General features: G+C 53.3%; 52 protein-coding genes (1 of these 52 running past the window's edge). 27 read left to right on the top strand and 25 right to left on the bottom strand.

What is annotated here, in order from left to right; genetic code table 11:
* Positions 1–612 precede the first annotated feature (612 nt).
* The 6 genes from JRG72_02505 (at position 613) to JRG72_02530 (ending at position 7,998) form a co-directional block, all read left to right on the top strand.
* On the top strand, positions 613–1,959 hold the full coding sequence (locus JRG72_02505; protein MBW2134095.1) for a tetratricopeptide repeat protein: 1,347 nt from the start codon (positions 613–615) through the stop codon (positions 1,957–1,959).
* A gap of 672 nt (positions 1,960–2,631) precedes the next feature.
* Positions 2,632–4,341, top strand: coding sequence for an AAA family ATPase (locus tag JRG72_02510; protein ID MBW2134096.1), 1,710 nt, complete (start codon positions 2,632–2,634; stop codon positions 4,339–4,341).
* A gap of 523 nt (positions 4,342–4,864) precedes the next feature.
* Positions 4,865–5,581 (top strand): formylglycine-generating enzyme family protein, encoded by a 717-nt coding sequence (locus tag JRG72_02515; GenBank protein MBW2134097.1) that lies wholly within the window; start codon positions 4,865–4,867, stop codon positions 5,579–5,581.
* A gap of 607 nt (positions 5,582–6,188) precedes the next feature.
* Entirely contained in the window at positions 6,189–6,326 is a 138-nt protein-coding gene (locus tag JRG72_02520) for a hypothetical protein (protein ID MBW2134098.1), read from the top strand.
* Positions 6,327–6,458: 132 nt separating this feature from the next.
* Entirely contained in the window at positions 6,459–7,532 is a 1,074-nt protein-coding gene (gene ahbD, locus JRG72_02525; GenBank protein ID MBW2134099.1) for a heme b synthase, read from the top strand.
* Positions 7,516–7,998: an AsnC family transcriptional regulator gene (locus JRG72_02530; GenBank protein ID MBW2134100.1), complete on the top strand. Its 483-nt coding sequence runs from the start codon at positions 7,516–7,518 to the stop codon at positions 7,996–7,998. The genes ahbD and JRG72_02530 overlap by 17 nt, the downstream gene beginning before the upstream one ends.
* Here the strand turns inward: JRG72_02530 and JRG72_02535 are convergent.
* The 3 genes from JRG72_02535 to JRG72_02545 all read right to left on the bottom strand — a co-directional run bounded on the left by JRG72_02535 (position 7,993) and on the right by JRG72_02545 (position 12,284).
* Positions 7,993–8,460: a universal stress protein gene (locus JRG72_02535; protein ID MBW2134101.1), complete on the bottom strand. Its 468-nt coding sequence runs from the start codon at positions 8,458–8,460 to the stop codon at positions 7,993–7,995. The genes JRG72_02530 and JRG72_02535 overlap by 6 nt on opposite strands.
* Before the next feature lie 90 nt (positions 8,461–8,550).
* Positions 8,551–9,105, bottom strand: a complete 555-nt coding sequence (locus JRG72_02540; GenBank protein ID MBW2134102.1) for a TlpA family protein disulfide reductase — start codon at positions 9,103–9,105, stop codon at positions 8,551–8,553.
* Between the two features lie 77 nt (positions 9,106–9,182).
* Positions 9,183–12,284 (bottom strand): DEAD/DEAH box helicase, encoded by a 3,102-nt coding sequence (locus tag JRG72_02545; protein MBW2134103.1) that lies wholly within the window; start codon positions 12,282–12,284, stop codon positions 9,183–9,185.
* A 1,079-nt stretch (positions 12,285–13,363) separates the two neighbouring features.
* On the opposite strand from JRG72_02545, the gene JRG72_02550 reads away from it, so the two are divergent.
* Positions 13,364–13,993 carry a DUF3786 domain-containing protein gene (locus JRG72_02550; GenBank protein MBW2134104.1) on the top strand — a complete coding sequence of 210 codons (630 nt, stop codon included), beginning with the start codon at positions 13,364–13,366 and terminating at the stop codon, positions 13,991–13,993.
* A gap of 4 nt (positions 13,994–13,997) precedes the next feature.
* On the opposite strand, the gene JRG72_02555 is transcribed toward JRG72_02550, so the two are convergent.
* Complete coding sequence (locus JRG72_02555; protein MBW2134105.1) at positions 13,998–14,390, bottom strand: hypothetical protein; 393 nt, start codon at positions 14,388–14,390, stop codon at positions 13,998–14,000.
* Positions 14,391–14,520: 130 nt separating this feature from the next.
* Here JRG72_02555 and JRG72_02560 point away from each other — a divergent pair, with 130 nt between their 5' ends.
* Entirely contained in the window at positions 14,521–15,111 is a 591-nt protein-coding gene (locus tag JRG72_02560; protein ID MBW2134106.1) for a DUF2939 domain-containing protein, read from the top strand.
* A gap of 463 nt (positions 15,112–15,574) precedes the next feature.
* Positions 15,575–16,864, top strand: a complete 1,290-nt coding sequence (locus JRG72_02565) for a 3-deoxy-D-manno-octulosonic acid transferase (protein ID MBW2134107.1) — start codon at positions 15,575–15,577, stop codon at positions 16,862–16,864.
* A gap of 54 nt (positions 16,865–16,918) precedes the next feature.
* Here JRG72_02565 and JRG72_02570 read toward each other — a convergent pair whose 3' ends face one another.
* From JRG72_02570 to queA, 11 genes are all read right to left on the bottom strand, one after another.
* Positions 16,919–17,812 carry a transporter gene (locus tag JRG72_02570; GenBank protein MBW2134108.1) on the bottom strand — a complete coding sequence of 298 codons (894 nt, stop codon included), beginning with the start codon at positions 17,810–17,812 and terminating at the stop codon, positions 16,919–16,921.
* 33 nt (positions 17,813–17,845) lie between these two features.
* Positions 17,846–18,799, bottom strand: a complete 954-nt coding sequence (locus tag JRG72_02575) for a ribose-phosphate pyrophosphokinase (protein ID MBW2134109.1) — start codon at positions 18,797–18,799, stop codon at positions 17,846–17,848.
* Positions 18,800–19,185: 386 nt separating this feature from the next.
* Complete coding sequence (locus JRG72_02580) at positions 19,186–19,755, bottom strand: transporter (protein MBW2134110.1); 570 nt, start codon at positions 19,753–19,755, stop codon at positions 19,186–19,188.
* 308 nt (positions 19,756–20,063) lie between these two features.
* Complete coding sequence (locus JRG72_02585) at positions 20,064–21,185, bottom strand: DegT/DnrJ/EryC1/StrS family aminotransferase (protein ID MBW2134111.1); 1,122 nt, start codon at positions 21,183–21,185, stop codon at positions 20,064–20,066.
* Positions 21,186–21,196: 11 nt separating this feature from the next.
* Positions 21,197–22,585, bottom strand: coding sequence for a methylenetetrahydrofolate--tRNA-(uracil(54)-C(5))-methyltransferase (FADH(2)-oxidizing) TrmFO (gene trmFO / locus JRG72_02590; GenBank protein ID MBW2134112.1), 1,389 nt, complete (start codon positions 22,583–22,585; stop codon positions 21,197–21,199).
* A complete protein-coding gene (gene topA / locus JRG72_02595; protein ID MBW2134113.1) occupies positions 22,569–24,857 on the bottom strand; it encodes a type I DNA topoisomerase in 2,289 nt (762 codons plus the stop codon). Before topA ends, trmFO begins: the two co-directional genes overlap by 17 nt.
* A 60-nt stretch (positions 24,858–24,917) precedes the next feature.
* Positions 24,918–26,000 (bottom strand): DNA-protecting protein DprA, encoded by a 1,083-nt coding sequence (gene dprA, locus JRG72_02600; protein ID MBW2134114.1) that lies wholly within the window; start codon positions 25,998–26,000, stop codon positions 24,918–24,920.
* A gap of 25 nt (positions 26,001–26,025) precedes the next feature.
* A complete protein-coding gene (locus JRG72_02605; protein ID MBW2134115.1) occupies positions 26,026–28,284 on the bottom strand; it encodes a dynamin family protein in 2,259 nt (752 codons plus the stop codon).
* 199 nt (positions 28,285–28,483) lie between these two features.
* On the bottom strand, positions 28,484–28,804 hold the full coding sequence (gene yajC / locus JRG72_02610; protein MBW2134116.1) for a preprotein translocase subunit YajC: 321 nt from the start codon (positions 28,802–28,804) through the stop codon (positions 28,484–28,486).
* Between the two features lie 13 nt (positions 28,805–28,817).
* Positions 28,818–29,951 (bottom strand): tRNA guanosine(34) transglycosylase Tgt, encoded by a 1,134-nt coding sequence (gene tgt, locus JRG72_02615; GenBank protein MBW2134117.1) that lies wholly within the window; start codon positions 29,949–29,951, stop codon positions 28,818–28,820.
* Positions 29,951–31,009: a tRNA preQ1(34) S-adenosylmethionine ribosyltransferase-isomerase QueA gene (gene queA, locus JRG72_02620; GenBank protein ID MBW2134118.1), complete on the bottom strand. Its 1,059-nt coding sequence runs from the start codon at positions 31,007–31,009 to the stop codon at positions 29,951–29,953. The genes tgt and queA overlap by 1 nt, the downstream gene beginning before the upstream one ends.
* A 160-nt stretch (positions 31,010–31,169) precedes the next feature.
* Between queA and JRG72_02625 the strand changes: the two genes are divergently transcribed.
* Positions 31,170–31,940: an alpha/beta hydrolase gene (locus tag JRG72_02625; protein MBW2134119.1), complete on the top strand. Its 771-nt coding sequence runs from the start codon at positions 31,170–31,172 to the stop codon at positions 31,938–31,940.
* A gap of 93 nt (positions 31,941–32,033) precedes the next feature.
* Here the strand turns inward: JRG72_02625 and JRG72_02630 are convergent, their stop codons facing one another.
* The 5 genes from JRG72_02630 to JRG72_02650 all read right to left on the bottom strand — a co-directional run bounded on the left by JRG72_02630 (position 32,034) and on the right by JRG72_02650 (position 37,636).
* On the bottom strand, positions 32,034–33,113 hold the full coding sequence (locus JRG72_02630; protein MBW2134120.1) for a deoxyhypusine synthase family protein: 1,080 nt from the start codon (positions 33,111–33,113) through the stop codon (positions 32,034–32,036).
* A gap of 96 nt (positions 33,114–33,209) precedes the next feature.
* The gene (gene speB / locus JRG72_02635; GenBank protein ID MBW2134121.1) at positions 33,210–34,091 is read right to left on the bottom strand and encodes an agmatinase; all 882 of its coding nucleotides are present in this window, start codon (positions 34,089–34,091) and stop codon (positions 33,210–33,212) included.
* A 15-nt stretch (positions 34,092–34,106) separates the two neighbouring features.
* On the bottom strand, positions 34,107–35,465 hold the full coding sequence (locus JRG72_02640) for a sigma-54-dependent Fis family transcriptional regulator (protein ID MBW2134122.1): 1,359 nt from the start codon (positions 35,463–35,465) through the stop codon (positions 34,107–34,109).
* 124 nt (positions 35,466–35,589) lie between these two features.
* Positions 35,590–36,270 carry a hypothetical protein gene (locus JRG72_02645; protein MBW2134123.1) on the bottom strand — a complete coding sequence of 227 codons (681 nt, stop codon included), beginning with the start codon at positions 36,268–36,270 and terminating at the stop codon, positions 35,590–35,592.
* A gap of 712 nt (positions 36,271–36,982) precedes the next feature.
* Positions 36,983–37,636, bottom strand: a complete 654-nt coding sequence (locus JRG72_02650; protein MBW2134124.1) for an endonuclease III domain-containing protein — start codon at positions 37,634–37,636, stop codon at positions 36,983–36,985.
* A 390-nt stretch (positions 37,637–38,026) separates the two neighbouring features.
* On the opposite strand from JRG72_02650, the gene murA reads away from it, so the two are divergent.
* Complete coding sequence (gene murA, locus JRG72_02655; GenBank protein MBW2134125.1) at positions 38,027–39,280, top strand: UDP-N-acetylglucosamine 1-carboxyvinyltransferase; 1,254 nt, start codon at positions 38,027–38,029, stop codon at positions 39,278–39,280.
* Positions 39,281–39,328: 48 nt separating this feature from the next.
* On the opposite strand, the gene yrfG is transcribed toward murA, so the two are convergent.
* The 3 genes from yrfG to JRG72_02670 form a co-directional block, all read right to left on the bottom strand.
* Entirely contained in the window at positions 39,329–39,982 is a 654-nt protein-coding gene (gene yrfG / locus JRG72_02660) for a GMP/IMP nucleotidase (GenBank protein MBW2134126.1), read from the bottom strand.
* A 61-nt stretch (positions 39,983–40,043) separates the two neighbouring features.
* Entirely contained in the window at positions 40,044–40,709 is a 666-nt protein-coding gene (locus JRG72_02665) for a TrkA family potassium uptake protein (protein MBW2134127.1), read from the bottom strand.
* Positions 40,706–42,034 carry an ATPase gene (locus JRG72_02670; GenBank protein ID MBW2134128.1) on the bottom strand — a complete coding sequence of 443 codons (1,329 nt, stop codon included), beginning with the start codon at positions 42,032–42,034 and terminating at the stop codon, positions 40,706–40,708. The genes JRG72_02665 and JRG72_02670 overlap by 4 nt, the downstream gene beginning before the upstream one ends.
* A 382-nt stretch (positions 42,035–42,416) precedes the next feature.
* Between JRG72_02670 and JRG72_02675 the strand changes: the two genes are divergently transcribed.
* The 3 genes from JRG72_02675 (at position 42,417) to JRG72_02685 (ending at position 44,733) form a co-directional block, all read left to right on the top strand.
* Positions 42,417–43,472, top strand: coding sequence for a hypothetical protein (locus JRG72_02675; GenBank protein ID MBW2134129.1), 1,056 nt, complete (start codon positions 42,417–42,419; stop codon positions 43,470–43,472).
* 63 nt (positions 43,473–43,535) lie between these two features.
* Entirely contained in the window at positions 43,536–44,243 is a 708-nt protein-coding gene (locus tag JRG72_02680; GenBank protein ID MBW2134130.1) for a hypothetical protein, read from the top strand.
* Positions 44,244–44,331: 88 nt separating this feature from the next.
* Positions 44,332–44,733, top strand: a complete 402-nt coding sequence (locus tag JRG72_02685; GenBank protein MBW2134131.1) for a CBS domain-containing protein — start codon at positions 44,332–44,334, stop codon at positions 44,731–44,733.
* Between the two features lie 128 nt (positions 44,734–44,861).
* On the opposite strand, the gene JRG72_02690 is transcribed toward JRG72_02685, so the two are convergent.
* Positions 44,862–45,779 (bottom strand): branched-chain amino acid transaminase, encoded by a 918-nt coding sequence (locus JRG72_02690; GenBank protein MBW2134132.1) that lies wholly within the window; start codon positions 45,777–45,779, stop codon positions 44,862–44,864.
* Between the two features lie 276 nt (positions 45,780–46,055).
* Between JRG72_02690 and JRG72_02695 the strand changes: the two genes are divergently transcribed.
* The 13 genes from JRG72_02695 to dnaB all read left to right on the top strand — a co-directional run bounded on the left by JRG72_02695 (position 46,056) and on the right by dnaB (position 57,542).
* Positions 46,056–46,997, top strand: a complete 942-nt coding sequence (locus tag JRG72_02695) for a Gfo/Idh/MocA family oxidoreductase (GenBank protein ID MBW2134133.1) — start codon at positions 46,056–46,058, stop codon at positions 46,995–46,997.
* 232 nt (positions 46,998–47,229) lie between these two features.
* A complete protein-coding gene (lpxB, locus tag JRG72_02700; GenBank protein ID MBW2134134.1) occupies positions 47,230–48,378 on the top strand; it encodes a lipid-A-disaccharide synthase in 1,149 nt (382 codons plus the stop codon).
* A 32-nt stretch (positions 48,379–48,410) separates the two neighbouring features.
* Positions 48,411–49,463 (top strand): class I fructose-bisphosphate aldolase, encoded by a 1,053-nt coding sequence (locus JRG72_02705; protein ID MBW2134135.1) that lies wholly within the window; start codon positions 48,411–48,413, stop codon positions 49,461–49,463.
* A 113-nt stretch (positions 49,464–49,576) separates the two neighbouring features.
* Positions 49,577–50,224 carry a riboflavin synthase gene (locus JRG72_02710; protein ID MBW2134136.1) on the top strand — a complete coding sequence of 216 codons (648 nt, stop codon included), beginning with the start codon at positions 49,577–49,579 and terminating at the stop codon, positions 50,222–50,224.
* A 56-nt stretch (positions 50,225–50,280) separates the two neighbouring features.
* Complete coding sequence (locus tag JRG72_02715; protein ID MBW2134137.1) at positions 50,281–51,483, top strand: bifunctional 3,4-dihydroxy-2-butanone-4-phosphate synthase/GTP cyclohydrolase II; 1,203 nt, start codon at positions 50,281–50,283, stop codon at positions 51,481–51,483.
* Positions 51,484–51,494: 11 nt separating this feature from the next.
* A complete protein-coding gene (locus JRG72_02720; GenBank protein ID MBW2134138.1) occupies positions 51,495–51,959 on the top strand; it encodes a 6,7-dimethyl-8-ribityllumazine synthase in 465 nt (154 codons plus the stop codon).
* Between the two features lie 12 nt (positions 51,960–51,971).
* Entirely contained in the window at positions 51,972–52,391 is a 420-nt protein-coding gene (gene nusB, locus JRG72_02725; protein MBW2134139.1) for a transcription antitermination factor NusB, read from the top strand.
* A 19-nt stretch (positions 52,392–52,410) separates the two neighbouring features.
* Positions 52,411–53,049: a hypothetical protein gene (locus JRG72_02730; GenBank protein ID MBW2134140.1), complete on the top strand. Its 639-nt coding sequence runs from the start codon at positions 52,411–52,413 to the stop codon at positions 53,047–53,049.
* A 289-nt stretch (positions 53,050–53,338) separates the two neighbouring features.
* Positions 53,339–53,767 carry a 30S ribosomal protein S6 gene (gene rpsF / locus JRG72_02735; protein ID MBW2134141.1) on the top strand — a complete coding sequence of 143 codons (429 nt, stop codon included), beginning with the start codon at positions 53,339–53,341 and terminating at the stop codon, positions 53,765–53,767.
* Between the two features lie 3 nt (positions 53,768–53,770).
* The gene (locus JRG72_02740) at positions 53,771–54,028 is read left to right on the top strand and encodes a 30S ribosomal protein S18 (protein ID MBW2134142.1); all 258 of its coding nucleotides are present in this window, start codon (positions 53,771–53,773) and stop codon (positions 54,026–54,028) included.
* A gap of 16 nt (positions 54,029–54,044) precedes the next feature.
* Complete coding sequence (locus JRG72_02745) at positions 54,045–55,013, top strand: DUF2232 domain-containing protein (protein ID MBW2134143.1); 969 nt, start codon at positions 54,045–54,047, stop codon at positions 55,011–55,013.
* A gap of 65 nt (positions 55,014–55,078) precedes the next feature.
* A complete protein-coding gene (locus JRG72_02750; protein MBW2134144.1) occupies positions 55,079–55,528 on the top strand; it encodes a 50S ribosomal protein L9 in 450 nt (149 codons plus the stop codon).
* Positions 55,529–56,165: 637 nt separating this feature from the next.
* Positions 56,166–57,542, top strand: coding sequence for a replicative DNA helicase (dnaB, locus tag JRG72_02755; GenBank protein ID MBW2134145.1), 1,377 nt, complete (start codon positions 56,166–56,168; stop codon positions 57,540–57,542).
* Positions 57,543–57,597: 55 nt separating this feature from the next.
* On the opposite strand, the gene JRG72_02760 is transcribed toward dnaB, so the two are convergent.
* Positions 57,598–57,671: the 3' end of an Hsp20/alpha crystallin family protein gene (locus tag JRG72_02760; protein MBW2134146.1), read on the bottom strand. Its footprint extends 328 nt past the window's final position; only the last 74 of its 402 coding nucleotides appear in the window; its start codon lies off the right edge, out of view — the gene reads right to left on this strand; the stop codon is at positions 57,598–57,600.

Here is a 57,671-nt window from a genome sequence, read left to right on the forward strand (position 1 = left end):
TATTTTGCGGGTAGGACGCACCAATAATAGACAGGATTAAAGTCGTTCCCAAGTTGCACTTGGGAACGAGTTGAAAGAAGGGATCGCCCGGGTCCCTTGACAGCACTCGGGGATTTTTATTTGAGGAGGGTGCCGATGATTCCCGAAAATATCACACAAGACCACATACGGCAGGCGGCGCGCCGGATCGATGACGAAGGGGTTCCTAATAGAAGGAAACCTAGGAAATATGAAGTCATTGTCGACGATATATCTTATCCAATCATGTTAATCGTATCCTGGGCCAACGAGTTTGCGAATGGATATGAACTTCTGGGATGTGAACGGGGGGGAAGGAGGAGGGATTTCCGGCCTCAGGATGCAAAAGATTTTCTCAGAAGAAAGGGCTTTCAGGTTAGACAAATAAATAGGGTGGACTGAAGGTTTGGCAGGTAAGGTTGTCGGATTGATGTGGAAAACCCCTTAGTGAGGATAAACAATGGGTGTAACTGACAGGCAAAAGATGAAGGGGGAGACCGAATGGCAACCCCCCTTCACTCCCAGTAACAGGGACACTCGTTGTATTTTCAACTCGTTTCCAAATTGCACTTGGGAACGCAAAAAGGAAAATCAATGCGGTCATCTGTGGCAGTCTGGGGTAAATGGGTGGTCCCGAGCTTGATGATACTGGCGTTGCTGCCGCCCGCGGCATGGGCGCTGACCGCCAGCCAGGTCTATGAGCAGGTGAAAGACTCGGTGGTGGTGGTCAGGGCCTACGACCAGAAAGGGCAACAGGTGAGTCTGGCCAGTGGGGTGATGCTGCCGTCCGGCGACATTATCACCAACTATCATGTGGTCCGGGCCGGATTTAGGTTCACGGTGGGCCAGGGCCTGAAAGCCACCCCGGCCTTCTTGACCGCCGCCGCCGCTGATCGAGATCTCTGTCTGCTCTCGGTCCCCGGCTTGGCGGCTCCACCGGCCCGTCTGGGCCAAGCAGCCAGGCTCAAGGTGGGCGAACCGGTCTATGCCGTGGGCGTGCTCCGGAGGGTGAAACTTTCCCTGTCGGAAGGGATTGTTTTTAAACGGTTGGGCGGCCCGCCCCCACTGATCCAGACCACTGCCGCTATTTCGCCTGCCTCCAGCGGCGGCGGTCTGTTCAATGCTGCCGGGGAGCTGGTAGGGATTAACAACTTTGACCTAAGGGACAGCCAAGGCATGAACCACGCGGTGCCGGTGGAATGGATCGATGAGGTCACTAAACTCAAAACCCTCGACCAAACTGTCAAGGTCGGGGAGAGAGTGGCCGGCCTTCCGAGACCAATGGCCAGACTGCAAGAAAACTGGGAAAACCAGGTATCGACCTTGACCAAAGCCCAGCACTGGCAGGCCCTGCTGACCTGTAGCCGGCGCTGGACCCAGGCCGAGCCGGGTAACGAGTTGGCCTGGTATAGCCTCGGCACGGCCTATGGAAAACTGGGCCGTTACCGCGAGGAGATCGAGGCTTACCAGGAGGCCTTGCGCCTTAAGCCGGATTACCCCGAGGCCATGTATAATATTGGCGTTGCTTATGGGAACCTGCGCCGTTACCGCGAGGCGGTGGAAGTTTTCCAGGAAGCCCTACGCTTTAAAATTAATGCTGCCAAGGCCTCGTACAAGCGAGGTGTAGCTTACGGAAATCTGGGCCGTTACCGTGAGGAGATCAAGGCTTATCGGGAGGCCCTGCGCCTTAAGCCGGATTATGTTGCCGCCTGGAACAATTTGGGTGTGGCCTATGTAAAACTGGGCCGTTACCCAGAGGCAATTAAAGCTTGCCGGGAGGCCCTGCGGCTCAGGCCTGATGATGCCGAGGCCTGGAATAATTTAGCTTTTTCCTATTACCTCTCCGGTAATCGCCGCGCCGCTCTGGAAGCAGTAAGTGAGTTGCGGCGATATGACCAACAAAGGGCGGAAAAGCTTTTCGATGCTATCATCAAGCCCTGAGGCCAGAAAATTGGAATTCAGAAGGTCCTGGGCAGGTTGTATAGAGATAGGATTATTCTTAGGTCTCTGGGGAGGGTTGACAATAAAAGAACCAGCGAATACTTCAAGCTGCTAGCCAATGCCTGGCTTCCCTGTTCCCGGCCGGTGAGGTAGCGCCAGCCAGGTCGGCTGGACGATTTCGAGGGGAGCGAAGGTGCTAGCGGTTCCAACCGAAATCGCTTGCATAATCCCGCCGGAAATATTTATCCTAAGCTACGCGGCGGCCAACTCAGGTTCTACTCCAGGGGGCAAAAACGGGGGTAGCCAGCTTCAAGGCCTCTGGCCTGCCGCCATTTTTAGAAGGTGGATTCCTCTTTATTCTAACTTGAAATGAGAATATAACTGCCCAGTCCCTAACCGCAGGGGCTTAAATGAAGTTACCCGGCCCGGGATGCAGGGGCAGCCGGTATGGCCCGGGCCAGGCGCATGACAAACATAAGGTTCCAGCTAATGATAATACAGAGAGGCTCTGGTATAAATTATGCATATATTTTAAAAAGAATGCGGTTATGTCATTCTATCCCCATAATCTATCCCGGAAAATGGTTCATTAAAATCAGGTTCAGAGTGGATCAAGCTAGATTGTTAATTTTTATAAACGTACTATGTTAATAAATTTTGGAATGATTGGTCATGTACAACGATTATTTTGGCTTTTCCGATTCTCCTTTTGAAAATAATTTAGATCAGCGTTTCCTTTTTCTCTCCGAGGACCATAAGGAAGTATTGGCGGCCTTGTTATATTTTGTGAAGGAGAGAAAGGGGCTGGCCATTGTCTGTGGCGATGTGGGTACTGGGAAGACCATGCTGATCAATAGCTTCCTGAACCGGCTGCCAGATTCGGTCCGGCCCATTCTGATTTCCAACCCTCTGGCCAGCTATCTTGATCTTCTCCATTTTATTGCCAGAGAAATAGGAATTAGCGACAGGCAGGAAAATATCCTGGAACTCATGGAACAGATAAAAGAGGCCTTAATTGCGGCCCGGAATCAAGGTCAAGATTATATCTTGATTGTGGATGAAGCCCATCTGTTTCCTGATGATAGTCTAGAGCAGGTCCGCCTGCTCTCGAACATTGAAGTTCCAGACAGCAAACTGTTGCAAATTTTGTTGGTCGGGCAGTATGAACTGAGCCATAATTTAAACCGTCCGGAGATGCGCCAGCTTCGGCAACGCATTAATATCAGCCGCTTTTTATCCCCTTTAAGCCCAGCTGAGACCAAAGCTTACATAGATCATCGCTTGCAGAGGGTGGGATCAAGTTTCACTGCCGTTTTTGAACCTCAAGGTGAACAATTACTCTATCAGTTGACCAGTGGAGTTCCACGCCGCATCAACCAGCTTTGTGACAACGCCCTGTTGAGTTGTATGACCGAGGATTTAAAAAAGGTCAATCGCCGGGTTTTGCAAAAATCCCATGAAGCACTGCTCACTGATATCATCTTTACCCCCAAGGCTTCGTCTAAGTATTTTGGGATGAAGAAGGCTAGTAGATGGTTGATTCCTCTGGCCGCCGGTGCGGTTTTTTTGATCATCGGGTTAGGTCTGGGCCAAACCGGTTGGTATCAGCAACATATCCGGAAAGAGTCTGACAGGGTTGATGTTGCAAGTAAATTACCCTTACCTTCAGTTTCGGAGCCGGCGCCTTTGACCTCGAACCCGGCGACTAGAGCCGCCCCCGCGACCGTCCATGATAAAGAGACGGAGATGGCTCCGCATAAGCCGGCTGGCAAGCTTCAGGGAGACTTAAACCCGAAACCACTGGAACCAGGGTTACCCAAATCAGGGACAAGGCCGTCCCATGCCATCCTCTCTGAGAAAAGATCTGCGTCGGGGCTGGCGGGATCGACTTCTTCCACCACGGAGACCGTAGTCGCAAAGGCTGAGAATCCGACATCAGTATCAGGCCCAGTAGCCGCCGATTCCATTCAAAGGCCCGAGCAGGTTGAAGTCAAACCAAATGATAACCTGACTAGGATCGCCTCTAATTTCTACCCGAAAAACGAGGAATTGGGTCTGGAGGCCATCCTGCTGGCCAATCCTGAGACCATCAATGAGGACCTGATTATTACGGGGCAAAAATTGAATATTCCTAAAATAAATCCCGATGACCAGACGATCATTTTACGGGAGAACTTGTTTTATGCAGCTTATGGCCGTTATTCTTCGATGTCCTCTTTGCAAACCGCACTCTCTTATCTAAGTCAACGTGGTGCACGATATCTAGTGTTAAACACTAAAAATAACCAGGGGTATCTGACCCATCGAGTGCTGGTCGGCGGCTACGAGAATCGTAACGATCTGAATAAAGCCCTCCAACGCATCAAGGCAGATTCTGAGTGAGACCATGATTAAAAAAGGAAAAGAGAAACAAAAGCCGTTTTTTTCTAAGGTACTAAGCATTCTTGAGGATTACCCGTCTTCGCCTCTGACCGAGGTGATGCCGAAGGCGGACCCTACATCGGCTTCGGTGATCTCAGAGGCCCGGGCGGATTTCCCAACCACCCCACCAGTGGCAGCTCCTGGGGAGGCGTCAATTTCTCTACCTGATCCTCAGATTATTTCAACCAAAGTAGTCCAGGAGGAAGCTATTTCTCCTCCAGTAACCCCAATCCCTGAAGAACTTGAGGTCGAGAAGGGGTCAATCTCTCCTGAGCCTCAGGTGAGGAGCGCCGAAATTGCCCGGAAGAGGGGGGCGCCAACTGCCGCGACATCAGAGGCCAGAGGAGATTTAGCCCCTACCCCAACAGTAACGCTGTCTGAGGAGGTTTCTATCTCTCCACCCGAAGATCGGTTTATTAGCGCTGAAGTACCCCAAGCGGAAGAGGTTCCCCCCTCCGCAATTGCAGTCCCAGGAGGAATTGAGGTGGTAGTTAATTCCCTGGGCATGGCCTTTGTCCTGATCCCGGCCGATAGCTTTATCATGGGCAGTCCGGAAATTGAGGCAGGACGAAGTAATGATGAAAGCCAGCATGAGGTAACCATCTCCCGGAGCTTTTATCTACAGACCACCCCAGTGACTCAGGGTCAGTGGGTGGCCCTAATGGGCCATAATCCCCCCATTTTTGCCAAGGACCGAGCGGACTTACCAGTGGAAGGAGTAAGCTGGCAGGATTGCCAGGAGTTCATTAAAAAATTGCAGGCCTTAAAGGAAGGAACTTACCGTTTGCCTACCGAAGCCGAATGGGAGTACGCCTGCCGGGCCGGGAGCCCCATGGCCCTGGCTAACGGGGATTTAACCAGCCTTTACTGCGAGCTTGACCCGGCCCTGGATGAAATCGGCTGGTACTGCGGCAATTCCAATCGGTGCCTTCAGCCCGTGGCCCAAAAACGCTCCAATGCCTGGGGCCTCTACGATATGCATGGCAACCTGGGCGAGTGGTGTCAAGATTGGTACGGCCCCTACCCGCCGGAGCCTCAGACTGACCCCAGCGGCCCTCCCTCTGGCCCTGGTCGGGTGGTGCGGGGTGGCTCTTGGTTCAGCAGCGCCAAAAATTGCCGGGCCGCGGCCCGCTCTTATGCGCCGCCCAACCTTCGGAATCTTCCTCAGGTAGTAGGATTCCGCTTGGTGAAAATAGTCTGACCTGATCCAGAGACTAGTAAGTCGATCGGCTTCAGCTACCCCCCACCTTCCTTATCTCTGTCCGTTCCGGTGAGGCTATTTAGATCTAGGACCTTATCTTTTATACGGTAGGATCAAAAAATTCTAAGAAATGAAAACCCCTTACTTAAATACCCGTCACCGGGCATGGGCTTGGTCCTGTTCTGGGACCGCTTGGCCTTCGATCTGACTCACCAGGGAAATCTCAATACAACTCCGCACTCGACCGAGACTCATAATTACCGCAGTTTTATAAATTCAACACCCCCTCATCCTCAAGATCATAAAATTTCAATTTGAAACGCTAACAACATATTGATCTAAACCAGTTAATATAATTTATATCTCTATTTAGTTTTGTGAACGTGATGTTTGAAAATATGAACTTCTAAGCAGTGCATTAAAATGAACATAAGTTATTTAGTAAAGATGAGTTGAGACAGCTAAATTAATCTTAGTGACAGAGGCCTCATTCTATCTAGCAGGCTGTTGAAAAATTCTTTACTTGAGACCCCCAAAAAGTGCTGTCTTTAAAGCACAAAAGGTGCTATACTCAAGGATAACAAGATCTTATACGGAGGCAACGACTATGCGGGGTGACGATGTGCAACAGCAAGCGATGTTCAGCTACCTTTCTCCGGAAGCTCGAGTGCCCCAGGACCATCCGCTGCGGCCGATTCGCAAAATGGTGAATCAAGCCCTGGAGAAAAGGTTCTTATTAAGTTAGAAAATTTATTTTTGGCTGGCGAAAACTACAAATTGTTTAGAAAAAAGAAAACTATTGAATTATTAATAGCAGAAAATTTAGAGGAATAAATTTTAATTATCGCTATAATTTAATATTTATTTAAAAATTTAAATGGTTAAGGCATTGAATCACAACGAATTAAGAATAACTGCCCTACGCCTTCTGGCCTGGGAGGTGACCCGGCGCTGTAATCTGGCCTGTGCCCATTGTCGGGCTGCAGCGGGGCGGGGGCCGTATCCAGGGGAGTTGACCACGGAAGAGGGTAGGGCACTCTTGGATGATCTGGCCACTATGGACCAAGTGGTGGTCATTCTTACCGGCGGGGAGCCGCTCATGCGGGATGACCTGTTGGAACTGGCAGCCTACGGCACCGGCCTGGGACTCAGGATGGTGGCTGCAGTCAACGGCACCCTGCTGACTCCTCAAATAGCCGCTGATCTTAAGGAGGCGGGCATCCAGCGGGTCAGCATCTCCATCGATGGAGCTGAAGCCGCCAGCCATGACCGGCTGCGCCAGGTGCCGGGGGCTTTCGAGGGGGCCTTAGGTGGCATCGCCGCCTGCCGGGAGGCCGGGCTGCCTTTCCAGATCAATACTACTATTACCCGAGCGAATCGTCTGGAGCTTCCGGCCGTCTACGACTTGGCTTTGAGACTGGAAGCCGCGGCTCACCATGTCTTTGTGCTAGTGCCCACCGGCCGCGGGCAGGAGATCAAAGACCAGTTGCTGTCTCCGGAGGAATACGAGGCCACCCTGCACTGGCTGCTGGACCGGCAGCGGGAAGGGCGGCTGCACCTCAAGCCCACCTGCGCGCCCCAGTATTATCGACTGTGGCGGCAAGAGGCCGCGGCGCGCGGTGAGACCATTTCCGTCACCAGCCACGGCATGGAGGCCATGACCCGGGGTTGCTTAGGGGGGCAGGGGTTTGCCTTTGTCTCTTATCGGGGCGAAGTGCAGCCCTGCGGTTATCTGGATCTGTTGGCCGGGGATATCCGGGAGGCGCCGTTCCCCGAAATCTACTCTAATTCGCCATTGTTCCGGGCCCTGCGGGCGGTTAATGACTACCACGGCAAATGTGGCCGCTGCGAGTTTCGCCGGGTCTGTGGCGGTTGTCGGGCCCGAGCCTATGTCTTGACCGGCGACGTGGTGGGCGAGGACCCGTTATGTGCCTATGAGCCGGAAAGCTAATCAGCAAGGAAATGAGGCCCTGGACGATCTGGACCGGGCGATTCTGAACGAAATCCAGGTGCATTTTCCCATCGTCTCCCGGCCTTATGCCGAAGTCGGGCAGAAATTGGGGCTGACCGAGGCCGAGGTCCTGGCACGAGTTCAGCGGCTGCATGATCAGGGGATCATCCGGCGTATTGGGGCCAATTTCAATTCCCGGAAATTGGGTTACACCAGCACCCTGTGCACCGCGGAAGTGCCGGAAGAGCAGATGGAGCATTTCGTCCAGGTGGTGAACCGCTATGCCGGGGTCACCCATAATTATCTGCGGCGGCACCGCTACAATATCTGGTTTACGGTAATTGCCCCCTCCACTGAGAAGATCGAGGAGATTTTAACCGAGATCTCCATGCAAACCGGGATCAAGGAAATTTATAGCCTGCCAGCCCGGCAAATCTTCAAAATCCAGGCGGATTTTCCCTTATAAAGTCGGCTCCAGACCCATGGGGATACACAATACCGGGCAGGGCAGCAACCGCACCACCTTTTCGGCGGTGGAGCCAAAAAAAACCTCGTCAATCTGTTGCCGTCCCCTCCTGCCAAAGCCACCCATCACCACCAGATCTACTGCCAGGTCTCGGGCCTTAACGGCAATCTCCTGAAAGGGGAGTCCCACTGCGATCATAGTATCCACCTGCAGGCCTTTGGCGTTCCACTTCTGCAGAAAATCCAGAAATTCCTGTTCCGCCTGCTTCCGCAAATTTTTTATTAACGTCTCCGGTTTTCTGCACAGGTGGTGACGGATCAGTTTGTTGATAAAATTCTGGTCGATGACGTGCAGGAGGATCAGCTTGGATTCAAAACGCGTGGCCAAGGTCTGGGCGGTCTGGAAGGCGGCTCCGGAACAGTCGGAAAAATCCGTAGCAATCATGATCGAATTGAATTCCATTGAATTATACACCCATACCTAAGAATTTTGCCTACCTTGGGTGACTGAAGCCAGGGTGGGATACCCAGCGTAGCCTACCCCGAGCTTTCTCTACCTAACGGCAGACTTGATCTCTTTAAAGGCGGTTTCGGCACTTTCAAAGGCGCCAATATGGACCCAAATAACCTTGCCAGATTTATCCAGCAGCAAGGTAGTGGGCGTGCCTGGGATATTCAATTTTTTGGTGAGACTGCCATCCTGGTCAGGCAGCACCGGGAAAGGAATCTTGAGCTGTTTACGCCACATAGTGACCGCAAACTGATTGTCACTGCCACCAATGGCAATAAATTTAATTTTGTTGGCCAACTTGGGATTCTGCCTTACCAGGTTATAGAGATTATTCATTTTCGGAGCCTGCGCAAAGCAATGCGAACAATTAGTGCTGAAGGCCTCCAGAAGCACGCAAGGGGCATTGACGTCTTTCAGGGTAAAGGGGGCATCCTGGGCCAGGCCTAAATACTTCTGATCCTCAGGAGTCAGGGGTTTACTGAATGGCAGGTTTCCTAGGTTGTCACCGACTTTGACCTCAGCCATTGCCATGGTGGCGGTCAGGCCATAAAGGCTCACCAGCGCGATCAGGGAAAAAAGAACTAATTTTCTGGTCATAGGGTTCAATCCTTTCTTTGAAGTTTTTATAGCACCTTGATCTTATAGAACAAAAGGTCAGAAATATCAAAGAAAATCTAGCTGCTTGAAGGGAAAAACCGAGCCTTGGTCCAATCCACTGGAAACCTAACCAAGGCTCCCTGGCGGTGTTGATAAATCAGATGTCCATGGCGCACGCCGAATTCGAATAGGGCGCGGGTGAGCCTGACATCTTGTTGGCAATAAGCAATCAGTTCGGATAGCCGACCTTCCTTAAAGAGTTTAAGGGCCAAAAAGCCATCGCCGCTTTTGGCCTGCCCCAAGGTTTTTTCGGCCAGGTGGCCTAAAGATAGGCGAATACCCAGGATTTGATGAACATCCTCCAGAATGTCAAAAGTAGGAATAGTGGCTAAATCCACCGTGGTATAGGGTTGCAGAACCTGATAGTCAAACCTTTTCAGGTTAAACCCGACCACCAGATCCAGCTCCTGGAGACGAAGACAGAGTTTATCGATATCTGGTTCCAGATAGATTTCGCAGTCCTCCTGCTGACTCACCCCCAGGACCGCTACGGAAACCTTCATGTTATGACATCGGCTCCAACCGCCCACTTCTTCAGCCGAAAATTGCGTTTCCAAATCCAGAAAGCCGATGCCGTGAGGTGTTTCCCAGGGCCAGGAATCCGTCGAGGTTACCCTGAGGGCCGGGGCGCGGGCTTCGGCGACTTGAGTCAGGGATGGTTTGAGAGCTGGCAGGGCTCTCAGCCCCAGCATGAATTCGGCAATCTGCAGGGCAGCGACTTTGTCCAGTGGTTTATTACCCGAGCCGCATTTCGGGGAATGGATACAGGAGGGACAGCCTTCTTCGCAGGGACATTCAGCAATCAGTTCTTTGGTTTTGCTGAGCAGCGGTTCGGCCATCTCATAAGCCCGGGAGGCCAAGCCGACGCCGCCCGGATAGCCATCATAGATAAAAACCGCGGCCTTGCCAACCTGGGGATGGAAGGGATGAGAAATGCCGCCGATATCGTTGCGGTCGGCCAGGGCAAACAGTGGAAACATGCTGATCAAGGCATGCTCCAGGGCATGGATGCCGCCCATAAAATGCAATCCTTGCTGGTAAATTGCGGCCTTGATAAAATCCTCGATCTCAAACCACATGCCTACGGTCTCGAAGATCTGCGGGGGCAACTCTAGGGAGATAATACTTAGCAGTTCCTGGCCGTGAAGACGGCGTTTTTCATAGGCCAGGATGCGTTCGGTAACCTTGAGGTGGCCAGTGCGGACCATAAAGTGGGCCAAGCGGCGGCTGGCGGTGACCTCCAGAATCTCTGTCTCCTTGTCGGTCTGGATCCGGGTGAAGTAGCTCGGCTCCACCCGGTTGACCCAGATATTACGGCGCTCCAGATCTAAATTTTCTACCAGGTAGGAGTTAGCCTTATGCAGATAGACCGCGCCAGGATGGCATTCCTTCAACGCCCGATGGCCATCGATGGTGCCGATGGCCTTGCGGCTGCCGACCTTGAAGATCGCAAAGCTTTCGCCTACGCCCCGGATATTGATCTGTTTCTGGGGAAAGCGGTGACGGGCGTACCAGGTCTCCCCGGCTGCACTGCGCAACAACTGGTTTTCCCGCTCCAGTTCGGCAATCAGGCCGCGCACCCGATCCGGAGCAAAAGCCTGCTCCTGATTTAACTCCAGGGGCACTTCTTGCGCCGCGGCCAGGAGATGCGCCTTGACTACCACGGGATTATTAGGATCCAGGACCGCGGCCTCAAGCGGCCGGGAGAAAAACTCTTCCGGATGTTTGATAAAATACTGGTCCAAGGCATCGGGCTGGGCAACCATGACCACCAGCGAGTCCTGACCCAGACGGCCCACCCGGCCACTCCTCTGCCAAGTGGTCACCATAGTGCCAGGATAACCTACCAGCAGGCAAACATCCAGGCCGCCGATATCAATGCCCATTTCCAGGGCGCTGGTCGAAATTACCCCCAACATGCGACCGCTGACCAGTTGCTGCTCAATCTCCCGACGCTCTTCGGGCAGAAATCCGGCCCGGTAGGAGCTGATGCGACGTTTTAGCTCCGGGGCCAGGCGCAAGGCCCAGAGATGCAGCAGCTCGGTAAGTTTCCGGGCCTGGGTAAAACAGATGGTGGCCAGACCATGGCGCAAGGCCTGAATAAAGAGGCGGGCGGTGGTTTGGGCAGCGCTGAGCGTCGGATTGAGAAACAGGAAATGGCGTCCGGCCTGGGGAGCGCCGTTGGCGGCGATAATCGTCACTTCCTGGCCGATTAACAGCCGGGCCAGGTCCTCCGGGTTGGCAATCGTCGCCGAGGACAGGATAAATTGCGGGGAAGCCCCATGATACTGGCAAACCCGGCGCAGCCGGCGCAAAACCTGGGCCACGTGACTGCCCATGATGCCTTTGTAAGTATGGACCTCATCGATCACCACAAACTTCAGCCGGGCAAAAAAATCCGGCCAGGCTTGGTGATTAGGCAACAGGCCCATGTGCAGCATATCTGGGTTGCTGATCAATATCTGCGGCGGCCGGGCCCGGAGACGCTTGCGCATTTCAATCGGGGTGTCACCGTCATAAATAGCCGCCGAGAAAGCAGGGTAGGGCAGGGCGGCGGCCAGTTCTTCCAGGGCTTTCAACTGATCCTGCTCCAGGGCCTTGAGAGGAAACAGGTAAAGGGCATGCGCGGTCGGGTCCTGTAAAAGGGTGGCGGTCACCGGCAGATTGTAAATTAAGGTCTTGCCGCTGGCGGTAGGGGTGGCCACCAGAATCTGTTTGCCGGCCTGCAGGGCCGCCAGGGCCTCCAACTGGTGACGGTAGAGGCGGGCAATGCCCAGCCGTTCAAGGGCCGCCCAGAGGTCCGGGGGTAGTTCTACCTCGGGTCCGTGGTAATCCGCCGGTTGCGGGGCAAGGTAATGGTAATAACTGGTAATCTCCTGGAGATCCGGGTCGCCGCGCAACCCTTCCAGGAAATCAGCCAGGACAGTCTTATTTGGTACCACAATCAAAATGGGGCCAATCCGTGTGATAGCCGAAGTAGTACCACTCCTGGGGCACTCGGTAGCCGATCTGCTTGGCCGCGTCGTAGACCCAGGATGGAAGATTACGGGCGTCCAACCGGTGCATGGCGTTCCGGTTAAACTGCCGCAAAGCCCGGCTGATAGGGTTGGGGGTGCCATCCACCACCCCGGGAAAATTGAAATCATTCAGATCTAAAGCACAGCCCAGCCGGTGATTGGATGCCCTGGCATGCCGTCCATGATGCACCACGGCCATACTGTCGTAATATTTGCGCACCACCTCACAATCCAGGATGGCGCCCTCTTCGTCGGGAAAACTCAAGCATTCGACGAATACCGGCCCGGAAGAGGCGGCGGCCGCATAGGTGTCCTCCCCGCCCCGGATCACCAGGAGCGGCAACCGCTTTTCCAGCTGAAACAGTCCTTCTCTGAAAATATACTCTATTAGGAGGGCAGCAAATGGAGCGTGTAAGCTGTTGATTTCGAACCATAAGGTATCGGCCCGATATCGGGCTTTGTTATTGATCTCCTTCAGGTCTGAGGCAAACCAGACCTGACCGCATAAGCGCGGCAGGCGCTCCGCTACGTCCTGCCATTTTTTCGTAAAATCCCCATAGGTTAGCACCCGCTTGGCCTTGGCCGGAACCCATACCGGGACCTTAAGCATCACCCCGACGGCATCACCGTTGGGCCAGCGTAAGCGCCTGATGAATTCCCAGGAAAGCTCACCGCCATTAGAACGGATAAGTCCCAGAGAGCGCTCTCGCATGGCATAAAGTCGTGGCATATCCATCAACTCCCGGGCCTGGTCTATCTTGCTGATAAAATCTTGCTGCCGGTCTTCCGCGCTCATCTGGGGATCATAGTTTAATCCGAGCTGTTTTAAGACCGCAGCCAGCTTCGGCGCTTGATTGGGATGGATGAGGCAGGGCTGCAAGCCTCGCACCCAGAGGAATCCCGAGTCAACTGGTTGGGCCAAGGTCAGCCGGGAGAAGCCCAGAACTGCTATGACTATCAGTAAAAAGCCATATTTCCTGGGAGCTTTAGACTGAACGGCTAGTCTATCATGGATTAGCATGGGGCTATTTTAGGATATTGCCTGCTGCCTGTCAACGCCGGTAAATTTACTTTCAAGTTGTTGAGGATATGATGGGCATTTAGTAAAATGTCCAAAGATTTTCCCATTGCCAAGACCTCGAAGTTCTGCTAAATTTGGCCAGCATCAAGGGAGAAAAATTTTGTTTCGACCTGATTCACCCAGTCATTATGAAGAAGTTTATGCAGGCCTGGTAGACAGGCTCGGCACTCTGGATCTGGGCTGGCTGGCAGACGGCTTGGGAGCCCGGTATGAGCAGCAGGCACTGTTGATTCCCAGCTTCGGGAAGCTCTACCGGGTAACGGCCGAAGGCGTCAGCGACCTCCAGGGATCGGTGCCCCCGGTCAACATCCGCATTGTCCTGGCCTATTATGTCCTTCAGGGGGGGACCGCGGAATTAAGCGGACAATGGGTCTCCTACCGGGATTTTAAAGACGCTGCTTTTTTTATGCCTACTTATCAGGATGCGGTGGAAAGGACTATTGCCGAGTCATTTAGTGGCCGATTGGACGCGCTGAAAGCCGGTTCGCAACTCTTAGGAGGGCAAGAGTTGCCCGAATTAGGAACCGGTGATCTATGTTACCGTTATCCGGCTCTGCCGAATCTCCCGCTGGCCCTGGTATTTTACGATGCCGATGAGGAACTGCCGGCCAGCGCCACGGTCCTTTACGATCAGCACAGCACCTTTTTTCTGGACCTGGAATGCCTGGCGGTTTTGGGTCTCATCCTCAAGGAGCGTTTAGTGGAAGCCCAGGCTCAGCTTGCCACCTAAGCCATTAAGACTTACGCCAAACTTGTTTTTCTTGATACTCCGCAAACTTTTTCAAAATGAATTTGCCGGGAAAATCCTGATGCCCGAGATAGGTTTGAGTACTCTCCAGAAAACGCGCTTGCAAACCCTCGAAGATTTCTTGGACCTGGTCGACGGCAATAAAATTTCTCACTTTTTGGTGGCAGAACAGCACTTCTGGACCCAAGGCGGCTCTGATTTGATCAATAAGGTGACGTTCAGCCGGGCCAAGGAGATTCTCCCGAACCGGTATGGTAATCCGAGCCTTCATGATAACTTGCCAGCGGTCCCCAGCTACAGGCCGCGATCGGTCCCAAATTTCCAGGGTGAGGCCATTGTCCAGAGGAATACGGGACTTCAATTGATCTGTTTCGCTCATACTCTTAAGGTCCTAAATGGCGATGAATTTTGCCCTTTGCCTTAGCCTCTTACCATAAATCTGGTCCGGAAGCCAAGGCTTTTAATTCCAACGACAATTTTTTAACCCATAATAATTGGAGAGGAAGTCAATGCGTCGCAAAACTTTAACCCTGATATTGGTGGTGCTGGCCTTTTCTGGCGCGATAATTTTGGGATACCTTTGGTTCTGGCAAGGCACCCCGCGCCATACACTTTATCAAATGGTACGGGCGATTCAGAACCGGGATATAAACAATTTTTATAAATTTGTGGACTTACAGGCAATATTTAATAATTTTATTAATGATGCCAGCCAAGACCTTGGTTTTCTTAATGAAAACAATCAGAAAGAGGAGCCTCCACCGGACGAATTTGCCCGCTGGAGCCGGAAATTGGGTAAAAAATTCGCTCGCTATTTACTGCCCAAACTGTTCGGCACCTTTGAGGCTCAGATCAAAGGTCAGATAGAACGGTACTTGCTAAGTCTCAGCACCAGCGAGACCTTAAGCCTGACTGCCTTGGTGACCCAGGCCCAGATCCAGCAGCAGGGACACCAGGCCGAAGTAACCCTTATAGACCCAGAGACGAAAAAACCCCTACGGTTTCGGATGCAGCAGAATCCCGACACCAGGGAATGGCGGGTGGTAGAAGTCAATTATCAGGACCTCAAGGAATTCCTGAAAAAGGAGTTTATGCAATGAAAAGGCTTGGAGCAGCTGTCCGGGCCACTTGGGGTTTAACCGATTATAATACTGGGTCTGATAATATATATTATGTAAACTTAATACTTCTGTTTTAACAGGCCTTATAAAATTTCTGTTCTAAAGTTCAAACTAGGCTCTAACTTATTCAGGCTGGCCGTTGATAATCACGATGCATCGACTACATCTCCCCATCATCAGAGGAGGACGGTGATGAAAGTGTTCATGACAGGAGGCAATGGTTTTGTAGGCTCTTTTCTATCGCGGTGGGCTATTATGCCCTCCGGGGTGAAGAGAGCCTGATCGAAGGCTCGGCCCCCGGAAATGATTTTCTGGCCGGAGTGGCGCAGGAATGAAAAGCCGAGGCCTTGGGTGTTGGACGCCAGAAAGTCATGCCGCTTTCTTTATCCAAAATATCGAGGAGATCGTGGCTCAAATACTGGGTTAGTGGAGCTTGGGGAATTTGCTTAGACCGATTTATTATGGATTTTCAATACTGGTCGGCCTGCTGGGCTGGCCAATCTTTTACTGGCGCCTGAAATCCCGAGGCCGGGGCGAAAGTTTTGGGCCGCGCTTAGGCCTGCGACTACCACCCCTACCCCTCCCGACCAACGGCCCCCGTCTGTGGTTGCATGGGGTTTCGGTGGGCGAAATCAGTGCTGCCGAACCCCTGGTGCATGAACTGCAGGAAAAATTTCCTGACGCCGAGTTATGCCTCTCCACCGGCACCGAAACCGGCCAGGCAGTGGCGCGCAAGCTTTATCAGCCGCCGTTGACAGTATTTTACTATCCTTTGGATCTTCCCTGGGCCGTGCAGCGCTATCTGAAACATATCCGGCCTGACCTGTTTATTGTTCTGGAGACCGAAATCTGGCCCAATTTTTTACACGATGCCCACCGCGCCGGCGTCAGACTGGCCCTGGCCAACGCCCGGCTTTCCGATCATTCCTTCAGACGATATCTTAAGATTAAATCATTTATCGCTGATATTATAAACTATTTTGAATTAATTGCCGCCAGCAGCGCGGAGGATGCACGGCGCTTTCTGGAATTGGGTGCAGAGCCGAAAAAAATTGTGGTAACCGGCAGTACCAAGTGGGACCGGCTCGTGGCTCCTCAGGATTCAATCAAGCTTTCTGAATTAAGGCAGCGCCTTGGTTTCCAGGACAATTTGATTTTTTTGGCTGCCTCCACACACCCCGGTGAAGAAAAGATAATTATCCAGGCTTTTCAGTCCTTAAGGGGTCCCTACCCTGCTCTTTTGCTGATCCTGACCCCCCGCCACCCGGAACGGGCCCCTGCCGTCGGTCAACTCCTGGCCCAAGCCGGGTTACCATACCACTTCTGGAGTAAGATAAAACAGGGAGTGGAGGGTCGCCGTCACCCGGTCATTGTAGTTGATACGATCGGAGAGCTATTTCCGCTTTATGGCCTGGCTGATCTGGTGTTTGTGGGCGGCAGTCTGGTTCCCCACGGAGGGCAAAACATCCTGGAAGCCGCGGCCTGGGGAAAGTTTCCCCTCTATGGCCCACATATGGAGAATTTCCGTCTGGGTCGAGCCTTATTAGAGGAAGCCGGGGCCGGCCAGACGGTCTATGGGTTGGATGACCTGATCAAGGCCGGGCAATATTTCCTGGCCCATCCCAATGAACGCCAGATCCGGGGGCAGCAAGGACAGACAGCGCTGCAAACCCACCAAGGCGCTGCTCGACGCCAGGCCCAGCTGTTTAAAAAGCTTTTACTCTCACCTTAGCCGCAGAAGGGGACCAGCAGTAAACCGGCCCCACCTCCCCGAGATGATTTATAGCTAAAAAGCGTACCAGACCCTGAACCAGTTGCGGACGCCCTCAGGCCGATTAAGGGCGGCAATCTCAAATTGGTTGATCAGGCAGAAGGTAAACCGCTTATAATCATATTTGATGGCCGGCCCAATAGCGAATTCCCGGCCGTGATAGCCAATTTCCCGCCCATCTACGGTATCCGCCGTAGTTTGGACATAGTAGTAACCCGCCGCGCCGATGCGCAGATTGGGAAGCACCGCATAGTCCACGCAATAATCAAAGTGAAAGGCCTGGCCGGAATGATAATGATCCCGAGCTCCGGTGAATTTTATAGGATCTTCATTGTTAGTAGGAAAATCATACATAAATTTGGCGGTGATGCCAAAGCCGCTTTTAGGGAACCAGCCCAGGGCCAATACCGGCTGAAAGGTAAAGTAATTCTGCGACGGGCTGGCAGCATCAGAGCTGTTGTAAGAACCCGGGAAAATGATCTCAAATCCGGCGGTGACATGGTAATCACCGAAATGCCAACCTAAGATACAGGGATTAATGCAGGTATTACCTAGTCCGAACTGATAATCGCTGAAGTTTATGGGTTTTGAGCGCATACCAGTATATATCAGCGGTAATACTACATGCATGCCCCAGTTGCCCCCCAGGATTTCCACCTTGCTGGAATATATCAGACGGAACACCTGGGCAAAGCTCTCGATCCGGACTTCTGGCGGTCCTCCTTTGAAATGGTCAGCGTAGTAGTACATGAGAAAGTTCTGGTAATAGACCCCGGGCGGTGGGAAAGCTCCGGTAAAAAAATTTTCCACCCCGTCGGGATAGGCCGCCAAACCACGCTCAGTGGCTTGGGCGGAAAGGGGTATCACCCCTATAAATAGAATCATTCCCCAAATCAGCCATCTTTTCATTTCCCCTCTCCCCCTTATTCTGAAAAACAGCAGTTAGAATTGAATTTCAAACAGCGAACTGATGGAATCCTCGCGGTGAATATTAAGGATGGCCTGGGAAAACAGCGAGGCCACGGAAAGCTGTAGAATTTTACGACAGTTACAAGCTTCATCCCCCAGCGGAATTGTATCCGAGACGATCAGGCGCTTTAGAGGGGAATCCATTACTCGCTGTATAGCTTGCCCGGATAGGACCGGATGGGTACAGCAGGCATAGACCCCTTTAGCCCCATGTTCCATGATGGTTTTGGCAGCCTCCGTCAAGGTGCCACCGGTATCGATAATATCATCCAAAATAACTGCCTGTTTGCCAGAGACATTCCCAATAATGTGCATGGCTTTGACCTTTCCGGGGGCGTCCCGGCGTTTATCGATCATCGCCAGACCAGCGTTAAGCCGCTTGCTATAGGCCCGGGCTCGTGGCACTCCTCCGGCATCGGGCGAGATCATGACCAGGTCATTCTGAAAATTATCCTTGATATAACGCATCATCACCGGGGAGGCGTAGAGGTTATCAACCGGAATATCGAAAAAACCCTGAATCTGCCCGACATGCAGATCCATGGTTAAAACCCGGTTGGCGCCGGCGGCAGTCAGCAGATCAGCGACGAGTTTGGCACTAATCGGCACCCGGGGAGCGACTTTACGATCCTGCCGGGCGTACCCATAATAAGGGATGACCGCGGTAATCCGCTGGGCTGAAGCCCGTTTGAGGGCGTCGATCATAATCAACAGTTCTATCAGATTGCCATTGACCGGCTTACAGGTGGATTGAATGACAAAGACATCCTTCCCCCTAACGTTTTCCCCGATCTCCACCCGTACCTCGCCATCGCTAAAGGTCCCTAAGGTGGCTGTGCTAAGAGGCAGAGACAAGCCTCGGCATACTTCTTGAGCCAAATCAGGGTTGCTGCTGCCAGAAAAAATCTTTAATTCATTCTTTGCCATAAAAATCACAAACCCCAAGTTCAAAAAAATGATTTATGTTAAATCATTGTGTTAGAAAATGGCAAGATTAATTTCCGACCGGTTGATTTTTTATTTGGTTTGGCCGACAACCGACCAGCTTTGCCGCAGGCTAGCCCCCTTCCACAACTTGGAAAGGCTTATAAAGCTAGCCTTCTGGTTGAGAAGAATTTCAACGGGACGAACCGCAGATCATTAATTAAATTCTTCCAGGAATGTTTAGCTGCACCTTGCCAGCCAGGAGAATTATATAATGGGGGGGAAAGTTGGGAAGGCGATTAAATTATACCAAAACCGGTTTCAAATATTTAATACCGTTAACTTGTTAATATTATATAATTTTTTTTATATAAAAACCGTAACCGGTGTTAAAAGGCATACCACACCCGGAACCAGTTATTGATGCCTTCATCCCGGTCCCGAGAACCGGTTTCCACTTGGGATTGGAAGAGGAAGCTCCAACGTCCCAGGTCGTATTTAACCCCTGGACCCAGACCCAGGGTCGGCTTAGCAATTTGCGGTCCTCTGAAGGTGAGAAAATCAGGGGAGCGCTGTTGATAGAGGTATCCACTCAAGCCAACCTGGAGGTCGGGCATGAGCCGATAATCCATAGAATATTTAAACAGCAGGTAACTGCGTACACTGCGCCCGGTCCGACTGGCTGGCGGCTTCAAGTCATACAGAAATGAAACACGCAATTCAACATCGTGAGGCAATTTCAAGGTAGCCGAGGCCTGGGGGTGGTAGCCGTAATCCGAACTGCCTAACAGTTCAGTAGTGGCCATCAGTTGCACTTTTTCTCCCTGCCAGAGAAAGGCCGAATTTTCAGCGATTGTGGGGGAACTCGGCTTTACCGGCTGGGAGGCACCGATCAGCATCTGGAATTCTAGCGGGGTCTGGGGCTCCATGGGCAGATATTGATCGGATCCGGTAAACACCCTGCCTCCTGGTTCAACGGCCTGAACTTTTGGTGTCCATGCCGCCAACCCAAGCACAAATATCATCAATATAATGATCTTGAGCTTTCCCCCCCAGCTCACCAGCATCCCCCTCAATGTTTGTACTTAATTTTTAAGTCTAGCTATAAAAAAAGTCAATAAGAATATAGATTGATCTATGAAAACAATATCTTATCGATGTTCCTTCAGAGAACTTATTAGGGTCCAGCCGATCATGGTGGAAAATTACCTTAATTCTTTACTCAGATTGGAGCCCACCGTAAATTCGGGCGGAGATGTGGAAGCGTCTAGTCAAAAAACTGATAAATCTGATCGATAACCATTTCCACCTCTTCATCCGAGAGGGCGCAGTGGAGCGGCAGGGTAATGATTTCCTTGAAGGCCTGCTCGGTTACCGGCAGGGACCACTGCCTTTGTCCGTATAAATGTTGAAAATGTTCGTGCAGGTGATTGGGGATATAGTTGAGGCTGGCTTCAATATCCTGTTGGCGGAGAAATTCCATCAGGGCGTCACGCTTGCCCTTATGGACTCGGATAACATAAATGTGAGGAGCCACGTGGCGATAGTCGATTTTCAGAGGGGTGACCCCGTTCAGCGGGGCCAGCGCCTGGTCATACCGCCGGGCGATCTTTTGCCGCCGCTGGATAAAACCCGGTAATTTCTCCAATTGAGCCAAGCCGATAGCTGCATTAATATTGCTCATGTGATAGCGGAAACCCTGCCGGGGAATACGGTAAAACCAGCGGTGCGATGTCCCAGACTCGATATTGGCTCTGCGCTCAATGCCCAGCAACCGCTTCTGACGTATGATCTCCGCCAAATCTTTCTCCTGGCAGATTACCGCTCCCCCTTCCCCGCAGGTGATATTCTTGATGGAATCAAAACTGAAACAGACCAGATCGCCAAAGCTTCCAATCAGCCGACCAGCATAGCTTGAGCCCAGGGCGTGCGCCGCGTCTTCGATGACCCTGACCCTGGCCTGAGCGGCCAGCCGATAAAGGCTGTCCAGGTCACAGGGATTACCGGCGTAGTGGACCGGCATTAGTGCCCGGGTGCGAGAGGTGAGCTTACGCTCCACGTCTTGAACATCCATCAGCAAAGTCTCGGGATAGACCTCACAGGGCACCGGCAAGGCTCCGGTGGCGGTAATCATCTGAAAACACGCGCTAAAAGTCAGGGAGGGAACGATCACTTCATCCCCCGGGCCGATCCTCAGGGCCTCCAGGGCCAGGTGCAAGGCAGCGCTCCCGGAATTAACGGCGATCACTTGGGCCGCGTTCAGATACTCCTTAAGCCGGGCCTCAAACTCCACCACCTTGACGCCATGGCCAAAGTAACCCAACTCAAAGGCCTGTTCGACAGCCGCCAATTCTTCTTTACCAACCACAGGGGCAGAGACTCTGATCATTTTCCTGTTAGCTAACCGGATAGAATTTCACCTGGGTCCGGGTTTAAGTTTGAGATTGCATATCTGGGCCCCGAATCTGGTATCACCAGTTCGGGATAGTCCTGTAACCAGGCTTCCAGGGCTTGTTGAGCCCGGCGGGCATATGCAGTCCCCCGAGCTTTTTTGGGCACCCGGCCAGCCAGCGGCGGGAACAGACCGAAATTAACATTCATGGGCTGGAAGTCTTTGGCTGCGGTATCCGTCAGATGATGTATTAGAGCCCCCAGTGCCGTAGGGCGAGGCGGAGTCAACAATGGCTGGCCAGTAGCTTGGCGGGCAGCATTGATCCCGGCCAACAGGCCCATGGCGGTGGATTCGACATATCCTTCAACCCCTGAAATCTGACCGGCCAGAAAAAGCTGAGGGTGTGCATGGGCATTAAGATAGGGCGTCAAAAAACCTGGGCTTTTGATAAATGTATTACGGTGCACGCTGCCCAACCGGGCAAATTCCGCCCGCTCCAGACCGGGGATGAGCCGAAAAACCCGTTTTTGCTCAGGATACTTGAGCTTAGTCTGAAAACCTACCATATTATATAAGGTTCCCTCCTGATTATCCTGGCGTAGTTGAACCACGGCAAAAGGTTGGCGGCCAGTTTCCGGATCGATCAGTCCCACCGGTTTCATCGGCCCGAAAAGTAGGGTCTGATAACCGCGAGCCGCCAGCACCTCAAGGGGCAGGCAACCCTCAAAAAACCTGGGATCTTCAAAATCCCGCAGTGGAACCTGTTCGGCCGTCATCAGGGCCTGATAAAAGCGGTCATATTCAGTCTGGGTCAAGGGGCAGTTGAGATAATCCTCCCCCACATTGTAACGGGAAGCTCGAAAGACTTGGGTGTAATCGATGGAATCAGCAAAAACGATCGGCGAGATGGCATCATAAAAATGCAGATGTTCCTGGCCGGTTAGCCGGGCCAGTTCCTGGGCCAGAGGGTCAGCGGTCAGAGGGCCGGTGGCCACAATGGTAGGGCCTAAAAGCTCTAATCGGGTGACCTCCTCACGAATAATCATTACTTCAGTCTGTCTTTCCAGGCTTTCGGTGACATGGGCGGCAAAAGCCTCGCGATCCACGGCCAGGGATTTGCCCGCCGGCACCCGGGTCGCGTCAGCCGCCTGTATGATCAGGGAATTCAGACCGCGCATTTCCTTCTTCAGCAATCCCACCGCGCTGTTGAGAGCCTCGGATCGCAAGGAGTTGCTGCAGACCAGTTCCCCCAGCAGGGCAGATTGGTGGGCCGGAGAGAATTTCACCGGCTTCATCTCCACAAGGCGAACTCTGACCCCGCGGCGTGCCGCCTGCCAGGCCGCCTCACTGCCCGCCAAGCCACCACCAATAATGATAATTTCAGGCTTCCTGGTCATCATCGCAAGGCGCGGTGAAACCGCAACCCTTCTTAGGACAGGCCAATATCTTGCCGGCTTTTTTGGTCTCTTTAGCCACCAGGAGCGGAAAACCGCATTGCGGGCAGGATTGATGCACCGGTGGATAATTCAGGGCAAAGCGGCACTTAGGATAGCGGCTGCAGCCGTAGAATACCCCTTTTTTAGAACGGCGTTTTAGCAACACCCCCTCACAGCCTTCCTGGGGACAGGGGACGGCCGTCTCGGTCTCCTGAGAGTTCTCCACCGGACGGGTGTAACGGCACTTAGGATAACCGGGACAGGCTAAGAACGGCCCATAACGGCCGTGTTTAAGAACCAGGTTTTTGCCACAATGCGGACACTTGTCCTCGACCTCGGAAGTTTCCGGAGGCGAAGTCTCTTCTTTGGGTATGGGGACAATATTTCCCTGGTCATCACGTTCAAAGTTCTGAGTATACTTGCACTGAGGGAAGGCGGCACAGCCAAGAAATTCCCCACTTTTGCCCCACTTGATCAGCAGTTCTGACTGGCAAAGGGGGCACTTCAGACCGGTCGGTTTGCCTTTAACCTCCCGCATCTGGGTTTTGGCCGACTTCAGCTCTTCCGCAAACGGCTCATAGAAGTTGCGCAGCACCTCCTGCCAGAAGAGCCTCCCTTCGGCGATCTGATCCAGGTTTTCTTCCAGCCGGGCGGTGAACTTGACATCCAGGATATCCGGGAAGTTTTCCACCAACAGATCATTGATGACCAGACCCAGCTCTGTGGGACTAAGCCCCACCTTGGTTTTGATTATGTACAGTCGGTCCTGGATGTTACTTAAGATGGTGGCGTAGGTACTGGGGCGGCCGATTCCCTGCTTTTCCAGTTCCTTGATCAGGGTAGCCTCGGTATAGCGCGGCGGCGGCTGGGTGAAATGCTGTTTGGGATCGAGACTTACAAGCTTTAAGTTTTCACCCTCCGCTAAAGGCGGAAGCTTGGCCTCTTCCTCTTCCCCGCGGCCATTTTTGCTTTCCTCATAGAGCAGGGTGAACCCAGGAAATTTAACTATCGAACCAGTAGCCCGAAACAGGGCCTCGGCCGCGGTGATATCAACAGTAGTGACCAACAGAATGGCAGGGTTCATCTGACTGGCTACGAACCGCTTCCAGATTAGCTCATAGAGCGCCAACTCCTCTTTTTTCAAAAATGCTGCCATTTTCTGAGGAGTTCTAGCCACATCCGTGGGTCGGATAGCCTCATGGGCTTCCTGGGCGCTTTTGCGACTCTTGTATATCTGGGGTTTGGCCGGCAGATAATCTGGGCCAAAATTTTGGCTGATATAAGTTCGCACTGCATTAATGGCCTCGGCCGCCACCCGGGTGGAATCAGTGCGCATATAAGTAATCAGCCCCACCGGACCTTCCGAGCCGACCTCCAAACCCTCATACAGCCGCTGGGCAATGCGCATGGTCTGCCGGGCGCTGAACCTGAGCTTCCGGCTGGCCTCCTGCTGCATGGTGCTGGTAATGAAGGGTGCTAGCGGTCTTTTCTGGCGTTCTTTTTGGTCCACCTGCCTGACGGTGTAAACTGCTTCGGCCAGAGATGTGACGATCTGCTGAGTCTGTTGAGCATTGGCCAGATTAATTTTCTTACCTTTATATTTGAATAACTTGGCCCGAAACGGAGGCGGTTGGGCGGCCTCCAAGTGAGCTGTCAAAGACCAATACTCCTCGGACACGAAGGCTAGGATCTCCCGCTCCCGCTCACAGATCAGGCGCAAGGCCACCGATTGCACCCGGCCGGCGCTCAGCCCCCCTTTGACCTTCTTCCATAAGAGCGGCGAAATCTGGTAGCCCACTAAACGGTCCAAAATCCGCCGGGCCTGTTGAGATTCATAACGTGCCCGATTTAAAGGCACCGGAGACGCCAAGGCCGCGCGGATCGCCTTGGGAGTCAGTTCATAAAACAGGACCCGATGGAATCGATGTTCCTGGTCTTTTAAAGCCTCAGCAATGTGCCAGGCAATGGCTTCTCCTTCGCGGTCCGGGTCCGGCCCCAAATAGATATCATTAATATTGTCGGCGGCCTTACGTAAACTTTGGATCACCTTGGCCTTGCCGACGATGGTGACGTAATGTGGCTTGAAATTGTTCTCGACATCCACCCCCAGTTCATGCTGGGGCAGATCCTTGATGTGACCCACGGAAGCCTGGACCTTGAACTCAGATCCCAGGTATTTTTGCAGGGTGCGGGCCTTGGCCGGCGATTCGACAATTAATAGGGATTTAGACATAAGTTTCTGTAGATCTTAATAATAAATATTAGCTTATACAACATAATTAATCTGACGCCATCACTCGGCCAGCACATAACATTTCCCTGGCAACTCCCGCACCAGACCCTGAAGCTCCAGCATGGTCAGCCGGGTCATGACCTCTGGCGCCGGTAATCCCGAGGCCATGATCAATTCCTCAATCTGCTGCGGTTCGGAGCTGAGCAGGGCTACCAACGGATCTTCAACCTGAAGCGAGGGCTGGCGTGGCGCAGCAGGACTGCTGGCAGGCTCCGACCGCGGCACCATCCCTGAAATTTCGCTTAAAATATCATCGACATCTTGCACCAGCTTGGCCCCCTGTTGAATCAAGCGGTTGGGGCCCAGGCTGCCTGGAGCATCGATCGGGCCAGGAACGGCAAGGACTTCCCGTCCCTGATCGAGCGCTAGTTGTGCCGTAATTAATGCCCCGCTGGGGATGCCTGCCTCCACTACCACCACTCCCAGAGCCAGGCCGCTGATCAGGCGATTGCGAATGGGGAAATTTTTAGCCTCCGGTGGAGTACCCAGAGGGAATTCGCTGATCAACGCCCCCTGGACGGGTATGCGACGATAAAGTTCTTTATTTTCCGGCGGATAGACTTTATCCAGTCCACAACCCAACACTGCCAGAGTCCGACCGCGGTTTTCCAAGGTCCCCTGGTGGGCCGCGCTGTCTATCCCCCGGGCCAAGCCGCTGACCACCGTCACCCCTTTGAGGCTAAGCTCCCGGGCCAGCCGGTAACTCACTTTCTTGCCATAATAACTGATTTTGCGGGTGCCGACCACTGCTACTGCCAGCTGATCTTGTGGCTCTATGGTTCCTTTGACATAAAGAAACGGGGGCGGATAAGGAATCTGGTGTAAGGCCGGAGGATAATCCTCGTGGCTCTGAGTGATGATTTGCCCTCCCAGGTCGCTTAACCTTTGCAACTGCCGGTCAATTTTCGGCCAATCGCGGAAATCTAAAATACCCCGGGCAATAGCAGGGCTGACCTTGGGGACACTGATAAGTTCAGAGTAAGAGGCTTGAAAAACTGCTTCCGGCTGACCGAAGCGCCCTACCAGTCGCTGGAAGATGACGACCCCGATACCGGGTACTGCTCGTAAGGCTACCCAGGCCATTGTATTGAACAGGTCAGTCATCGGTTCAGCTTAGAGTTGCCCTTTCAGCCGCCTCCCGTAGTCTGGCCAAGGCGGTCTCAATTTGCATCTCCTGCTGAAGCACGCCCTGGAGACGGCGGCGCCAGTCCTCTTTCCGACCTTCCTGCTGTTGGATGGCCACTTTGAGGCCGTCCAGATCGACAAACAGCGATTTCAGAGACGCCCGCCAACTCTTTTCCTGTTCCTGTCCCAGATAATCGATCAGAGGGTAAAGATACTGGAATTTCAAGCGTTCGGCGTAATCTACCAGATAACGTTGAGTTTCCTGCATGGTCTGGTCTTTGATGCGGCCCAGGGCCTCGGACAAGGATCGGCGCAATCGCTCTCGCTTGGTGGGGGCCGGACTGCGGCGCCACAGTCGCTTCAGACGGGATAGGGTTAGAGTGACCAGATTGGCCCCCAGGAGTATCAAGGCTTCACCCCGTTGTTTCCAGCCCAGGGTCAGTTCCAGGGAAAATAGCGGCGGCTGCAATTCCGCGGGCCGGGACCAGGCCGCGCTGCCCAGGGTGGGAACTGCAGCTGATACTCCCAAATTTGCCATTTCTTGATAATATAGGCTTAGGGCGTCTTGCAGGGAGACCAGCAGCGGAGATACCACCTTAGTCAGTTCGGCTTCCAGCCGGTCTTCCTGCCGTCTGACAAACTCCAAAATCCGTAAGTTGATCTCCTCGGTCAAAAAAGTCATAAACTGCTGTTGGAAATCCTGATAGAGGATATATAAGGCCGGCATAAACGCGGAAATGCTGTCGCTGAGTTGCAGTCGGTCCAATTCCTCCCGATACGCCTCAATGAATCGGAAAATAGCCGGACCCACTTCTCCATAACGTGAATCGAAAAAGGAATCAACCTGACCGCGCAGCTGTCGCTTCAGATCCTGCGCCGTGCCCTGGAGGGTTTGGCTGAGGCTGTGAAGCAGCCCTTCCAGCGGCTGTCGGCGCTGGGCCAGACGGTTTTCCGCCTGCTGGATAGCCTCCACATCTTGACCTAAGAGATCGTATTGCAGGCCGGCGTTTTCTCGAATCCCTTGGGCTACCGCCTGTACCTGAGCCAGACTTCCGGTCAACAGCAGGCGGGACTGATGAAAGCTAAGCAACCGTTGCAATTCTCTCTCAAACCGTTCGGCTTCCTGCCGGGAGAAGCTGGTGATCTCTAAATCTTGTTCCCAGGTCGCCAATTTGCCCTGGTCTCGGGGAGTCAGAGTCGCACCTCGGGCCAGGAGCCGGAGAAGCAAGTGGTCCAGGGCGGAAAAGGCGAAAATTGGTGCCTCAGCCTGAAATACCGATAATTCCCGACGCAAGCGGCCTAGCAGTCGCTCTACTTCTAAGCGATTTTCGTGTTCGCTCAGATCCAGGTTCAGTATGAACAGGGTTTGCTCCCAAAGCCGCATCCGCTTGATATCGGCCAGAAATCTATAATCCGCCTGTCGCAGCCCTACCCGGGAACTGATGACATAAAGCAACAGGTCGCTTTTTAACAAATAGTTCTGCACCTGGGCCAGGTGCTGGGGAATGGGCGAATCACTCCCTTGACAGTCACCCAGCTCCAGACCCTGAGCCGGCCAGGAGAACGGTAAAGTCAAAAGCACATCCTGTAAAAAGATGGCCTCCGCTTCGTTGCCAACCAGTTGCTGGTGGACCTCTGTATCGGTATTTGTCAGCTCCAGGCGCTGCTGCCCAGCCTCCAGCTTATCTTTTAGCTGATCATAGCCTTCCAGATAAGAGCTCAATAAAATATAATTTTGGTCCAGACTGTCCTGCGACAGCAGTCGATCCTTCTCCACCTGATTCAATACCTTGCATATGGTGTCGCGATCCTCGGGGCGGCGCAGATCTAAATACCTCTGTCTTTCCAAAAGCAGCGGGCTGGGAAAAAAGCTCAAAGCCCGATTGATCTCCCCGTTAATCTCTTCCCAGTCCTTGAAGACCAGACAGGCCCGCGGTTCGGAGCCGGGTTCGATCCGAGTGATCATGGCGGTGATAATCCCTGCCCCCCGTTTTAGGATATCCTGTCCCAAAATGGCATTGATCAGGGTGCTTTTGCCAGACTTGACCGTGCCGACTACGGCAATCCGGCAGCGGTCTTCGTCAAGGTGGGCGCTTACGGTTTCAAGCACCTTAAACCAGTGCTCGGCCTGGACCTTCCCACCCGGGAAGAGGCTGGCCAATTCGATGACCAGCGCCCTCAGGGTCTGGATTTCCTGACGTAGAGACTCTTTAAGCCCGTTGCGAGAGGAATTTAACTCCATTAAGTATCCGGTTCGGAAAATAGTAGATCAGACGGGGTGGAACACTCCTGAGTCAATACCAAGAGAATCAGGTTTCTAATCTCTAAATGCTGCTAAGCCTTAACAGTTACAAGGATACTGATACCTTCCCGCCTTTTTCGGTAAGGGGAAAGGTTAAATTTATATCCATTCAGCGTCAATCCCGGTTAATACCGGTGGACTACTTCTGATTAGCGGCCTTACTCGCTTCTTTGGGAGCAAAGCCGGCAATATAGCCACGACCCACCCGAACCCGGATCTTGTCAGCAATTTCCATGGTCACGGTCTGGTCAGCAATGCCGGTAATCACCCCATACAAGCCACCCGAGGTTACCACCCGATCACCCCGTTTCAGGTTCTCTAAGAATTGTCGATGTTCTTTAGCCTTTTTTTGCTGGGGGCGGATGAGCAGGAAATAAAAGATCACGAACACCAGAATTAAGGGCAGGAAGGTCCACATGGCGTTGCCGCCTTGGGCTCCACCGCCCTGCGCCCCAGTCATGGCATAAGCCAGATCAATCACCTAGGTTACCTCCATTCTGTCGTTGGCAATAAAAATCACGGCGAAATTCCTGGAAACGGCCTTGGGCCAGAGCCCGCCGCATTCCAGCCATTACTTCCAGATAATAGTAAAGATTATGCATGGTTAAAAGACGATAGGCCAGAATTTCCCGGGCGATAAACAGATGTCGCAGGTAAGCCCGGGAATAATGGCGACAGGTATAACAATCGCAGGCCTCATCAAGCGGAGAGGGATCTTTGGCATACCGGTTATTTTTAATCACCAGACGGCCAGTCCGCGTTAAGGCCATGCCATTGCGGGCATTGCGGGTCGGCAGCACGCAATCAAACATATCCACCCCCAGGTTTACCGCCTCCACCAGCTCCTCTGGGGTCCCCACGCCCATCAGATAACGGGGTTTGGTGGGCGGCAATTCAGCAACGGTTACTCCCAGCATGGCAAATCTGGTGTCTCTATCTTCCCCCACGCTCAGGCCGCCGATAGCGTAGCCTTCAAAATCCTGAGCCACCAGGGCCTGGGCATGTTCCCGCCGCAGATGAGGATACATTCCACCCTGGGTCACGGCAAACAGGGCCTTTTCGGGCCGGGTCCGGGCGGCCAGCGACCGCTGCGCCCAGCGGAGAGTCAATCCGGCTGAGCGGGCCACATAGTCTTCCGGGGCCGGAAAGCCCGGACACTCATCTAAGCATATTAAAATATCACTTCCCAGGGCTTCTTGCAAAGCCACCACTTTTTCCGGGGTGAGGAAATGGCTGTCGCCATTGAGATGCGATCGAAAAGTCACCCCTTCTTCAGTAATACTACGCAGGGGAGCCAGGCTAAAGATCTGATACCCCCCGGAGTCGGTTAAAATGGGCCGCTCCCAATGCATAAACTGGTGCAACCCCCCCAAGGATTGGATGACTTCCACCCCGGGCCGTAAAAACAGGTGATAGGTATTGGCCAGGATGATTTGGGCACCCAGGTCCCGGAGTTCCTCCGGAGTCAGGGTCTTGACCGTTGCCAAAGTGCCAACCGGCATGAACACCGGGGTTTGGATCTGCCCCCGGGGAAGGTTCATCTCCCCCAGCCGGGCCCCGCCTGTTTCATCAGTGGCCAATAACTTAAAGCTGAATCCTGAGGGCATTATAGTATCAACATGCAATCACCGTAACTATAAAAGCGGTATTGCTGGGCCACGGCTTCCTGATAGGCCTCTAAAACCAATTCCCGGCTGGCCAGGGCGCTGACCAGTAACAGCAACGTTGACCGGGGGAGGTGAAAATTGGTCAGTAAACGATCCACCAGTTGAAAACGATAGCCCGGATAGATATACAGGTCGCAGAGGCCTTGCCCAGGTTTCACTACTCCCTGGTCAGTCCGGGACTCCAGAACTCGCACTGTGGTAGTACCCACCGCCACTAGCCGCTTTCCCGCGGCCCGGGCCTGGTTGATTCGAGCCGCGGCCTCTGCCGATAACTGGTAATATTCCGGAGCCAATTGGTGTCGGGTATAGTCCTCCTGCTTTACGGGCTGAAAGGTTCCTGGTCCGACATGCAGGGTCAGACTGACCATATCGACGCCCTGCTGCTTTAAAGCTTTCAAGATTGCTGGCGTAAAGTGCAATCCGGCTGTGGGTGCGGCCACCGCTCCGGGCCGGGCTGCGAAGATGGTCTGGTAGCGATCGCTATCCTCCGGCTCAGGGGCCCGCCGGATATAAGGCGGCAACGGCACCTCGCCGGCGGCCTGCAAAGCTTCCCGGATATCTTGATTATGGGTCCAAAACCGGACCTCGATCTGGCGGGAGCCGTTGGCGGCGATTACTTCAGCGTGCAGGTCATCGCCGAACTCAAGGTGTTGACCGGTCTTTAGCCGCCGGGAGGCGCGATACCAACCCTGAGCCTGGGCCACCTGAGGGACCGGACCGTTGGATTGAATGACGGGCAGATCTAGAAGCAGCAGTTCTATCTGCCCCCCGGAGCTTTTCCGTCCCCGCAGCCGGGCCGGGAATACCTGGGTATCATTCACTACCAGCAGATCCCCCTCATCCAGCCAAGCCGGCAGGTCAAAAAAGTGTGTATGGTACCAGCAACGCTTATCCCGGTCCAATACCAGCATCCGGGATCGGTCACGCGGTTGCTGCGGATATTGGGCCACCAAACCCGCCGGTAAATGATAATCAAAGCTCTGGATCGAATGTTCCATGATTCAAATTTACCAAATAAAACTTAAAAACCCAAAATTGTCAATGGCCAAAACCTTTAGACCTCGCAGCCTGATGGTAAAAAAGTTGCTTTATAAAACAAAATCTGACAAAAATGGACATTAAACCAGATTTTTTAGCAGCCCACAAAGGATAATCCCGATGGAAGGTCAATTCTCTGAAAAAGGCATCGTCTTCTTCCCGGATCCGTTTATGCTCGGCTCCCCGGCTGACTATGGTCTGGAATACGAAGAGGTGCTGTTTACCACTGATGACCAGGTACAACTGCATGGCTGGTGGGTCCCGCAACCCCAGCCCTCCCCTACCCTGCTGTGGTTTCATGGCAATGCCGGAAATATCAGTCACCGCCTGGAGAACCTGCTTTTACTGTGGCGCAAGGTGGGTCTACAGATTTTTATCTTTGATTATCGAGAATATGGCCGCTCCCAAGGCCGCATCACTCGGGAAGGCACCTATCTGGATGCCTCCGCCGCCTATGATTATGTCACTGCCCGTTTGGGGATCGCCTCGGAAAACCTGATCCTGTTCGGCCGTTCCCTGGGCAGCGCCCTGGCGGTGAATCTGGCGGTCAAAAAGCCTTGCCGGGCCTTGATTGTTGAATCCGCCTTCACCTCCTCGGAAGACATGTTCCGGCTTTATGCCCCTTTTGTTTCCTGGCGGCCAACCGTGCCCTATGATAATCTGGGCAAAATCAGCCAGGTGCGGGTGCCGCTCCTTATTATTCACGGGGTGTATGACGAGGTCATTCCCTTTAAGATGGGAGAGCGGTTATTTGCCGCGGCCAACCCACCCAAGTTTTTCTATCCCATTCCCCAGGCCCATCATAATGATACTTATATGATAGGCGGAGAGGCCTATTTTCTGCGCCTGAAAACTTTCGTGTTTAATGAAACCGGTAAGGGTGAGTCTTAATCGCCCCGAAAAGCTGGTATTAAATAATAAGACAAGCTTTTCGAGGGGAGGGCCGGCGGTCCCCCGGCCCTCCCCTTAAGCCCCCACCCTCCCTTAAGGGGTTGGGGGCCTCTCTACCCGCTGGATCACCGCCTTGAGCAAAATGGGCCAGGCAATGGTTGCATCGCAGAGCACCTCGGCAAAGCGGCCGCCTTCCTGGGGCGGGACGAATTTCCCCCAGGAAACTCCTTCCTGATAAGTACAGCCGCTCAGACCGCCCCAATGAACCGGTTCCGGACAGATGCGAACGCCGTACTGGAAGCGTATAAATGGGAGTTCGATCTCCAAACGATTCTGCAAAATATCAAAGAAGGGGCCCACCTGTTGGGCCCAGTTGCGCGGCACCCCGCCGCCGATGGTAAAAATACCAAGTTTTTTGGCCTTCAAAATTTCCTGGCCATAGCGCCCCAGGTCCAGGAAGGGATTGAAATTCAGAGATACGGCAGTCAGGGCCTCCTCGATCTTCTGGCCTTGCCGGATGGCCTGGCCGATCATCCAGTTGGCCACATCCAGACCCAACTCTGAATCCGTGAAAGCGGGGATAAACACCGGCACCCCGGCCAGATAGGCGTTGCGCAAAACTCCGGGCTGGTCCGTGCTTTCTGCCAAATAACGCCCCAGCTCGGCACAGATAATTTCCGAGCTCAGCACCCGGTTTTTGTCCATTCGCTCCAGCACGTTTCGAAAGATTTGTTCGGCGTAATCCAGGTTCTTCTCCATCTCCAGGGTGTCATAGACCCGATTGTAACCCATGCAATATAAGTCCTGATCGGACTGCCGGGGATCATATTTATAATGCACCCGATCCACGGCTTCGATCAGCCCATGGGCCATCAGCGCCCCGGTGGAGATAATAACCTTGAGCCAACCTCGGTCGATCATCTCACAGATCAACAGCCCCATTTTGGCCACCGTCATAGCCCCCGAAAAGGTGCCGACGATGGTGCACTCCGGGTCGGTGACCATCAGGTGCAACACCTCGGCGGCCTCGCCCAGATTACGGCCCCCAAAGGCGGTGCGACTCAGGGCGGCCAGCAATTCATCACAATCTTTGACCTGGTTAATGTCTAAGGGACTCAACGGCACCAAGCCATCCGCGGCCCCGTCATGGAAGTCCTCTTCTCTCCGTCGCACTCTGGTCTCCCGAAAATAAAACGTCTTACGGTTTAAACTTTCGTGTTGCGTAAGCCGGGCATTGCCCCCTGAATTTAACCAAAACTAAAAACTATTCTACTGCGGCCGGCGGTCCTGGTAGCGATAGGCCAAAAATTTATACAGCAGGCGGGCCGCAGTGAATTCGCTCACCCGGTGCCCGGGAATCGGAGCCAGTTCCACCAGGTCCAAACCGATTACCGGCCCCCGGACGGTGATGGCCTTTATCAGCTTCAGGACCTGAGAGTAGCTCAAACCACCGGGCTCGGGGGTGCCGGTGGCCGGTAAGATGGCCGGGTCCAGGACGTCCAGATCAATGGACAGATATACCGGGCCTTTGATGCGGCCCAGATTTTCCAGGGCCAGGTTCCAATACTCCGAATCTTGAAGCTTGGCGGCCTTAAGCAAAGTCAGGCGAGGAGCGACTTTGATAAGCTCGTACTCTTCAGCCGAATAGCTTCGCACCCCGATCAGGATCAGGGGGCGTCCCAATTCCCACACCCGGCGCAGCACACAGGCATGCGATAAACGGCTGTTCTGATACTTATCCCGGAAATCGGCGTGGGCATCCAGGGCAACCACCGTCAGGTCCGGGTGGCGGGTCAGATAGGTCTGCACCAGGGCCAAGGTAATAGTGTGCTCCCCGCCGATGGTCAGCAGCAGTTTATCCTGCGTTACCAAGGGATGGACGACTCGCTTGATTTTTTCCAGCATGGCCGTCGGCCCCTCGGCCTCGGGACTGATTTCCCGGGCAGTAGCCAGGCGGATTACCTGAGTGGGGTCCCAATCCAATTCCTCATCCCATAATTCTACCTGGCGACTGGCGGATAGTATGGCCTCCGGCCCGCACCGGGTCCCGGTCCCATAGGTGGTAGTAGCCTCATAGGGAATAGGAAGTACAATTGCTTCCGCCTTTTCCACCGGCAGGGGGTCAAGGTCCAAAAAGGTAATGAGAGGCATATCGGATATCCCGGTCTAATTAGATGAGTTTTTTGCTTCCATATCTTTCAGACGGCGATAGAGGGTAGCCAGGCCAATTCCCAGGATGCGGGCGGTCACCTCTTTGTCGCCCCCGGTCTTTTTCAGAGTTTGCAGGATGGCCAGTCGCTCGATCTCTTCGATGGAGGCCCCGATGGGGATGATAATCCGGTCGCTCACCCCGGAGGAGTCCCGAATCTCATCCGGTAGATCTTCCACTTTCACGGTGGACTCGGTGCAGAGGGCCACGGCCCGTTCGACGACGTTTTCCAGTTCCCGCACGTTACCCGGCCAGGTGTAACTTTTAAGGGCCTGGAGGGCCTTAGGGGTGAAGCCCATGGCCGGACGATTATTTTCTAGGCAGAACTTGTCGAGAAAATTTTGGGCCAAGAGCGGGATATCTTCCTCCCGTTCCCGCAACGGGGGAATTTCCAGATGGATGACATTAAGCCGATAAAACAGATCCTTTCGAAACCGGCCCTCGTTCATGGCCTGTTCCAGATCCTGGTTGGTAGCCGCAATGACGCGAATATCCACGTTGAGAGTGACAGAACCACCGACCCGCTCAAATTCACCGTTTTGCAAAACCCGCAGCAGCTTCACCTGGGTGGGCAGGGGCATTTCAGCCACTTCATCCAAAAAAATCGTACCCTCATCGGCTAGCTCAAACCGCCCTTTACGCTGCTGCACGGCCCCGGTAAAGGCCCCTTTTTCGTGGCCGAAAAGTTCCGACTCAATCAGGGATTCCGGGAGGGCGGCGCAGTTGACCATCACCAGGGGCTTATTTCGGCGGGGGCTGCTGTAATGAATGGTCTCGGCGATAATTTCTTTGCCCACGCCGCTTTCCCCGGTCAACAGTACCGTACTCTTTAACGAGGCGATCTGATTGACCTGATGGATAATTTTAAGGAAGGAGGGGCTGCGTCCAATAATCCGCCCGCTGACCAGGCGATCCTGTAAGGCTTGGCGCAGGCGCTGATTTTCCAGAATCAACTGCTGGGTTTCCAGGGCCTTGTTCACCACTTTGCGGATTTCCTGCATCCGGAAATCTTTGGTGATGAAGTCATAAATACCCAATTTTAAGGCCGAAACCGCTTCGTCCACCGTAGCCCGGGCCGAAATCATAATGGCGATGACCCCGGGACAGATGACCCGCATGGCTTCAAACAGGTCAGTGCCTTCCATATCCGGCAATTTCAAATCGATAATCGCCAGATTCACCGGCTGATGGCGCACCTGTTCCAGGGCCTCGTTGCCGGTCGCGGCCAACAACACCTGGTGCCCGATTTTTTTCAAAGTTCCTTGTAAGGCTTCCCTGGTGTTGGCATCATCATCCACCACCAGAATGGTACTCATAATCTATATTCCCTGAATAATTAAAATTTGATTTCGAGTTGATGGTTAAAAAATTGTACCAAAACCTTCAGATCGACCAAATTTTTACTCTATCATTATTTTCTCAAAACTCAAAACTGAAAGCTCAAAACTGATCCAATAACAGACGCTGGGGCTGTAAATCTTCCAAGTGCTGGGCCAAGGTCGGCAAGCCCCCGCCGGTCAACAGATGGGTCCAGCCACCCAAATGCACCACCTGGCCAGCCGCTTTGGTCAGCTTGCGCAGTCGCCTGGCCATTATCTTTTCCCGGACGATCATCTCTGGCGACGTCCAGGACGGATGGAATCGACTTATAAACCGGTCAGGCTGCGCCAGAGCTAAGCGGGCTTGCTGATATTGGGCGGCAATATATTGACCCCAGTCACCATCCTCGGTCAAGAGCAAATTCCTGAGATTATCCGGAGTAAGAAGCTCTCGAGAAAAACGCCGCAGATGGCTCCGAGAAACCTGGCCGGTGTCGATGGCTCGCCATTCAAGGCCGTGCTGTTGGGCAAAATCGTGAGCTGCCTGGACTTCAAAAGGCCAGGTTAATAGGGCCTCAATCCGTCTGAGGGCCAAATGGTGGCTCGCCCCTTCGGGCAGCTGGTTCCGAGCCCGCTGCCACCGGCGACGCCAGGTTTGGCCCTGTTTTTTACGAAACTTCAACGAAAACTGGCTGATTTCCACGGTAATCAGATTCGGCCGAACCTTCTCCAACAATTTCCAGGCCCGCGGGTATCCCAGTGAATCACCATGCACTGTTCCTACCAGAATAAGATCAGCCATCGCCTATCAATCACTCCTCCAACCATGGGTCTCCCCGGAATTACGGCAAGAGAGAGCAAAGGGTTAGTATTTTACTGATTCAGATATTATTTTATTGCTTTCGAAAAGATTAGGACATAAAAAAGCAGAATTCTTCTGGTAAGAGATCGGTGGTGGAAAAAAATCGGAATTGCTGTGGCGGTAGCTAATATTTGATAATATTTAAACTAATAAGTTGTCAGGCTTACCATAAACTGCCCCGCAGGACCTTTGGCTCTAATCTGGCCCCTGTCCCTCCAAGGCCGTTTAGATTCGCCCCCTTGTAACCAATTAACCCTTAGACCCGGATCAGGGCAGCCCTGATTTAGTAGCCCCCCTTACCTGCTCCTATCTGCTGCCGACTGGCTTGGGGGTAATTAACAATTACCGCGGGTAGTCTGGCGTTGGGGGCCCAACAGGAATGGGCCAAACCAATTTTGAGTGAGGTAGCCCTCCATTCGAGAAGACTTAAATAAATCGGCATTTGACCTGTCTGCCGGAAGAACCATTTCCTCCTCAGCCAATAATTCTTCCAGCAGACCTTCCAGAACCCAGGGCAAGAGTTGATTGCTTATCAAATAATCATCCATGTCGCTTCCCTCGACCATTTTATTTATGCAATTCTCGTTCCATAATCAAGATCAAACCCCGGCTTTATACAAATGGTCAGTCTGGCGGTTAGATTTCCCATAATTTAATCGGAAAAATCCAGACCAGAGAGGGGACATTGGTCGCAACGCGGTCGGGGGCGGCAGAATTCTTTGCCTAAGCGCACCAATAAGGCATGATATTCCTTAAACAGAGCCACCTCGGCCGGAAGATGCGCCATAAAGACCTGGCGCAATTCTTCGTAGGAGCATGGGTCTGTTACTAGATCATGTCGGTGTAAGATACGAAAGGTATAGGCATCAACAACGAACGTAGGTTTTTCCAAGGCATAGAGCAGAATGCTGTCCGCGGTCTCCGGACCGATGCCGTTGATACTCAGTAGGGCCGGGCGAAGATGCTCCAGATCATCCCGGGCCATGTTTTCCACCGCACCCTGGTAATGGGCCAGGAGAAAATCCAAAAAATTTTTCAAGCGCCGGGCCTTAAGGTTATAATAACCAACCGGGCGCAAAAACTGAGCCAATTCTAATTCGCTTAACTCGTGCAATCCAAAAGGAGACAGGCGACCAGCCTGTTGCAGTTGGGCAATAACCCGGGTGACATTGGTCCAATTGGCGTTCTGGGTCAGAATGGCCCCAACCGCGATCTCAAAGGGGCTCTCCCCCGGCCACCAGCCCTGGGGACCAAAGACCTCCCATAAGCGATGATATAGTTTCCAGAGTTGATCGCTAAGTTTCATTATTTGAACTTCTCATAACACGGTTCTGATCAGAAATCTATCTAGACCAGAGGTCAATTTGATAAATATTACTTTTTTAACCAAAATTTTACAGGATGTAAATGTCTTGCTTACCATCAGTCGAGGCGAACTAGGAATTTAAACCCATACCCGGGGACGCACAAAAATTCAGTTCGGATAATTTTCGATTTGTAAGCCTGTAAAAATCCGCCAGAGATTTGCCAAATTTGTAAATTCAGACAAACCAAAAGAGGCCATTTGGCTGACCTTGGTCCAGACTCATCGGTGGCCAACGGGAAAGGTGGAACTGTCTCAAAATGAGAATTTCAAAACAGTTCGATGATCAGATAATATTTGAGTTTTGGAAGCGATTGTGGTATTCGAACGGCTATGGATAAGATTGTCATTGAAGGAAGAATTCCGCTCAAGGGAGAAGTGGCCATCAGTGGTGCCAAAAATGCCGCCCTGCCGATTCTGGCGGCCACCCTGCTGGCTCCGGGGACTCACCAGCTAACCAACGTTCCCAATCTGGCCGACATCCGCACCGCCAAAAAGCTGCTCGGTAACATGGGGGCTAAGTTTACCGATAATCTCGGCCTGGCGGTGGATACCAGCCAACTAATTTCCTGGGAGGCCCCTTATGAACTAGTCAAGACCATGCGGGCCGCGGTGCTGGTGCTGGGGCCGTTGGTGGCCCGGGCGGGACAGGCCCGGGTCTCCCTGCCGGGCGGCTGTGCCATCGGCGCCCGGCCGATCAACCTCCACCTCAAGGGTTTGGAAGAGATGGGGGTTAAAGTCACCCTTAAACACGGATACGTGGAGGCCTCGGCCCCCCGGTTGCATGGGGCGTCTATTCACCTGGAATTACCCAGTGTTACCGGAACCGAAAACTTGATGATGGCTGCCACCCTGGCAGCGGGGACTACGGTCATCCATAACGCCGCCCAGGAACCGGAAGTCGCCGATCTGGCGCGCTTCCTGGTGGCCATGGGGGCCGATATCGAAGGCATCGGCACCGATGTCCTGACCATTCGGGGTGTAAAAAGTCTGTCTGCCGCTAATCATACCATTATGCCCGACCGGATTGAAGCCGCCACCTACCTGACGGCTGCGGCCATCACCCAGGGCGAGGTTACCATTCGCAATGCGCCCACCGACCATCTCACCGCCGTGCTCGACAAGTTCCAAGAAGCCGGGGTGGAGCTGGCCATCCAAGATGGGCTGATAACAGTCCACCCCACCGATCATTTGGTCGGGGTGGACGTAATTACCCATCCTTATCCCGGCTTCCCGACGGATATGCAGGCCCAATTCATGGCCTTAATGTGTGTGGCCCAAGGTGCCAGCCTGATTACCGAAAACATTTTTGAAAAGCGCTTTATGCACGTCAGCGAACTTCGTCGTCTGGGCGCTGATATTGTCGTATCTGGTAATCATGCCCTGGTCCGGGGTCGACAGCGTCTGCAAGGCGCACCGGTAATGGCCACAGATCTGCGGGCCAGCGCTTCCCTGGCGCTAGCCGGCCTGGCAGCCCAGGGGATCACCGAAGTGCATCGGGTCTATCATCTTGACCGGGGCTACGAACAGCTGGAGAACAAATTATCAGCCCTGGGAGCCCGGATCTGGCGAACCAGAGCGGATTGATGGCGGCTATCGGATAAAGTCGATCGAGGCTGCCCCGGATTTTCCAAGCTAATTCATCAACTCGCGGAATCTCAACACCATCGCAAAACGCTGGGAAACCCCGGCTTCAGCCCGAGAACTGGGTTTGGCCTTAAAGAAAAGATATTTCAGCCCAAAACGCTGCGCGGCTTGCAAGACCTCTTGGTTATCATCGATCAGGACGGCCCGCTTGGGGTCTAGTCCAAGCTGGTCGGCCAAGACCCGCCAGAAGTGAACCTCTTCTTTGGGCATCCCTAGATCAAAAGAGGAAATTACCCGGTCAAAGTAACCTAACAGCCCCACCTGCGACATCTTCAGGTCCAGGGTCTTGTAATGGGCATTGGTTACCAAAGCAATTTTTTTGCCCTGGCTGCGGAGAAACTGCAGAAAAGCTTCGCTGTCCGGATGCACTTCGATCAGGTGGCGGATGCCTTCCTTGAGGGCCGGAATATCCAGGTTCAATTCTCGGGACCAGAAATCAATATCAGTCCAGTTCAGGGTGCCCTCTTCCCGCTGATAACGGGCATAAACTTCACGGCGAGCTGCTTCCGGATCCAGTCCCCGGCGACGGCCATACTCCTCCGGCACCAGGATTTCCCAGAAATAATCGTCAAAATGCTTGTCCAACAGGGTGCCATCCATATCCAGCAGCACCCACTCTACCTCTTGCCATGAAAAAGCCATAAAGAATAGCAACCTTTCTAACATAACCAGCCAGGGCCAATCACCCTGACCGGCTTACGGTTTAAAGATCGCCCTCCTGAATGCGTTGGAGGTCCTCCTGCCGTCCGATCATAACCAGGATATCGCTGGGTTTAATGACAAAACTGGGGTCAGGCAAAAAAACGAAGCGCTCTGGCACCAGTTCCTTGATGGCAATGACGAATACCCCAAACTGCTTTCTTAATTCTAGTTCCTTAATACTGTGACCATTGAAAGAATCGGGAGGCGCCAGCTCCTGCACCTCATATCCTTCGGCCAGGCTAACGAAATCCAAGAGGTTGGGGTTGATGATCTTGACGGCCAGGCGGCGGGCGGACTCACGTTCTGGGAAAATTACCTCTTGGGCCCCGACGGAGCTCAGAATAGCCGCATGATCATCGCTGATGGCCTTAGCCCGAATCATCGGCACCCCGATTTTTTTTAAGTGTAAGGTACATAAAATGCTGGCTTCCAGATTCCCGCTGATAGTAACGATAGCCTCGTCGAAATCCGGCGTCACTACCGAACTCAGAGCCGCGAAATCGCGGGCATCCATAATCACGGCGCGTTGTACCCGCTCAACCAGGGCATTGACCCGTTTCTCGCTAGAATCCATGGCCAGAATTTCACAACTCTGGGCCAAGTTAGTGGCCAATTCAGCGCCGAAGTGGCCCAGCCCGACCACGCAAATATATTTTTTTTGATTCATCCGATCATTACCTTCCCCATCGGATAACGCAGGGGGACATGTTTTTCTGGTAAAATCCAGATAGCCATAGTCAGCGGACCTAGTCTACCTAAAAACATCGTGGCAATAATCCAGATCCGGCCGAAGTCCGAGAGTTTGTCCGTCAATCCGGTGGACAGTCCCACCGTGCCAAACGCCGAAAGTTGTTCAAAGATTACGTCTTGCATGCCCATCCCGGAGCCCAAACCCTCGGTGGATAAAAGAATTAAGATGCCGACAATGTTCCACAGCGCGGCCAGCCGGATGAGCAGGGTGTTGCGCCATAAAATTTCTAGCGGCAAGCGGCGATTAATAATTTTAACGTCCGCTTCGCCCCGCAATCGGGCCCGAAATTCGGCCAACCAGATGGCCAGTGAGGTAGTTTTGACGCCACCTGCACATGATCCTGGGGAGCCGCCGATAAACATCAGCATGCCTAGCAGAAACAGTGAGCTCAGGGGCAGCCAGCCGATCTGAATAGTATTGAATCCTGCGGTCCGGGCGGAAATCGACTGAAACAGGGCGGCCCCGATCTTTTCCCCCCAGGAATGCTCCCCGGAGGTGAGGCCTAAAACCAGGAGACCCAAGGTACCGATGACAATCAGGGTGCTGCTGGTCCAGAGCACCACCCGGGTATGCAACGAGAGGAGATGACTACCGGGAAGCCGGTCCTTTTTGCCCAGGTAATACAGAAATAACCGCCAAAGTTCCAGGAGCACCCCATAGCCCAAGCCACCGAGGATAATAAGAAACATTATTGTGCTCGATACCACTACGCTGTCCCGCAACTCAATCAGACTATCCTTGTAGATGGAGAAACCCGCGTTGCAAAAAGCGGACACGGAATGGAATATAGCTGAGTACAAGGCTCCACCTATATCCTGGGTGCGCCAACAAAGGGAGGCAAAAATCAGTAGGGTGCCGACGGCTTCAATAATTAGAGTGGTCAGGAGGATATGACCGAATATCCGTTTAAATTCTCCGCCGATATCCCGTTGGAAGAAATAGTCATGCAGCACCGCCTGCGATTGTAGAGATAAACGCCGGCCCAGCATCCGGAAGATCAAGGCGGCAAAGGTCATGACTCCCAGGCCGCCGGTTTGAATGAGCAGTAGGATAACCAACTGTCCGAATAAAGTATAGGCCGTACCGGTGTCAACCACGATCAGGCCGGTGACGCATACTGCGGAAGTAGAGGTAAACAGGGCATCCAAGTAGCGGATGTGGCCGGAATGCTGAGCCCAGGGTAAGGAAAGCAACAGCGACCCCAAGAAAATGACCCCGGCAAATCCCCCTACCAGCAGCATCTGGGGTGCTTTAAGTAATTGGAACAATCCTTTTATTAGAGAATTGCTGACCACTTTAGGAAACTTGGAGCCACTCTCTCAGACCAGGAAGTTTCCCTCCCAGAGGATAGGTCCTGCTCCGCCCCGATAATTTCTATGTCGGAAAAGAGTGGAAAATATAGCCTGAAAAATTTCCCATTTCTTATCAGATTGGAGGCTATTTCCTTTGTTCTCCCCTTAGGGAATCATATACATTTTCAGAAACTTTGGCTATATTTATTATCTTAGTGGTATATGTCAGACCTGAAATTTCTATCCAGCGGCCCTTGTTTATTGACAAGTGTGGGTAAAAATATTAGGTTTTATAAGGTTTAATCTCTACTAAAAAAAACATGGTGATTATATGGACGTCCTGCCAGCCTTAGCCGCCACCGGCATCGGGTCGGTGCCGTTTCTGAACTCCCAGGAAGCAGTGGCCTTAATCCTGCAATACTTGCCGGAACTGCCCTTCTGGCCGCAGATGGTCAAACTGGGATTTCAAGAAGATATGGTTCCGCAAGCCGCCCGGGGATTGCCGGGGCTGCGTCTGGATGCTGAACATCGGACCGTCAACCTGGACGGCCAGCTTGACCGCGACGCCACCCTGACCCAATTTTATGAACTGGCCCTGGGCGGCGATTTAACCGCTTTTGCCTTGCACCCGGAAGAAGCGGTGGGGTTTTTTGACCTGTTGGCCGCGGTTCAGACCCGGCCGCCAGAGTCACCGTCATTCTTAAAAGGTCAAGTTGTTGGGCCCGTTACCTTTGCTGGGATGGTCAAGGATCAGCAGGGCAAAGCCATCCTTTTTGATCGGGAGCTGAGTCAGGCCGTAACCCAGGGATTGGCCTTAAAGGCCGCCTGGCAGGCCCAAGAAATCCGCAACCTGGGTAAGCAGGCGGTAATCTTTTTTGATGAGCCTTATCTCACCGGCTTTGGCTCAGCCTTCATGCCTATTTCTCGGGCCGAAGTTGTCGCCAGCCTGACCGAGGCCATGGAAACCTGTCGCCAGCATGGGGAGGTTCTCTTCGGCATCCACTGCTGCGGCAATACCGATTGGTCCATGCTGCTGGAAACCCCGATTGATATCCTCAGCTTTGACGCCTATGGATATTTTGATACCCTGATCCTGTATGAGCAAAGCGTAGAAAACTTTCTGGCCCGGGGCGGATACCTGGCCTGGGGCGTGGTCCCCACCAGTCCCACCGCCCCCGCCGAAACCGTTGACCAGCTCTGGAAGCGATTTCAGGAGCAGGTCATTCAGTTGGAGAAGACTGGACTGGACCGCAAGACCCTGCTGTCCCAGAGCCTCCTCACTCCGGCCTGTGGCTTGGCCTACTTGACCTCGGAGCAGGCTCGACAGGCTTTGGTCTCCCTGGCCGACTTGAGTACTCGAGCCCGGGATTGGCAAGAAAGTATTTGACCCTGAACCTGACCGCATTGACTTTCCCGCTTTAAGATTCTATCTTGGCATTAGGAGTCGCAAGTGAAATATTCAAAACCAAGCTTTGGACTACAGGGGTGCGGCTGGCTGATTCTGGCCGTGGCTATTTCCGGATTGGGCTGTGCCAGCACGCCCAAACACCAGCCCTCCGTCGCCGGTATTAAGAAGGTCCTGCTGGTGGGATTCCCTGGCAAGGTCTATGACGATATGAACAAAGGGCGGCGAATCCTACATCTTGCCGAAAGCAAGCTGGCCATGGCTTCGAACTTTAACATTGTGACCGACGACCGAGATCCCCAAGAATTGCAACTGATCCAGTGGGGACGGTGGGGCGAGCCTTGCTTAACCTTTAAGATGCTGGATCCTGAAGAATCTGCTACCGTCGACACTGCCAAAGTCATCACCCTGGCCCAGGAGAAAAACGTCGATGCCGTGATGATCGGCGCACTGCGGCTCTACGCCGCCCGCGGCGGAGAATATCGCCTGGCTCTGACCCAAAGCGGGATGCGTAGCAAAGGCGAGGAAATCCTGGATGATGCCGAGAGTGAGGTAACTTTGGAGGCGATTCTGGTCGGGGCTGACGGCAGTTGTCGCTGGCACGGCCAGAAAGAGACCAGTCTCAGTTTGGGCACGGGGTTGAAATCGCTAGCCCTTTTGGGTCGTGGAGGAGATGAAGTTGCCTATGAACGGATCGACCGGGGTCTGACGTACCTATTTGCCAATCTTCCCAAGCCGCCCAGGACTGAATGATTCTGATGGCCTGGTAAATTTGGTGATAAGCAACAGGGAGGGTCTGGGCGCAAAAAATCCTCCCGGTTATCAAAAGAGGAGATGATCCATGAAAGTCCGGGATGTAATGGTCAAAGATGTGGCCACCTTAAATGTCGAAGACGAATTAAGTCTGGCCAACGATATCATGCAGTTAGGGCGCATCCGTCATCTTCCGGTGGTAGAAGGCAAAAAGTTGGTGGGTATTATTTCCGAACGCGACCTATTCCGCAGTTCATTGGCCCAAGCTCTGGGTTATGGCACTCGGGCGAGCCGCGATTTGATGAAAACCATTCGGATTAAGGATATCATGAAGACTGATTTAATAACCATCTTCCCTGAAGCAGAATTAAAAGAAGCGGTTCGGCTGATGCTGGATAAAAAAATCGGCTGTCTGCCAGTAGTGCAAGAGGGTGAATTAATCGGATTGATCACCGAAACTGATGTTCTCTCTCAATATCTGAAGAGTTGAAGCAACCTCTACCGCCAGAATTTTGCTGAAGTTAATTTGAGCGGAGGACCGGCGACCTCTGGCCCCCTTTTCCCGGGGCAGTTTTTCTCTGCCCCCCATTCATTTTTTTTAAGACCTACGTAATAGTTTCAAATATAAGTCAGCCAGGAAGCGTAGCGGGGATTTTCTCCTTTGACCACTGCAAAATAGGCCCTCTGCAACCGGAGGGTAATGGGGCCGGGATGGCCCGGACCGATCAGCCGATCATCCACCTCCCGGACTGGGGTTACCTCGGCGGCGGTACCAGTTAAGAAGGCCTCATCGGCAATGTAGAGCTTATCTCGGCTGAACCGCTCCTCTTTTACCGGTATCCCCAAATCTTGAGCTACTGTGACGATGCTATCGCGGGTAATGCCGGCCAAGATGGCTGAGACCGGCGGGGTCAAAAGGACCCCCTTTTTGACCATGAAAATATTCTCTCCGGAGGCTTCGGCGACGTAGCCCTCGGTGTCGAGCAGCAGGGCTTCGTCATAACCGGCCTGAGTCACCTCCCGTTTGGCCAGAATGGAGTTGACATAATTGCCGACGGTTTTGGTCCGGGTCATCATAATATTAACGTGATGGCGAATAAAAGAAGAGGTTTTGACCCGGATACCGCGGCGCATGCCCTCGTCGCCCAAGTATGCCCCCCAGGGCCAAGTGATAATGGCGACGCGGGTGGGATTATTCTGCGGGTGCAGTCCCATTACCCCATCGCCGATAAAAACAAGCGGCCGGATATAACCGTCTTTTTGCTCATTAATTCTAAGAGTCTCAATACAGGCCTGATTAATCTCTTCTTGAGAATACGGCATGGTCATTTGGATGACGTGGGCCGAATCAAACAATCGCTCAGTGTGCTCCGGCAGGCGGAAGATGGCCGTTCGACCGTCCTGGGTCTGATAAGCCCGGATACCTTCAAAGGTCCCCAGACCATAATGCAAAGTATGAGTGAGGACATGGACCTGGGCCTCGTCCCAGGGCACAAATTTCCCGTCCAGCCAGATAAATTTAGTTTTTTCAACCATCTGTTACTCCTTTAGGCCATACGTGCAAATTTTTAGCGCATTTTCCTGGGGATGTCAAATACTATTTCCAATCCGGGCCGTGGACAGGTTTTGTTTGCAATCCCGTCGGTAAATGTGTAATTTAATTAAATCCTGGATATTATTTTAAGGCAATGAGCCGATTATGTTTCCTGGTTTTTTAAACCGAACTAGTCGGGACCGGACTCAACGGTTTTTTTCAATCTGAAGCCATCTATATATTTACCGTTTACCATATTTAGGAGCTGACACCCAGTTATGCAACCGATCAAGGTTGGGGTTATTGGCGTGGGCTATCTGGGCCGCTTTCACGCCGAAAAATATGCCGCCCTGGAACCAGCGGAACTGGTCGGGGTGGCGGATCTCGACCCCCAGCGAGCTGCCCAGGTGGCGGAGGCCTGCCGTACTCAGGTCTTCCAGGATTATCGGGAGTTGCTGCCGTTGGTCCAGGCCGTTAGTGTGGCGGTGTTCACTTCCCAGCATTTCATTGTGGTCCGTGACTGCCTGCTCCAGGGTTGCGATGTCCTGGTAGAAAAGCCTCTGGCCACGACGGTGACCGAAGCAGAAGAACTGGTCCAATTGGCCCGACAGCAGGGACGGATCTTGCAGGTCGGCCACCTGGAGCGCTTTAACCCGACGGTCGAAGAGCTGGTCCGACGGGTAACGCAGCCGCAATTCATCGAAACCCATCGCCTGGCCTTTTTCAAGGAACGGGCCACGGATGTGGATGTTGTCTTGGATCTGATGATTCACGACCTCGACCTGACCCTCTCCCTGGTACCGGGGCAAGTCAAAGAAATCCGGGCCGCAGGGATTTCAGTGCTTACCGATACTATTGATCTGGCCAACGCCCGTCTGGAGTTTGATACCGGTTGCATCGCCAACCTGACCGCCAGCCGGGTGTCGTTAAAGAGTATGCGAAAGTTTCGGCTGTTCCAGCCTCTAACCTATCTGTCGCTGGATTTTGAAAAGCGGGAATTGACCTGCGTCGAAAAGACCGACCAGGCGGCTGGCATCTACCCCGGTATCAATCTGGAGAATCTGAGTTTTCCACCGGCCGACCCCCTGTTAAAAGAGATTGCCGCCTTTCTGGAGGCAGTGGCCCGGCGGCAAGACCCGATAGTCAGCGGCGAAGCCGGCAAGGCGGCCCTGGCCCTGGCCCTGGACATCAATGCCGCCATGCGCAAGGCCAGGGTCTGAAGGATATGGTTTTCAGACAGGATTCGGGAGAATTGTTCGCCCCTCGTTTCTGAGCTTGGCTTGGGCAAAATAATTAATATTACTCAAATCATAAAATAAATGAATTTGGTTAGGAAAAACCGCTGGATTCCCAAACACAGCTCTGGAACCACCATAACTTTTAACTATGTTTAATAGCTCCAGATCCTTTTTCAATAGAAAAACGAGAACAAAAAACCTGAAACCCCAAATCTTGGTAGTGGCCGGTGAGACTTCCGGAGACCAACATGCCGCCCGGCTGGTGGCCGTCATCCAGGAACAACTGCCCCAGGCCGAGTTTTATGGCATCGGCGGCGACTATCTGGCCCGTCAGGGGGTAAAGATTGCCTTTCCTGCCCAAGACCTGGCGGTGGTCGGCCTGTGGGAAGTGGCGGAAAAGCTGCCAATGGTAGGGCGAGCCCTGGTGAGTCTGTGGCACTATCTCAAAAACACCCGGCCGCAATTGGCGATTCTGGTCGATTATCCCGACTTCAACCTTTTGGTAGCCCGTTTTGCCCGCCATTTTGGGGTGCCGGTGCTTTACTATATCAGCCCCCAGGTCTGGGCCTGGCGGCGTTATCGCGTGCATACCATTGCCCGCCTGGTGGACCGCATGGTGGTGATCTTTCCCTTTGAAGAGAAATTCTATCAGGAACATGGAGTGGCAGTGACCTATGTGGGCCATCCCCTCTTGGAAACCATGCCAACCCTGCCGCCCCGCCCGATACTGCGCCGACAACTGGGTCTGGCCGACCAGGAGCTGGCCATTGCTTTGCTGCCGGGCAGTCGGGCCAGTGAGATCGAGCACCTTTTGCCGATTATGCTTGCCGGGGCCGAAATCGTGCAGCAGCAGGTCCTGAAGTGTCGCTTCCTGTTGCCGCGGGCCGCTACCGCCCCAGCAAAGCTGATCAACCGCCTGGTGTCCGAGTCTGAGCTGCCCCTTAAAATTTTTGAGGGACAGACCTATGAAGTGTTGGCCGCCGCCGACCTGGCAGTGGTGACTTCCGGGACCGCCACCCTGGAAGCAGCGCTGTGGGGCACCCCGATGGTGATTGTCTATCGCCTGGCGCCGCTCAGTTATCAGGTGGGCAAGCAGCTGATTCGGGTCAATCATATCGGCATGGTTAATCTGTTGGCCGAGGAGGGCTTATTTCCCGAACTTATTCAGGACCGGCTGACCCCGGCAACTCTGGCGGTTGAGGTCCAGAACCTTCTGTCTGATCCCCAACTCTTAAGCCGGATGCGTTCCGGCCTGAAACGGGTAATCCACCGTTTAGGGGGGGGAGGCGCCTCCCGCCGGGCTGCCCAGGTGGCGCTGGAACTGATGGCACCGCAACTCAATGAAAGATTTCGGTCAAATTAAAATCAACTTAAGCATTTTTATAAGGAGGCTCAATGTATTCCAAAATTCAAAGCTTGTTGGGACCGGAGGCCGAAGATTTATTGACTCACACCTGCACGGGGATTCCTAAAGAGACGCTTCACCTGCCTGGGCCGGATTTTATTGAGCGGGTGGTCGAGCCCAGTGATCGGCCGGTCGGCGTGCTCCGCTCGCTCGCGAGCATCTTGAATCATGGCCGTCTGGCTGGCACCGGGTATGTCTCCATCCTGCCGGTAGATCAGGGAATCGAGCATTCCGGCGGGGCTTCGTTTGCTCCCAATCCCATCTATTTTGACCCGGAAAATATCGTTAAGCTGGCCATTGAAGGAGGCTGCAATGCGGTGGCCTCCACCTTGGGGGTGCTGGGTGCGGTGGCCCGCCGGTATGCCCACCGGATTCCTTTTCTAGTAAAAATAAATCACAATGAACTGTTAACCTATCCCAATATCTATGACCAGACCCTGTTTGCCAGGGTGGAGCAGGCCTTTAATCTAGGCGCGGTGGCAGTAGGCGCGACCATCTATTATGGTTCCATCGAGAGTCGCCGCCAGATTCAGGAAGTCAGCGAGGCCTTTGAGCGGGCCCACGAGCTGGGGATGGTGACGGTGCTGTGGTGTTACCTGCGCAACCCCGCCTTTAAAGTAGGGGAGGTGGATTATCATAGCGCGGCTGATCTGACCGGGCAGGCCAACCACTTAGGGGTGACCATCCAGGCGGATATCGTCAAACAGAAGCAGCCTGAAGTGAACGGCGGCTATACCGCCCTCAAGTTCGGCAAAACCAATGCCCGGGTCTATTCCGAGCTGGCCGGCGACCATCCCATCGATATGACCCGCTATCAGGTGGCCAATTGCTACATGGGTCGGGTCGGCCTGATCAATTCCGGGGGCGCTTCGGGTAAAAATGACTTGGCTGACGCCACCCGCACCGCAGTAATCAATAAACGGGCCGGAGGCATGGGTCTGATTTCCGGCCGCAAGGCCTTTCAGCGGCCCATGGGCGAAGGAGTCGAACTCCTGAACACTATCCAGAACGTCTATCTGTGCCCGGAAGTTACGGTTGCCTGATCCGAGGCCATGGATGACTCGCTGGTCAGGCCTTGGGAATATAGGGTTGAGGTCTGAGCTGGGAAAAAAGCCAGGTCCTTGGCCCTACCCTGCTTAACCCTGAGGTCAGCCTGATGTTTACTGGATTGATTGAAGGCATAGGGGAGATTACCCGGATTACCCGGGTGGCCGATGCCCTGCGGCTGAGTGTCAGCCCACCCTTTGATCTGGCCGAGGTCCGGTTGGGGGATTCCATTGCCGTCAGCGGCACCTGCCTGACCGTGGTCGAACTCACGGCCAGTGATTTCACCGTCGAGGTCTCGGCCGAGACCCTGGCCCGCACTACTTTATCCTTGAAAAAGAGGCGTGATCTGGTAAACTTAGAGCGAGCTTTGCGGCTCGGGGATCGATTAGGCGGACACCTGGTCACCGGGCACATCGATACGGTCGGAACCCTGCTGGAAAAGGTGGTCGGCCCCCAGTCCTGGCGGCTCAAATTTGCACTCTCCCCCCAGTGGAGCCGCTATGTGATCGAAAAAGGCTCGATCGCCGTGGAGGGCATTAGCCTGACCGTCAATGGTTGCGGCCCTGATTGGTTTATGGTGAACATTATCCCTTACACTGCCCAACATACCACCATTGGCGGCTTGGCAACGGGAGCCAGGGTAAATATTGAGACCGATATTATTGGTAAATACGTAGCCAAATTGCTGGGGCCCAAAGGTAAGACTTCAGAGTCCGGGATAACTCCGGATTTACTTCTGCGCCATGGTTTTATTTAATAATCAGACTTAAGATCATTGGATAACTATAATAATTAATTGAGGATTTAGGGAATATGCCGATCGCACCGATCGAAGACGTCATTGTTGATATCCAACAGGGGAAGATGATTATCCTGGTTGACGACGAAGACCGGGAAAATGAAGGGGACCTGACTCTGGCCGCCGAAAAAGTAACCCCGGAGGCCATCAATTTCATGGCCCGGTTTGGCCGGGGCCTGATTTGCCTAGCCCTCAGCCCGGAGATAATTGAGCGGTTGCAGATTCCGATGATGGTGAGTCATAATACTTCCCCCTTTCGAACCGCCTTCACCGTCTCTATCGAAGCCAAACGGGGGGTTACCACGGGCATTTCGGCGGCGGACCGAGCCACCACCATCCGGACCGCGGTGGCCGATGATACCGGCCCCGAAGATCTGGTCAGCCCCGGCCATGTCTTCCCTTTGCGGGCCCGTAAGGGCGGGGTTTTGGTGCGGACCGGTCAGACCGAAGGCTCGGTCGACCTAGCCCGGCTGGCCGGGTTGAAACCGGCGGCAGTGATCTGCGAGATCATGAAAGACGATGGCACCATGGCTCGGATGGCGGATCTGGAAATCTTTGCGTCGCAGCACAATCTGAAGATCGCCACCATTGCTGATCTGGTGGCCTACCGTTTGGGTCATGAGTCCTTTGTGCACCGTCGGGCGATTACCAAACTGCCGACCTATTATGGCGAATTCACCGCCATCGCCTACGAAAATGACATTGATGACTTTCAGCACCTGGCTTTGATTAAGGGCGACATCCGACCGGATACGCCGGTGCTGGTTCGGGTCCATTCTGAGTGTCTGACCGGAGATGTCTTTGGTTCCTTGCGCTGCGACTGCGGTGATCAGTTGATTTCCGCCATGCAAAAGGTGGAGGCCGAGGGTTGCGGAGTGATAATTTATATGCATCAGGAGGGCCGGGGCATCGGGCTGGTCAATAAGTTGCGGGCTTATGAACTCCAGGATCAGGGCGCCGATACGGTAGAGGCCAACGTCGCCCTGGGATTTAAGGCGGATTTACGGGATTATGGCATCGGCGCCCAGATTCTGCGTGACCTGGGAGTCCGGCAGATGCGCCTCATGACCAATAACCCCAAGAAGATCATTGGCCTGGAGGGTTACGGGCTCAAGGTCGTGGAGCGGGTGCCGTTGGAAGTACCCCCGAACCGGGAAAATGTCAAATATCTCAAAACTAAATGTCTGAAGATGGGCCATCTGCTCGATATGGTGTAAAGGGGACCGGCATGATCAAGACGGTGGAAGGCAAACTCCTGGCGGAGGGACTGAAATTTGCCCTGGTAGTGAGTCGATTCAACGATTTTATCTGCAACCGCCTACTGAGCGGGGCCTTGGATGGGCTGATCCGTAAAGGAGCGAAGGAAGAGGACCTGACCATCTTTATGGTGCCGGGAGCTTTTGAAATGCCCCTGGTCGCTAAGAGACTGGCCCAGACCAAAGCCTTTGATGCGGTGATCTGCCTAGCAGCAGTGATCCGGGGAGCTACCCCGCATTTTGATTATGTGGCCTCCGAGGTCAGCAAGGGCATCGCCAACGCCTCGCTGGAAACCGGGCTGCCGATCATTTATGGGGTGCTGACCACTGATACCCTGGAGCAGGCCATTGAGCGGGCCGGCAGCAAGGCTGGCAATAAAGGCTTTGCCGCCGCCGAAGCCGCCATCGAAATGGTCAACCTGATGCGGCAGATTTGAGACCAGCTACTTGTGCCCCGGCTTTCTAAAAGTCAGGCCCGCGAATGGGCGTTGCAGTGCCTTTATCTGGTGGAAATGGCCGGGCCGGGCAGAGAATCACCCGCTAACCCATACTGGCAATATTTTCGGAAAGGTAAAAATCCACCCCCCTATTTCAAGCGATTGGTGGATGGAGTCGCTGAACACTGCGAAGAGTTGGATGCCTTGATATCTCGATTCGCGGAGCATTGGCGGGTGGAACGGATGGCGGTAATCGATCGCAATCTTTTGAGGCTGGCCGCCTTCGAACTGCTCTACCTGCCTCAGACGCCGCCCAAAGCAGTGATCAACGAAGCCGTAGAGTTGGCTAAACGTTACGGCAGCGAGGATTCCGGGGCTTTTATTAACGGCATTCTGGATCGCATCTGGAAGGCTAAGTGTGAACAGCTTTAGCTAGCTAAAGGAGGGTACCATGATCCATAAATCGTTAGCGATTATTCTGATCCCGTTGTTTTTAGTGTCCCTGGCGGGTTGTGCGGTTAATGGCCACTACGATCCGGCCCGTTCGGCCGGGGCCGGGGCCTTGGGAGGCGCCGCAACCGGCGCTGCTTTGGGTTCAATCATTGGGGCTGCTACTGGCTCGGCGGCTACCGGGGCCTGGGTCGGTGCTGCTACCGGGGCGGTGGCCGGAGGCCTGGGAGGTTACCTCTATGCCAAACACCGGGAATCACAAGTTCGCGACTCTAATCTGGCGGCTCAGCAATACAGTTATTCACCCGCCCGGGGCAATATCCTGGCAATTGAAAAGGCCGATGTCAATCCCACTAAGGTGAAACCAGGCGGGCAGGTCGACATGGTGATGTCCTATACTCTGCTGACCCCGGAAAACCAACCTACCCCGGTTACAGTGGTGCGTGAAATTCAGTATGGCGGGAACCGGATTGCCTCTCCCAACCAGAATCAGACCACCAAGTCCAACGGCACTTATGTGGATCAGGTTGCCTTTAATGTGCCCCAGCAGGCGACTCCGGGCACTTATACGGTGATCAACAAGGTGATGACTGACCAGGCCTTTGACGAAAAAACCACTTACTTCATAGTTGAGCGTTAATTTGACTGGGCAATTACCATTTACCACTTGAAAGAATTAAAAAGTTAAGTTGAGGGGAGGCTGGGGGACCGCCAGCCCCTGGCCCTCTCTCCCAAGAGCATTTTTTCGTTGCCCCCGATTTACTTATTGTATGATCTTAGTAATAATTAACCCACTGGCCCAACGGCTCCAGAAAGGCAACCCAGGTGGAGGGAATATTGACAGAATTAACTTTAAAATATATTATTATAAATTTATGCTCCTTGCTCTGGACCAAAATCCAGGGCTATTACAACCAAAAGGAGGTAGGATGCGACGCTACGAGTCGGTCTTTGTGGTCAACCCAGACCTGATGGATGCCGAAATCCAGGCAACCATCAACAAATTTACCGGTATTATCAGCTCCTGGGGCGGTACCCTATTTAATCTGGAAGACTGGGGGCGGCGAAAGTTGGCTTATAAGATTAAGAAATTTACCCGAGGCTATTATGTCCTGACGGATTTTGCGGGTGAACCGGCAGTGGTGGCGGAATTGGAGAGAAACTACAAGCTGGATGACCGGATTATCCGCTTTCTCACCATCAAAACCAGCGACCGGGTGGACGTGGAAGCAGTTAAAGCTGAGTTGGCGGCTAAGCCCTCGCCCCCCCCGGAAGAGACCCCTGAGGTTGAAGCCGCAATGCCATCTCCGGTCGAAGCAGTTGAGCCTGTTCCCGAATCCCCAGAAACGGAGGTTTAACACGTGGCCATATCTCCCAGGCGCAAGCGGAAAACCGTATTTCGGCGACGTAAGGTTTGCCGCTTCTGCGTTGATAACAAACTGCTGGTCAATTATAAAGACGTCAATACCTTGAAACATTTTGTTACCGAGCGTGGCAAAATTATTCCACGCCGTATTTCGGGAAACTGTGCTCGTCATCAACGCCAGATTACCACAGAAATCAAACGCGCCCGGCTTTTAGCCCTGATGCCCTATACTGCTACGTTGCCTCAGGATTAACGGGGTAGTCTAGGTAGTGCGGAAGATGGAGGGGGTTCCAGTGGAGGCAACCCTGGTTCTAAGGCTGGTAACTGGACTGTTTGTCCTGATGATGCTCTATTTTGCCTCCATTCAGATTCCTCTTGTTGGGCCGCTGGTGGGAACCCTGATCCCTCTGCCCATTATCCTGGTCTGTCGGCGGGTTGGTTGGTGGTCAGGGTTCTTTCTAGTCCTGGTGGCCGGAGGAGCCATCTTATACCTGGAACATTTTTTCCAATTTCCCGGAGAAATTGTTCATTTTCTAGGATTGGCCCTGATTGGCCTGCTCCTGGCTCTGCTGAGCCAACGCGGCTATTCCGCGGATCGAGCTATTGGCTTTACGGTTTTGGTGGTAGCTGTGATCGGGGGCTCGGTGTTCATCGGGCAGACGCTGGCCCGGGGCGTATCTCCGTTTGAGTATTTAACCCAGACCATCGGCGACCTGGTAAAAGGTTTTCTGGCCCTCTTGGGTAAGGAAGGGATTCCACCGGAGCAGTTGATGCCGGATGATCTTACCGTTTCCGGTCTAATCCAATTACTGGTCCAGATTAGCCCGGCCCTGTGGCTGATCAATACCACCCTGGTGGTCTGGTTAAATATGATTCTCAGCCGGGCCATTTGGCGGCGGGCCACCGGAGAGGAGACCGGGCCCCCTCTCAATCTGTGGAAGACACCGGAATGGCTAGTGTTCGTCGCCCTAGGGGCCGGTTTTGGACTATTGATGCCGATGGGATGGATCTCGAATGTAGCACTCAACATCTTGCTGCTCTGCGGTCTGATTTATTTCTATCAAGGATTGGCCATTGTGGCTTTCATTTTTCACCAGTGTCAGGTTCCCAAAATAATCAGGGCCCTGGGTTATCCGTTGTTGCTTCTCAAGCCGGTAACCATTCTAGTTATTGGGGTAGGTCTGGTTGATCTCTGGTTTGATTTTCGTCGCTTACATCGGCCGCCGTCCCAGGCCTGAAATTAGAGACCAGAAGTTATCCGGACTGATTGATTTTATAACTGTATGATAAGAGGTAAGCTATAGTGAAATTGATCTTAACCGAAGATCTTCCTGGACTGGGAGAAGTCGGCAACATAGTAGAAGTTGCCCGGGGTTATGGACGTAACTACCTGATTCCCCAAGGTAAAGCCTTGGAGGCGACTCCAGCCAACGTGGCTCGCTTTGAGCACCAGCGGGCCCGCCGCCAAAAGACCCAGGAGCGGGAAAAAGAGACGGCGCTGGCCTTGGCCGCCCGCCTGGAAGGGGTGACGATCACCATCCCGCAACGGGTGGGCGAAAAGGAACGGCTTTATGGCTCGGTGACCTCGGCTCAGATTGCCGAAGCTTTAACCTCCAGAGGCTTTGAGCTGGATCGGAAGATGCTCGAACTGCCTGAGCCGATTAAATCCCTGGGGACTTACGAAGTCACGGTGCGGCTCCATTCCGGAGTCCGGGCAAAAGTAATGGTCGAGGTCATCCCCGAGACTGCCTAGATACACCAAGCCAAACATCTTTTCCCCTGGTTTATTTTGTTTTTTTGGCAGCTTACCGATTTTGTAAGGTTAAATTTCTGTGCCGCTATGAAAATCGTCAAAAAAGGGAAGTAGGAGGAGTTTGGCCAGGCTTTATCTTATTGACCACTAAGTCTTTATTATATCAGCATAAACCGTCTTTCAAATACTTACCGAAAACTTTCCAACTGCCCAGGAGATCAGGGTTAATTAGCCTGAGGGGGGGCAGAGCCATACCCTTACTCTTCCGTGGCCAGCGCCTTTGACAAACAACTCCGACTTTAATAAGGTGCCTGGCTAACAAGATGCTTATCCTTAATTCCATTTACCAGTGACATCGCCAGAATTTTCGGGGGTGGGTAAATAATTCTAACTCTGCCCTACCCTATTCCTAGCCCTTGTCAGGGCCATGGCAAGTTTCAGGCAGGCGGTGAACTCAGTTGCGCCGCCCGCCAAATAGCTCTGAGGTTGGCGGATTATTAATAATATGCAATCAAATGGATATTTTGGTAGGGGCTTGATTTATCAAGCCCGTTATGGGGCAAATCCCTGCACCCCTCCGGGCATGGGAAAATATTTTTTGCAAGCAAGCAACAAGGTATAAAATTTCGAGGCCAAGATGACCACAGTGACCGCAATTTCCAGACCGAAAACCGAAACCGCGGAGCGGCGCCCACCTGCCAACCTGGAAGCCGAGCAGTCGGTGTTGGGAGCGATTCTGCTCCAGGGCACGGCCCTGGACCGGGTGGTTGATCTTTTGTCCCCGGAGGATTTTTATCGCGAGGCCCATGGCAGAATTTATCGAGCCATGCTGGAGCTTTACCAGCGGCGGGAACCCGTAGATCTGGTCACGGTGACGGCCCGCTTACATGATCGTCAGATCCTGGAAGAAGTTGGTGGACCCGTATTTTTAGCCGGGCTCAGCGAGCAGGTCGGCACCACCGCCAATATTGAATATTATGCCAAGATCGTCCATGACAAATCCATCCTGCGGCGTCTCATCTCCCGGGCCGAGGAAATCGCTGGCAGCTGTTATACGCCGGTCGAAGATGTAGCGGAATTGCTGGATTGGGCAGAGAGCCGGGTATTTGAGATTGCTGAGTCTACTCTGCACTCGGGTTTCCATCCGGTCAATAAACTGGTGGACAGCGAGATTGCTACACTGGAGACCATCTGGAGTCGCGGCGAATTAATCAGCGGGGTTCGCAGCGGCTTTCGGGAGCTAGATAAACTAACCGCAGGCTTGCAACCTTCGGACCTGATCGTGCTGGCCGCCCGCCCCAGCATGGGCAAAACCGCCTTAAGTTTAAATATCGCCTACAATGCCGCGTTTTATAGCAAAATCAAGGTGGCCTTTTTTTCGTTGGAAATGTCCAAGGAACAATTAGTCCGGCGGCTACTTAGCGCGGTGGGGCTAATTGACACCTCGCATTTGCGTCGGGCCTTTCTGACCGAGGACGACTGGCGCAGTCTCCAAGAAGCGGCCAGCCACCTGATGGAATGTCCCATGGTTATTGATGACACCCCGGCCCCCAGCGTTTTAGAAGTACGGGCCAAGTGCCGGCGCCTCAAGGCCGAGGGAAATTTGGGACTGGTTATCATTGATTATCTGCAGCTGATACGGGGCCGTAAAGAGTTAGCCAGCCGGGAACAGGAGATCTCGGAGATTTCTCGGTCGCTTAAGGCCCTGGCCAAAGAGTTGCACGTTCCGGTGCTGGCCCTGTCGCAGCTAAATCGGCGGGTCGAGGATCGGCCTAATAAACGACCACAGTTGGCCGATTTGCGCGAGTCGGGAGCTATTGAGCAAGATGCGGATGTGGTGATCTTTATCTATCGGGATGAGGTCTATAAAGAGGATTCGCCTGATAAGGGCACCGCCGAAATCACCATCGGCAAGCAACGCAACGGTCCCACCGGTAAATTCAAACTGGCCTATCGGGATAAATTCACTCGCTTTGACGACTTTGCCGAGGGGGAGGCCCCGGCGGATTTTTAACCTTATTTTTAAAAGAAAATATTTAGGGAGACCCTCGGGTCTCCCTTCCCGGGTATCATCCCACCTTTACCTCAATCTTGCGGGGTTTGGCTTTTTCCACCTTGGGCAGAACCAGCCGCAATACCCCGT

It is taken from the genome of Deltaproteobacteria bacterium, from assembly GCA_019309545.1.
GTDB lineage: Bacteria > Desulfobacterota > Desulfobaccia > Desulfobaccales > Desulfobaccaceae > Desulfobacca_B.

Coding starts and splice junctions, on each gene's coding strand:
- JRG72_02505 (MBW2134095.1), top strand. CDS start 613: ATGCGGTCATCTGTGGCAGTCTGGGGTAAATGGGTGGTCCCGAGCTTG.
- JRG72_02510 (MBW2134096.1), top strand. CDS start 2,632: ATGTACAACGATTATTTTGGCTTTTCCGATTCTCCTTTTGAAAATAAT.
- JRG72_02520 (MBW2134098.1), top strand. CDS start 6,189: ATGCGGGGTGACGATGTGCAACAGCAAGCGATGTTCAGCTACCTTTCT.
- ahbD (MBW2134099.1), top strand. CDS start 6,459: ATGGTTAAGGCATTGAATCACAACGAATTAAGAATAACTGCCCTACGC.
- JRG72_02530 (MBW2134100.1), top strand. CDS start 7,516: ATGAGCCGGAAAGCTAATCAGCAAGGAAATGAGGCCCTGGACGATCTG.
- JRG72_02535 (MBW2134101.1), bottom strand. CDS start 8,460: ATGGAATTCAATTCGATCATGATTGCTACGGATTTTTCCGACTGTTCC.
- JRG72_02540 (MBW2134102.1), bottom strand. CDS start 9,105: ATGACCAGAAAATTAGTTCTTTTTTCCCTGATCGCGCTGGTGAGCCTT.
- JRG72_02545 (MBW2134103.1), bottom strand. CDS start 12,284: ATGGCACCCCCAACCCTATCAGCCGGGCTTTGCGGCAGTTTAACCGGA.
- JRG72_02555 (MBW2134105.1), bottom strand. CDS start 14,390: ATGAGCGAAACAGATCAATTGAAGTCCCGTATTCCTCTGGACAATGGC.
- JRG72_02560 (MBW2134106.1), top strand. CDS start 14,521: ATGCGTCGCAAAACTTTAACCCTGATATTGGTGGTGCTGGCCTTTTCT.
- JRG72_02570 (MBW2134108.1), bottom strand. CDS start 17,812: ATGAAAAGATGGCTGATTTGGGGAATGATTCTATTTATAGGGGTGATA.
- JRG72_02575 (MBW2134109.1), bottom strand. CDS start 18,799: ATGGCAAAGAATGAATTAAAGATTTTTTCTGGCAGCAGCAACCCTGAT.
- JRG72_02585 (MBW2134111.1), bottom strand. CDS start 21,185: ATGATCAGAGTCTCTGCCCCTGTGGTTGGTAAAGAAGAATTGGCGGCT.
- trmFO (MBW2134112.1), bottom strand. CDS start 22,585: ATGACCAGGAAGCCTGAAATTATCATTATTGGTGGTGGCTTGGCGGGC.
- topA (MBW2134113.1), bottom strand. CDS start 24,857: ATGTCTAAATCCCTATTAATTGTCGAATCGCCGGCCAAGGCCCGCACC.
- dprA (MBW2134114.1), bottom strand. CDS start 26,000: ATGGCCTGGGTAGCCTTACGAGCAGTACCCGGTATCGGGGTCGTCATC.
- JRG72_02605 (MBW2134115.1), bottom strand. CDS start 28,284: ATGGAGTTAAATTCCTCTCGCAACGGGCTTAAAGAGTCTCTACGTCAG.
- yajC (MBW2134116.1), bottom strand. CDS start 28,804: ATGACTGGGGCGCAGGGCGGTGGAGCCCAAGGCGGCAACGCCATGTGG.
- tgt (MBW2134117.1), bottom strand. CDS start 29,951: ATGCCCTCAGGATTCAGCTTTAAGTTATTGGCCACTGATGAAACAGGC.
- queA (MBW2134118.1), bottom strand. CDS start 31,009: ATGGAACATTCGATCCAGAGCTTTGATTATCATTTACCGGCGGGTTTG.
- JRG72_02625 (MBW2134119.1), top strand. CDS start 31,170: ATGGAAGGTCAATTCTCTGAAAAAGGCATCGTCTTCTTCCCGGATCCG.
- speB (MBW2134121.1), bottom strand. CDS start 34,091: ATGCCTCTCATTACCTTTTTGGACCTTGACCCCCTGCCGGTGGAAAAG.
- JRG72_02640 (MBW2134122.1), bottom strand. CDS start 35,465: ATGAGTACCATTCTGGTGGTGGATGATGATGCCAACACCAGGGAAGCC.
- JRG72_02645 (MBW2134123.1), bottom strand. CDS start 36,270: ATGGCTGATCTTATTCTGGTAGGAACAGTGCATGGTGATTCACTGGGA.
- JRG72_02650 (MBW2134124.1), bottom strand. CDS start 37,636: ATGAAACTTAGCGATCAACTCTGGAAACTATATCATCGCTTATGGGAG.
- murA (MBW2134125.1), top strand. CDS start 38,027: ATGGATAAGATTGTCATTGAAGGAAGAATTCCGCTCAAGGGAGAAGTG.
- yrfG (MBW2134126.1), bottom strand. CDS start 39,982: ATGGCTTTTTCATGGCAAGAGGTAGAGTGGGTGCTGCTGGATATGGAT.
- JRG72_02665 (MBW2134127.1), bottom strand. CDS start 40,709: ATGAATCAAAAAAAATATATTTGCGTGGTCGGGCTGGGCCACTTCGGC.
- JRG72_02670 (MBW2134128.1), bottom strand. CDS start 42,034: ATGCTGCTGGTAGGGGGATTTGCCGGGGTCATTTTCTTGGGGTCGCTG.
- JRG72_02675 (MBW2134129.1), top strand. CDS start 42,417: ATGGACGTCCTGCCAGCCTTAGCCGCCACCGGCATCGGGTCGGTGCCG.
- JRG72_02685 (MBW2134131.1), top strand. CDS start 44,332: ATGAAAGTCCGGGATGTAATGGTCAAAGATGTGGCCACCTTAAATGTC.
- JRG72_02690 (MBW2134132.1), bottom strand. CDS start 45,779: ATGGTTGAAAAAACTAAATTTATCTGGCTGGACGGGAAATTTGTGCCC.
- JRG72_02695 (MBW2134133.1), top strand. CDS start 46,056: ATGCAACCGATCAAGGTTGGGGTTATTGGCGTGGGCTATCTGGGCCGC.
- JRG72_02705 (MBW2134135.1), top strand. CDS start 48,411: ATGTATTCCAAAATTCAAAGCTTGTTGGGACCGGAGGCCGAAGATTTA.
- JRG72_02710 (MBW2134136.1), top strand. CDS start 49,577: ATGTTTACTGGATTGATTGAAGGCATAGGGGAGATTACCCGGATTACC.
- JRG72_02715 (MBW2134137.1), top strand. CDS start 50,281: ATGCCGATCGCACCGATCGAAGACGTCATTGTTGATATCCAACAGGGG.
- JRG72_02720 (MBW2134138.1), top strand. CDS start 51,495: ATGATCAAGACGGTGGAAGGCAAACTCCTGGCGGAGGGACTGAAATTT.
- JRG72_02730 (MBW2134140.1), top strand. CDS start 52,411: ATGATCCATAAATCGTTAGCGATTATTCTGATCCCGTTGTTTTTAGTG.
- rpsF (MBW2134141.1), top strand. CDS start 53,339: ATGCGACGCTACGAGTCGGTCTTTGTGGTCAACCCAGACCTGATGGAT.
- dnaB (MBW2134145.1), top strand. CDS start 56,166: ATGACCACAGTGACCGCAATTTCCAGACCGAAAACCGAAACCGCGGAG.